Raw genomic sequence first — 54,484 nt, 5'->3', positions numbered from 1 at the left:
CCACAGATGGGGGTGAAACCATAGAGGATGTGGGTCAGGTTCTGGGCCGGGATCTTGTCCACCGTGAACTTGCGGCCGTAGACGCCCCACTCCACGTAGTAGGCCCCCACCACCTTGCCGGACTTGTTGGCATAAGGCTTGTTGTTCTCTTGCAGCGGGGCATTGAGGGGCACCAGGTGGCTGCCATCTGTGTCGGCGACCACTATCTCCTTGGGATCGGAGCGGGTGCAGCCATCGGCGTTGCACAGTTCGATCTGCATCTGGTAGCGACCGCCCTTGCTCACCTTGAAGTTGGCGGTGCCGGAGGCGCCGGACGGGCCGCTCCACACCTCGACGCCATCCAGCAGCACCTTGGCGGTCTGGCCCACGTCGCCGGACCAGAGGTTCCAGCTCACGCTGACCGGGGCGCCGTCGGCATGGACGGTCACCAGCTTGTTGTAGGCGGTGGCGGCCTGATCCACCTCGACGATGGCGAACTTGGTCTCACCCCAGCCTATGGTGGGTTTGCCCGGGGCGGCGGCCTGCGCCGAGGCGGCGAAGCTGCCGGCGACCAGGAGGGCCAGCAGGGAAGGTTTTGGACTTAACATGTTGAATATCCTTATTTCGTTTCTCATTTTTGTCACGAAAAAGGCAACGCATGTCAGACAGGTAACACAGACAACATCCCCGCCCCGGCTTGGCGTCCGGTGGGAAACACAACCCTGTGGTGACCCCGCTATCTTAGGTACGGCAGACCCTTAGACCGGAAGTTTTGCGTCCCGGCCTTTCGACCGGTTTGCCCTTTGGCACAACTTGATTCGCGATAAAAAAAATCGCCTGGGCAATATAGGTCACCCCGGAGGCTCAGGCAAACCCCCCAGCCGGTCCCCCCCGCTTCACAGGGGGGACTCATGACTCGAATTGGCGGCTTATGGGGGGTGAATCATGGTTACTGACGGGATCCTCGGCAAAAAACCAGGTTGGCGCACATATGATCAATTTGTTAATTCGTGATCATCATCAAGTTTCCCGGTTCCCACCATGCTGTTCATCAACGCCCTGAGCTTGAGGGGCTTGACCGGCTTGCTGATGTAGCCATAGCCATGCTCGCGGATCTGGGCCTGCAACTCGCTCTTGCGATCCGCGCTGATGATGATGCCTCCCAGCTCCCTGCCAAGGGCGAGGCGCAGCATGTGCAGCGCCTGCAACCCTGTCTTGCCGTCGTCCAGGTGGTAATCGGACAGCACCAGGTCGGGCCTGAAGCTCGCCACCAGGGTCTGCGCCTGGGCCAGATCCTGCACGCAGCGCACCTCGCAGCCCCAGCGCCCCAGCAGGGAGGCCATGGCCACCAGGATCTCGGGTTCGTTGTCGAGGCAGAGCACCCGCACCCCCGCCAGCTGGCTGTCATGACGAGGCAGGGGCGCGGGCGTCGTCCTGGCCACCAGGGGACGGCTGGCCAGCTTGAGGGTGATGGCAAACACGGAGCCGGCGCCGGGCCAGCTGCGCAGGGTCAGAGGATGCCCCAGTACCAGGGAGATGCCCCGGGCGATGGCGAGCCCCAGGCCAAGCCCCTGCTCGCGGGCGGTGCGGGAGTGATCCAGCCGCTGGAACTCCTCGAAGATGGCCTCCTGCTTGTCCTGGGGAATGCCGGGCCCTGTGTCCCACACCTCGATGCGCAGCTGCTGGCCCAGGCGACGGCAACCGAGCAGCACCCGGCCGCCGGGGTTGTAGCGAAACGCATTGGTGAGAAAGTTTTGCAGCACCCGGCGCAGCAGGCGGGCATCGCTGTGGACCGCCAGCCGGGTGTCCACCACGGCAAAGTCGATGCCCCCCGCCCGGGCCAGCACCCCGAACTCCGCCTTGAGGTTGTCAAACACCTCCGCCAGGGCAAAGTCGAGCTTCCTGGCCTTGAACTTGCCCGCCTCGAGCCGGGAGATGTCCAGCAGATCCGTGATGAGATCCTCGGTGGCCCCCAGGGCATCGTCGATGTGGTGGGCGAGGCGGGCCGCCTCCCCCTCCCCGGGCAGCGTCTCGATCAGGGAGGAGGTGAACAGCTTGGCGGCATTGAGGGGCTGGGTCAGATCATGGCTCACCGCCGCCAGGAAGCGGCTCTTGGACTGGTTGGCCCGCTCCACCTGCTCGTTGACCGCCCGCAACTGGCTGTTGAGGGCCGACAACTCACGGGTCCGTTCGGCCACCCGCGACTCCAGATGCTCGTTGGCCTCCCTCAGCACCCGCTCGGCGTCGCGAAACGGGGTGATGTCGGCGAAGGTCATCACGAAGCCGCCCCCCGGCATGGGGTTGCCCTGCAGCTCGATCACCCGGCCATCGGGCCGCTCACGGGAGGAGAGATGGGCGCTGCCGCGGCGCATGAAGCCGACCCGGCGCGCCACATGGGCCTCGACCTCCCCCGGGCCGCACAGCCCCTTGACGGCGTTGTAGCGGATGATCTCCTCGATGGGGCGTCCCACCTGGATCAGCCCCACCGGATATTGGAACAGGTCGATGTAACGCTGGTTCCAGGCCACCAGCCTCAGCTCCCTGTCCACCACAGAGATGCCGAGGCCGATATGCTCTATGGCCCCCTGCAGCAGGCCCCGGTTGAACCTCAGCACGTCCGAGGCCTCGTCCACTATGGTGGCGATCTCCTCGAGCTGCATGTCGCGTCCCTGCAGGGCCGAGGCCAGCACCAGCCGGGCCGACGAGGTGCCAAACACCCCGGCCAGCAGTCGTTCGGTGTGGGCGATGAGCCCGGCACTGGCCTGCATCTGGGGCGCCAGGGTCCCCCCCGACTCGCCGGCGAAGCGGCCGAAGGAGCGCTTGACCCGGCTCGGGCCGACGAAGCGGGCCGCCAGCATCTCCAGCTCCTTGACCGTCACCTTGGCCTGATAGAGGGCCGTGGCATCCCGGCTGGCCTGGCCGACGAAATTGGCCGCCTGCAACCGCTCGCTCACCGCGGCCCGGGTCAGCAGGGAGCCCGCCACATAGCCGATCAGGTTGAGCAGCAGGCTGAGGAAGAGGCACCAGGCCCCCAGGCTCAGGTCGCGAAAGGCGGGCCAGTCGGGGGGCGCCAGCATGGCCTGCAGGGGGGAGCCCGCCAGCAGGCCACTTTCGGCCAGCAGGGTGATGAACCAGAGGCTGATCCCGAGGGCGAGCCCCAGATAGACACCCTTGCGGTTGCCGTGACGCCAATAGAGGCCGAGCAGCAGGGCCGGGGCAAACTGGGCCACGGCGCCGAACGACAGGTAGCCGATGCGCGACAAACTGGTGAGATCGCCGAGCCAGAGGTAGAGCCCCCAGGCGGCCAGCAGGATCAGCAAGATGGCGCCGCGGCGCACCTGCAGCAGCAGGTGCACCAGCCGCTCGTCGCGCCCCCGTTGCCAGAAGCGGCGCAGCAGCACCGGCAGCACCAGATCGTTGCTCACCATGATGGCCAGGGCGATGGTGGAGACGATCACCATGCCGGTGGCGGCCGAGGTGCCGCCGAGGAAGGCCAGCATGGCCATGCCCTGGTTGCCCAGCGCCATGGGCAGGCTGATGACATAGGTGTCCGAGGCCATGTCGGCCCCGACCCACTGCTGCCCCGCCAGGGCCAGGGGCCAGATGAAGAGCCCCATCAGAAACAGGTAGGCGGGAAACAGCCAGCGCGCCCAGTGCAGATCCTGGCCCTGATTGTTCTCCACCACGGTCACGTGGAACTGGCGCGGCAGGCAGATCACGGCGCACATGGCGAGCAGGGTATAGATGGCGAGCTCCAGCAGGTTGCCCGGGCTCACATCGACCACGGCGCGGAAGAAGTCCCGGGTGACCAGATCCCGGCTCTCGTTTGACTGGCTCAGGATCAGCCAGAGGGCGAAGCCCCCCACCGCCATGAAGGCGAGCAGCTTGACCACGGACTCGAAGGCGATGGCCACCACCATGCCCCTGTGGTGCTCGGTGGCGTCCAGGTTGCGGGTGCCGAACAGTATGCTGAACAGGGCCAGCAGCAGGGTGACGCCGAGGGCCAGCTCCGCGGTATTGCCGGCAGGGCCCGCAGGCACGGCATTGGCCATCAGCAGATCCAGCCCGGTGACGATGGCCTTGAGCTGCAACACCAGGTAGGGCAGCACCCCTATGATGGCCACCAGGCTTACCAGCATGGCCAGACGCTGGGACTTGCCATAGCGGGCGGCAATGAAGTCGGCGATGGAGGTGATGTGCTCGCGCTTGGCCACCAGGATGAGCCGGGCCAGCAGGCGCCAGCCGAACAGGAACACCAGCATGGGCCCCAGATAGATGGGCACGGGGGACCAAGGGGACTCGCTGGCCTGGCCGACGGTGCCAAAGAAGGTCCAGGAGGTGCAGTAGACGGCCAGGGACAGGCTGTAGAGCAGGGGCTGCCCCTTGAGGCGGCGGCGCTTGTTCTTGTCCGCCCAGTAGGCGATGAGGAACAAGAGCCCAAGATATGCGAGTGACAACCCAATCAGCAGCCATCCCTGGTGCATCTGTAACCCCTTGTCCATGCTGAATATTTAAACGAAGCAGCCGCCAGTCTAGAGAGGAGTCAGGAGAATGTCATCCCCTGATGTCGACCCGATATTTATCGTTTTTCAATAAACCACCCTTGACGGAATATCGAAAAACGATAAACATCAACACGACATCGTTGCCAAACAGCACCGGCAGCCAATCCCCATCGTCCACCATGAGGCCTATCATGACACCCAGCAAGCTCGCCCCCATGAGTACACTGATCGAATGGATCCTGTTGTTCGCCCTGGTGGCGACCCCGCTCATCACGGTAGCTGATACCTGGTCTCACCTGTTTGGTGGGAATGATCGACTGCAAGACGCCCTGCTCAAGGCCCTGGGACAGCAAGGAGCCAGTGGCCTGGCCGGCGCCCCCTCCCTGAACGACTATCCCCTCACCCTCGGCAGCCGTCTGCTGGCCACCTTGATCCTGCTGCTGCCGGACCTGGTATTCATGCTGATCCTGTGGCAACTGCGCCAGCTGTTTCGTGGCTACCGCCACGCCATGCTGTTCACCTTCGACCAGATCCGCCGCTATCGCTGGCTCGGCTTGCTGTTGTGCGCCAGCTTCGTCACCGAGATCATCACCCTGCCCCTGGTAGACATAGCGCTCACCATGCAGGGCCCTTCACTGCACGGCACCATCAGCATAGGCTCGTCGGATTTCAGGTTGCTGCTGGCAGGGCTCATCGTCTCGGCGCTGGCACTGGTGATGTGGGAGGCCAAGCAACTGGCCGATGACCAGCAACTGACGGTGTGAGGAAACCATGCCCATCATCATCCGGCTCGATGCCCTGCTGGCCCAACGCAAGATGACCGCCCGAGAGCTGGCCCTGCGGGTTGGTATCACCGAAGCCAACCTCTCCATCCTCAAGAATGGTCACGCCAAGGCGATCCGCTTCTCCACCCTGGAGGCCATCTGCCGCGAGCTGCACTGCCAGCCGGGCGACCTGCTGACCCACGGGCAAGCGGACGAGGCGTGATCCGGCCCGCCATCGATGAAAAAGGGGAGAGCCTAGGCTCTCCCCTTCTCGTTGCGTCTGTTTCAGCCTCTGCCAGAGAGACCCATATCGACATGTCGCCGCAGGAAGAACACCGGCAAGACCGCCAGCGCCATGAGGTAGAAGATGCCGCCCCCCAGGGGCCCGTAGAGCTGGCCGCTGAGGGTCATCAGGGCGGCCACCATGATGCCGAGGGAGAGGGCGGCGTAGAGCGCCTGGGCGCCGATCAGCTGCTCCGGGGGCAGATCCCGGGTCATGAAACGCACGGCCCCGAGATGACTGATGCAGAAGGTGACCCCGTGCAGCAGCTGCGCCAGCAGCAGCAGGGAGAGATCCGTGCTGGCCCCGAGCAGGCTCCAGCGCACCAGACAGCCGAGCGCCCCCACCAGGAACAGGGTCTGGGCCCCGAAGCGGCTGAAATAGCGTTTGTCGGCGGCGAACATGGCGATCTCCGCCACCACCCCCAGGGCCCACAGATAGCCGATGGTGGCGCCGCTGTAACCCGCCGCCTTCCAGTGAATGGCGCTGAAACCATAATAGGCGCCATGGCTGCCCTGCAAGAGCGCCGTCACCAGCAGGAAGCGGCGCACCGTGGCACTCTTGAGGGTCTCCCTCAGGGAGGGGCGCGCCCGCTCGCCCACCACGTCCCGGGGGGCCGGATCCAGCGGCAGCCAGCTGAGCAGCACCATGAGCGCCAGCCCCAGCACCATGATGTGCAGCACCCAGCCGCTGCCCAGGTCGGTGATGAGGGCCCCCACCAGGGTGGAGGCGACGATGAAGGCGAAGGAGCCGCACAGGCGCACCTTGCCATAGTCGAGCTGGGTCTGGATCACCATGCGGGTGGCGAGCGCCTCCCCCACCGGCATCAGGGTCGGATAGATGAAGTTCGCCACCAGGGTCAGCACCACCAGCCACCAGAGGCTGTGGCCGAGATAGAAGCCGAGGAAGGCCAGCAGACTGAGCAGGCAGAGCAAGCGGGTGACGGGCAACAGCTGGCCCGCCCCCTTGATGCGCCCCATCACCATCAGGTTGCCGGCGAAGCGGATCCCCATGCCGACCCCCAGCAGCATGCCTATCTGCTCGGCGCTCACCCCCATCCCCTCGAGCCAGAGGGACCAGAACGGCAGATAGGCGCCATAGACGAAGTAGAAGGCGCCAAAGAACAGGGCTAACCAGGAGAAGGCGGGCATAGGGCCTCAGGGGAGCGGAACGGGACGCAGATGATAACCGATTTTTGGCCGGGGATCCTGTGACCAGGACGCCAGCCGAAATGAAAAACATCAATAAAATTGAACTATTGCCAGAGTACCCGTGTCTATTGAACAACACCTCCTCCTGGTTAGTGTTGCAATCCTTCCACCCGCTTATGGCGGGTTTCTTTTTGGCGCGCCCCCGGCGGTCGCAATCCACGAAAAAGGGGCCTTGCGGCCCCCGACTCATCCAATGCACGCACGACTCGCGCCACTCAGAACAGATACTTGACCCGCGCGCTCAGGTTGCGGCCCGGCTCGGTCTGGTTGCTGATGTTGGTGGCGGCGGAGAGGCCAGTGATGCTCTCGTAGCTGACGTACTCCTTGTCAAACAGATTGAAGACACCGACGTTGAGCTGCAGATCCTGCATCGGCTTGAACTGGGCGTAGAGATCCACCACGCCCCAGCCGGCACTCTTGATGTTGTCGTTGCCGCGCGCATCCTTGCCCACCTTGTTCATGTCATCGGCAAAGCGCAGCGCCGTGTTGATGTTCCAGTTCGGCTGATCCAGCCGCAGGCCCAGGCTGCCGTTGAGGGGGCTCAGGCTGTTGATGTAGTTGCCGTCACCGTCCTTGCCCTCGATATAGGCCAGGTTGCCCCAGACGTTGACCAGGTCATTGAGCCAGTAGTCGGCGCTGGCCTCGACCCCCTTGGTGGTCGCCTCGTCCAGGTTCCGGTACTGGTAGAGGGCGGTGCGGCCCTCGCTGCCGACCTGGGTCAGCTCGATGAAGTCGTCAAACTTGTTGTAGAAGGCCGCCACCTCATAGCTGAGGCCGCCGGCGCTGCCGCGTACCCCCAGATCGAGGCCGTCGCTGCTCTCGGGGTTGAGATCCGGGTTCGGCTCGATGCGATAGCCATAGGCCTGATGGTTCAGGGTGGAGAAGGCGTTGTCATACATGGGCGCCTTGAAGCCATGGCTGTACTGGGCGAACAGGTTGGCCGCCTCGTGTGCCTTGAACACCAGCCCCAGCTTGGGGGAGAGCTCTCCTTCGGAGAAGGACTTGAGCCTGTTCCCCGTGTAGGCGGGATCCTCGTCGGGGGTCATCTTGTAGTAGTCGTAACGCAGCCCTGGGGTCAGCACCCAGCGTTCGCCAAATTTGAGCTCATCAAAGACCCAGAGGGCGCCGTGCTCGCTGGTGGTGGAGGGGAAACTCAGCTCGCTGTAGGAGGCGAAGTCCCCCGCCGTGGCCGGCCCCTTGACGCGGGTCCGTTCGTTGTCGGTGTGCTCATACTCCAGGCCCCAGGCCAGACGCTGGCTCGCCAGCGCCTTGCTGAACTTCACCTGGGCCCCCAGGCTCTCCTGCTCGAAACCGTTGTGATCGTGCGACGGCTTGGTCACATAGGGGTTGCGCGGGTTGACCGGGTACTTGGAGGAGGCGTACTGATCCAGGGTCTGCTTGGTGCGGGCGTAGTAGAACTTGCTGTCGATGCGATCGACCCAGGGAGCATTCAGGGCGATGCCGTGGTCCAGCATCAGGGAGAGGTTGTCGGTCTCCTTGTCGGTGATCGGCTGATTGAAGACGGAGCCTGACTTGGTCAGGTCGACCGCATCCGGATCCTCATCTTCGGTGAAGTAGTCGACGGTGAGCTTGAGGAACTGATCCTCGCTCATGTTCCAGCGGCTCTTGAACAGCACCGCCTGGCTGGCGATGTCGAACTCGTTCTTGTCGCCGTCATGGTTCTGGGTCACACCGCCGTCGCGCCAGGTGTAGCGCAGCAGGTGTTCGAACTCGCCGCTGCGCAGGGCGCCGGTAAAGCCCGCCATGTTTTGATGGCTGCTGGAGGCATAGCCGGTGGTGGCATCCAGATAGCTGTCGCGCCCCTTGAGAAAATCGCTGGCATCCTTGGTGGTGATGGCGATGACCCCACCCAGGGCATCGGAGCCGTAGGCGGCGGATGCCGGTCCCTTGACCACCTCCACCTGCTTGATCATGTCGGTGTCGAAGTAGCTCTGGCCCACACCGCCGTTCTTGTAGGCGTCATTCTGGCGCACGCCGTCGCGCACCGTCTTGACCCGGTTCTCCCCCATGCCGCGCACGACGAAGGTCTGGGCATCGCCGGCGCCGCCCACCACTGTCACCCCGGGCTGGTAGCGGAACAGGTCGGCGACGTTGCTGACCAACTGCTCTTCGATCTGTTCGGCCGTGATCACCGTGATGGGGCCCGAGACATCTTCCAGCTTCTGCTCCATCCGGGAGCCGCTGACCACCATGACATCGTCATTGCCGCGGGAGTGAGTCGGCTGCGCCGCCTGAACCTGGAGGCTAAGGGCGGCCATGACCGCGATCGCAATCTGGGTGGGGGGTGTAATGTGAGCCACTGCATGTCCTTATTGAGAATAGTTATCAACGGCATGCATCTTACCCAGCGCCACGGAAAGATCAATGATAATGGTTATCATTTTTATTGTGATTTATTTGCATCCCCCTGAGCCCCCCTGTCATCATGACGCCACCTCTGCCATGCTGATGCTGGCTGACCAACCTTGTCGTGAGAGACCATGATCCGATCCCTGACCTTGCTGACGCTGCCCCTGCTGCTCTGGGCCTGCGCAAGCCCCCCATCCCCCACCCCTCCCCTGACCGGCACCCTCTACGACTACCGATTGAGCTCGGCAGACGGCGAGACACTGACCCTGCAGCAAGCACTGGGCAAGGTCAGGGACGCCGACATAGTGCTGGTGGGGGAGTTGCACAGCCATCCGGCCGCCCACCTGCTCGAGGCCCAGCTGCTGGCTGGCTTGCAGCGCCAGAGCCGCGACCCTGGCCGGGCCCTGGCGCTCTCCATGGAGCAGTTCGGTCGCGACGCCCAGCCGGTGCTCGATGCCTATCTCGCCGGGCGCATCGGTGAGGCGGCCCTCATCCGCGATGGCAACGCCTGGCCCAACTACCAGAGCGACTATCGCCCCCTGGTGGAATTTGCCAAGGAGCAGGGCCTGGCCGTCATCGCGGCCAACGCCCCCAAGCCCCTGGTGAGCTGCATCGGTCAGGAAGGCCCGGCATGGCTCGACCGGCTCGCCCCCGTCTATCGCGGCCAGCTGGCAAGCACCCTCACCCTGGGCGATGACCCCTATCGCCAGAAGTTCATGGCCTCCCTGCACCATGGGGATGCGGACGGCAATGCCCGCCGCTTCGCCGCCCAGACCAGCTGGGATGACACCATGGCCGAATCCATGGTGGACTACCTGGCCAGCCATCCGGGCAGACGCATCATGCACATCGCCGGCAACTTCCACGTGGAGGGAGGGCTTGGCCTCGCCAGCCGCATCGCCAGCCGCAATCCGGCCCTCAAGGTCAGCCTGGTGGTCCCCGTCACCACGGCTGAACCTGTGCCGGGACGGGCCCCCGAGGTGCGGGTCACCATGGCACCCTTGCCCAAACGCTGGCAAAGCGAGGGGGAAATGAAGCAAGATATGGGCACGCTGCATCTGTCCCGGCAACGGGACTGTACCCAGTGGTTGCAATCCCAGGCTGACTGAGCGGCGCGGGCAAGCCGGCACCCGCTCGCGCCATGACAGGGTAACCCCCGTCTATCCCAAGGCCCGCAAGGGCCAACGATGAACAGCACGAGGAGTGCATATGGACGTGTTACTGGTTATCGATGTGCAACAAGGGCTGTTCGAGCAACCGCGTCACCAGGACGCGCAGGTGCTGGCCAATATCAACCGCCTGACCGAGGGGGTGCGCCAGGGCGGCGGGCGCGTCATCTATGTGCAGCATGACGAGCCGGGTGGCGAACTTGAGCCCGGCAGCCCGGCCTGGCAGATCCATGCCGCCCTCTCCCCCAGGCCCGCCGACAGCCGGGTTCGCAAGCGCGCCTGCGACAGCTTCCTCGATACCGAACTCGGTTTCCTGCTGGCGGAGCAGAGCGTGGACAGGCTGATCCTGTGCGGCTGCGCCACCGACTTTTGCGTCGACACCACGGTGCGCAGCGCCGCCTCCCACGGCTTCGAGGTCACTGTGGCCCGGGACGCCCACACCACGGCCGACCGCCCCCATCTGGGTGCGGACGAGATCATCACCCACCACAACTGGATGTGGGAAAACCTGGCCCTGCCGGGGGATCGCCGCGTCCTGGTGCAACCCACGGATCAGATCACCTGAATGAGACTTCCCCTCCCCCCCGCACTGCTGCTTGCCATGGTGCCGATCCTGACCGGTTGTGGTTTCACGCCGCCATCGGATCAGCCGGCGCCGCTGTTCAGCACCCATATCAACGAGGAGGGCAGCAAGCGTTTCCTGTTTGAAGCCGCGCCGCTGGAGACCGTGCCCACCCGGCTGCAGGATGAGGATGGCGGCAAATTGCAGCGCCAGAAGAGCCTGCTGGAGCGGCGCACCGCCCTGCAGGATGCCCAGCTCCAGCACACCCTGGAGCAAAGGGGCTACTGCCATCAGGGCTTCATCGTGCTGAGCCAGACCTCCTGGCGCATCAGGGGGGAGTGCAACGAAACCGCCAGCGACGCCGATCGCCAGACCTTCCCCAACCGGGGCGACTGGCAAGGCTAGTGGGCCCTTCAAGCAAAACGGACAGCCTGGGCTGTCCGTTTTTTCATCTCGTGTTCCCGCGTCAGACCGGTACGTCGGTCTCGCGGGTCAGCTCGGCACCGTTGTCGATGCGCCTGTGGCCCTCCGCCAGATGGACGAAGTCCACCAGCTCGTCACCCGAGACCTGGAACGCCTGGCCGAAGCCCTTGACGAACAGCCCCTGCTCTGGCTTCAGACGAAACAGTACGAAGTCCTTGAGGTTGGAGAGCCCCTTGACGATGTCGCCAAAGCGCCCCTCCAGGGCGGCGATCGCCTGGCCCCAGCGCGCGTCGTCCCGGGCCACCACCTCGGCCAGTGCATCGAAGGTGAGTCGCTTGCGGGCGAACAGTTCGCGGGCGCCGGTCTCGTCCTCGATCAGCATCAGGGAGACCCTGGGCACCTGTTGCAGGTTGCGGGCATGGCGCGCTATCTCGGAGATGAGCACATAGTAGCCATCTTGCTGCAACACGAAGGGGGCGTAGCTGGCGTTGGGCCTGCCCTCGCTGTCCACAGTGGCGAGCTGCAGGGTGCGGCAACCATCGCGAAACTCGCGGATCTCCGGTTGCAGACGGTGTTGCAGGCGCTCCTGACGTTCACTCATGCTTTCACTTCCTCTTGATACTGGTGGCGCAGGGCCTTGAAACGCTCCACCTGATCAGGCAGCAGCCGACGCTGCTCGTCCCGGCCCAGATAGACTTTGAATATGCAGCGGCCGCTGTAGCCGAAGAACTGGAAGGAGTGCCCCTCCTTGCCCATGAACAGCTTGCTGACCAGGGCAATGCCGACCACCTTGTCGAGCCTGAGGTGACCATGGAGCTCGCCATCCCGCCCCATCAGGTTGTAGTAGCCACGGGCCGTCTTGCCCTTGGGGAAGGGGGCCTTCACCTCGAAGAGGGAGCCGTCGGATTCGACGATGGTGGTCACCGGGCCCCAATTGGCCAGATCCGCCAGCAGGGCCTCTGCCTCCCCGGCCGGCACTTGCGTCATCAGCTCGGATGGCAGATGGCGCACCACCTCCCACTCGCTGACCGCCAGCTCGGTGGCGATGGAGGACGGATGGGCGCCGGGATCTTGTTCCAGCAGCGCCTGGATGCGTAGTGCAATGCTCATAGGTTCTCCCTTGGGAGGGGGGTGCCACCCCTCGACTGTCATGGCGGATACTCTAATCAAGCCGCAAAACCAATGCAATTGATAATCAGTTTCATTATCAGTGCATTTTCCCCGCCGGCTTGATATTCTCGGCGCAAATCCAACTTCATTCACTCTTCGGAGGTTAGCATGGGTCCTCGTCTTGCCCTCGCACTCACCCTGCTCGGCTGTTCGGTCATGGCTCTGCCAGCAGGCGCACAGGAACGTATCGTCAGCATAGGCCCGGCCACCACTGAACTCATACTGGCGCTCGGCGGCGAGCAGAGCCTGGTCGCCACCGACGTCAGCAGCACAGAACCCAAGGGGCTGCCCAGGGTCGGCTATCACCGCGCCCTGGCCGCGGAGGGGATCCTCAGCCTGGCGCCGACCCGGCTGGTAGGCAGCGACGAGATGGGGCCGGCCCCTGTGCTGGATCAGCTGCGTCGGGCCGGGGTCGAGGTGAAGGTGCTGGAGACGGCGCCGACCCTGGCCAACCTGAATGCGCGGATCGAGACCCTGGCCCAGCTGCTGGGGGATCCGGCCGCCGGCGCCCGTTTGCAGGGCGAGATCCAGGCCCAGAGCGACGCCCTGGCCGCCCAGGCGAGCCAGAACAGGCCCCTCAAGGTCGCCTTCCTGCTGCTGCACAAGGGCCAGCCCACCAGCATCGCCGGGGGCAATACCACCGCCAGCGCCCTGCTCACCCTGGCAGGGGGCGTCAATCCGGTCGCCCAGCTGCGGGACTACAAGCCAGTGTCCGCCGAATCCCTGATCGAGTTGCAACCGGATCTGGTGCTGGTGAGCGGCCGCGACTGGCAGCTGTATCAGGATCCGGCCAGCGTGCTGGCCCAGGTGCCGGCCCTGGCCGCCACCCCGGCGGGCAGACGGGGCGCCATCCACGCCATCGACGGCCAGGCCCTGCAAGGGGGGCTCAGTCTGCGCTCCTTGCAGCAGGCGGCCCAGATAGCCCAGTGGATCAAGCAGGGGTCATGATGCGCCTGCCACTGCCCTGGCTCATCACCCTCAGCGGTGGCCTGCTGGTGCTGCTGCTGCTCGGGTCCCTCGCCACCGGCCCCCTTGCCCTCTCCTTCACCGAGAGCCTGCGCGCCCTGCTGGCCGGGCAGGAGAGCGGGATTGAGGCACACAAGCTCTTGATCGTGCAGGAGATCCGTTTGCCCCGTACCCTGCTCTGCATCGCCGTGGGGGGCATGCTCGGCCTCTGCGGCGCCGTGATGCAGGGGCTGTTTCGCAACCCCCTGGCCGATCCCGGCATCATAGGGGTCTCCGGTGGGGCGGCGCTGGGGGCGGCGCTGGCCATAGTGCTGCTGGCCCCCCTGGATCAGCAGCTGCAGAGCCAGCTCGGCATCGGCCTGCTGCCCCTGTTCGCCTTCCTCGGCGGGGCGCTGACCACCACCCTCGTCTATTTGCTGGGCACCCGGGAAGGGGGCACCTCGGTCACCGTCATGTTGCTGGCCGGGGTCGCCATCACGGCCTTCTCCTTCGCGGTGATCGGCCTGCTCACCTATCTGGCGGACGATCAGATGCTGCGAAACCTCAGTCTCTGGCAGCTCGGCACCCTGGCGGCAAGCAAACCCGCCGACGTCGCCTTGTCACTGGCGGCCCTGGCCCTGCTGCTGTGGCTGTTCATGCGCGATGCCGGCCCCCTCAATGCCCTGCTGCTGGGGGAAGGAGAGGCCCGTCACCTGGGGGTCAATGTGCAGGCCCTCAAGCGCCGACTGATACTGCTCACCGCCGTGGGGGTGGGGGTGGCCGTGGCGGTGTCGGGCATGATCGGCTTCGTCGGACTGGTGGTGCCCCATCTGGTGCGGCTGCTGGCCGGCCCCAACCATACCAGGCTGCTGCCGCTCTGTGCCCTGATGGGTGCCGCCCTGCTGCTGGGGGCCGACATGCTGGCCCGCACCCTGCTGGCCCCGGCCGAGTTGCCGGTGGGCATCATCACGGCACTGCTCGGCGCCCCCTTCTTCATCTGGCTGCTGGTCAAGCGCCGCCGTACCCTTTAACCGGAGACCCTATCTTGTCAGCACTTCCCCCTCTGCTGCGTTGCCGTCAGCTCAGCCTCACCCGAGGTGGCTGCCTCATCCTGGACGGGCTCGACCTCAGCCTGCATGGGGGCAGCCTCACCGCCCTGCTCGGCCCCAACGGCGCCGGCAAGAGCTCGCTGCTCAAATGCCTGACCGGCGAGCTGGACCATGAGGGAGAGACCAGCCTGTTTGGCCGCAAGCGCCAGGAGTGGACCGGCACCGAACTGGCCCACAGGGTCGGGGTGCTGCCCCAGAGCTCGTCCCTGAGTTTCCCTTTCCTGTGTGAAGAGGTGGTGGCCATGGGGCGTCTGCCCCACAGCGAACCCGGCCGCCGGCGCGACGAGATAGTGAGGGCCGCCATGGCCCATGCCGGGGTGGAACACCTGGCCAGCCGCCTCTACCCGGGCCTCTCCGGCGGCGAGCGCCAGCGGGTGCAGTTTGCCCGGGTGCTGGCCCAGATCTGGCAGGCCCCCGATGCCGATGGCCCCTCCAGGCTGTTGCTGCTCGATGAGCCCACCTCGGCCCTGGATCTCAAGTACCAGCACCAGTTGCTCACCCTGGCTCGCGCCCTCACCTCCCGCAACACCGCCGTGCTGGTGGTGCTGCACGATCTGAACCTGGCGGCCCGCTACGCCGATCGGCTGCTGATGCTGGAGCGGGGCAGACTGATGGCCGATGGCCCCCCGGACGAGGTGCTCACCCCCGAACTGGTGACCCGCCTCTATGACTACCCGGCCCAGGTGATCCACCACCCGGAGACCGGGCTGCCCATGGTGGTGTGATAATCGCTGGGGGTGCGATAACGGGCGCATCGCCCCTCCTAGCCACGACTACCCCGTCCAGACCATCCACCACCCCGGGACCGGGCTGCCCATGGTGGTGTGATAATCGCTGAGGGTGCGATAACGGGCGCATAGCCCCTCCTCGCCACGACTACCCCGTCCAGACCATCCATCACCCCGGGACCGGGTTGCCCATGGTGGTGTGATAATCGCTGGGGGTGCGATAACGGGCGCATAGCCCCTCCTCGCCACGACTACCCCGTCCAGACCATCCACCACCCCGGGACCGGACTGCCCATGGTGGTGTGAATCCCGTCAGGATCCCGAATAGCAGAAGAGCGCCATCAGGCGCTCTGTTTGTTTGCAACGTGAAGGGTGACTCGGGGATCGGGTCGCGACCCGGCTGGTGGGTTGGGCGTCGATAGCCACATCCCTCCGGCATCGGCCCTCGCTATGTCAGGCGATCTGGTAGCGGCCCGGCTTGTGGTTAAGTGTCAACACCAGGTTACAGATGATGGCCGCCACCACGGAGAGGGCCAGGATCCAGGGCGGCACCACGAAACAGGAGGCGATGACTATGGTGCAATCCAGCCCCATTTGCAGCTTGCCGGCGCGAATACCGAACCGATCCTGGATGAAGAGCGCCAGTATGTTGAAGCCCCCCAGACTGGATTTGTGGCGAAACATGATGAGCAGCCCCATGCCGATCAGGGTGCCGCCAATCAGGGCCGCATAGACCGGCTCTATCTTGCCGATTTGCAGCACGGCATTGAGGTGATCCGTCATGAAGGAGACAGCCGCTACCGAGACGAAGGTATTGAAGGTGAAGCGCGGTCCCATCCTGAGCCAGGCCAGGGCGTAGAACGGCAGGTTCATGGCGAAGAACAGCAGGCCGAAGCTCAGGCCCGTCACCTGTTGCAGCAGCAGTGCCAGCCCGGCGGTGCCACCGGTGAGCAGGCCGACCTGATGAAACAGGAAGATGCCGAGGGAGACGAAACCCGCCGCGGTCAGCAGGGCGATCACATCTTCATAGAGGGGGTGCGCAGAGCGAGTGGGCTGCGCGGCGGGCGGGGTGTTGTCCATAACCTGTATCCAATGGCGAAGTGAAAAAGCGTGTCTTGTGGCCGCGGTGGCGGACCCGAGCCCTGTCCTCAGGGCTTCGTGGTGGGCTCCAGTCTATTTTTTGCGACCATGATCACAATGGTCATCGACCACGCCCCCTTTTGGTGCCTGTCATCCTCCATTGACAGTCGTTGCACCAAGATGAGGCTCACTCCAGCGCTATGTCCGCCGGCGCCTCGGCCCTGGGTACATGCTGCAATCCCTCTATCATGATGGCGGCGATCTCGTCATAGGCGGCGGACCAGGCCTGGGCCAGGGGCAGGGTGAAGTGTTCGCCGAGCCGCCGGGCCATCGTCCGGGTCATGGCGACCTTGACCAGGTTGAAGTGTTCCGGCGTCACCCCGTAGCGCCTGTGCTGCTGGCCGAGGTGGCGGATGATGAAGCGCAGCGACTCGATCTGCTCCAGGCTGGTCAGCACCGTATTGAGGGTCTGGGCCACCTTGTCGATGAGGCGCTCATCCGTCATGGTGAACATGGGGAGCAATCTCGGATCCAGATGAAATAACTCCTGATAGATATCCCTGACAAACTCGTTGCTAAACAGCGAGATACGACTCCATGCCCTTTGTACCAGTTCTATCTCATCTGAGCTCATATGCCGTCCTTAGCCATGGCCGCTTCCCTGCCCGGCAGCAATTGCACACTGTAATAACAAAATAGTCACTAGCAACAACTCTGCCAGCCCCCGTCCGTTTTCCACGCCGGGAACGCCCTTGACTGACGTGGCACCCGAGGGCTCGCGATTAGTTCCAGATGATTTCGTTCTCGCCAGACGCGATGCCATAACCACAGGTTCCACCGCGCCACTGGCAGTACGCCCCGATCTCCCCTATAGGTTCTGGACATGCGCTGGAGATTTCCCATGGTGAACTGGCCCGCAACCCTGCTGTTGATAATGCTGCCCCTGCTGCCCGCCGCCGCGGTCCAGGCGGCCGACAAGGGCCAGTTTCGTCAGGCACCGCGCGCCATCAATGCCCTCCAGCAGGGTCAGGCGGCCCAGAACCGGGGCAACATCAGTCAGGCCATACGCCACTACTGCGTGGCGGCCAGCACGGGCAACCCGGAAGGCTATTATCGCATCGGTCGCCTGCTTGCTCCCCGCAATCCCAAGCTGGCCAACGGCTATCTCGCCATGGCCATGCGCCTTGGCAGCCAGCAGGCCGCTCGCTACTACAACAGCCGGGTCGGCAATGCCCCCATAGGGGACAACTGCGGCGCCCAGATGGGTGGCGGCGGCTTCACCATCCCCAGCACCCCCTTCAACCTCGACGCCTATCTCGCCCGCCAGTCTCCCGCCAAGCGCAGGCTCGCCGCCCTGCTGCGCCAGGCCGCCGATCGCCATGAGATAGACTCCCGCCTGGTGCTGGCCATCGCCATCGCCGAGTCCAATCTGGAGACCCACGCCGTCTCCCCCAAGAATGCCCAGGGGCTGATGCAGCTCATTCCCGCCACCCAGGCGCGCTTCGGAGTGACCCGCCCCTTCGACCCGGAGCAGAACATCAAGGGGGCCCTGGCCTATCTCAAGTGGCTGGATCGGGAGTTCGACGGGGACTGGGTGCTGATGTCGGCCGCCTACAACGCCGGTGAGCAATCGGTGGCCCGCTATGGCGGCATTCCCCCCTATGCCGAGACCCAGCACTATGTGCGCAAGGTGCTCTATTTCGCCGGCCAGGATCCCCTGGCCAAGCAGGCCGGACGCCCGAACCGCTAGCCCCTGCCCCCGCCCCTCGACTGGCGCCATGGGGCCATCCCCTCACGGCGCCATCGGCTTTCCCCCCGTCGGCCATTGGTTTACAATCGCCCCGTTATTCGGAACCGGCTGACCCCAGTCGTCAGCTGGCCCCACCACGGCATCAGTTCGTTGACAAAAACCAGTTAACCTGATGAAAAGGAAAGAGAATTAGCCAATGGCTCAATTTATTTACACCATGAACCGGGTCGGCAAGGTCGTGCCGCCCAAGCGTCATATTCTCAAGAACATCTCCCTCTCCTTCTTCCCGGGCGCCAAGATAGGCGTGCTGGGTCTGAATGGCGCCGGTAAATCCACCCTGCTGCGCATCATGGCGGGGCTGGATACCGAGATCGAAGGGGAAGCCCGTCCGCAGCCCGGCATCAAGATAGGCTACCTGCCCCAGGAGCCCAAGCTGGATCCGGAGCAGACGGTGCGCGAGGCGGTGGAAGAGGCGGTCGGCGAGGTCAAGCGCGCCATGGCGCGCCTGGACGAGGTCTATGCCGCCTACGCCGATCCGGATGCGGATTTCGACAAGCTGGCCCGGGAACAGGGCGAGCTGGAGGCCATCATTGAATCCCAGGGTGGCCACAACCTGGAGAACCAGTTGGAGCGCGCGGCCGATGCCCTGCGCCTGCCGGCCTGGGAAGCCCAGATCAAGCACCTCTCCGGGGGTGAGCGCCGCCGTGTGGCGCTGTGCCGTCTGCTGCTGGAAAAGCCGGACATGCTGCTGCTGGACGAACCGACCAACCACCTGGATGCGGAATCCGTGGCCTGGCTGGAGCGCTTCCTGCACGACTACGAGGGCACAGTGGTGGCCATCACCCACGACCGCTACTTCCTCGACAACGTGGCGGGCTGGATCCTGGAGCTGGACCGCGGCGAAGGCATCCCCTGGGAAGGCAACTACTCCTCCTGGCTGGAGCAGAAAGATGCCCGTCTGGCCCAGGAAGCGAGCTCGGAAGCGGCACGCAAGAAGTCCATCGAGAAGGAGCTGGAGTGGGTTCGCCAGAATCCCAAGGGCCGTCAGGCCAAGTCCAAGGCCCGTATGGCCCGCTTCGAGGAGCTCAACACCAGCGACTACCAGAAGCGCAACGAGACCAACGAGCTGTTCATCCCGCCCGGACCCCGCCTCGGCGACAAGGTGCTGGAGGTGGCAAACCTCTGCAAGTCCTATGGTGACAGGCAGCTGATCGACGATCTCTCCTTCGCCATCCCCAAGGGGGCCATCGTCGGCATCATTGGTCCGAACGGCGCCGGTAAATCCACCCTGTTCCGCATGATGTCGGGCCAGGAGCAACCGGACTCCGGCACCATCACCCTGGGTGACACCGTGGTGCTGGCGTCGGTGGATCAGTTCCGCGACACCATGGACGACAAGAAGACGGTGTTCCAGGAAGTGGCCGACGGTCAGGATATCCTGCGCATCGGCAACCACGAGTTCCCGAGCCGCGCCTATATCGGCCGCTTCAACTTCAAGGGCGCCGATCAGCAAAAACGCGTCGGCGAGCTGTCCGGTGGTGAGCGGGGTCGTCTGCACCTGGCCAAGCTGCTGCAGACCGGCGGAAACGTCTTACTGCTCGATGAACCGACCAACGATCTGGACATCGAAACCCTGCGCGCCCTCGAGAACGCCCTGCTGGAGTTCCCGGGTTGCGCCATGGTCATCTCCCACGACCGCTGGTTCCTCGACCGTATCGCCACCCACATCCTGGACTACCAGGACGAGGGCAAGATTGCCTTCTTCGAGGGCAACTTCACCGAATACGAAGAGTGGAAGAAGAAGACCTATGGCGCCGATGCGGTTCAGCCGCACCGGGCCAAGTACAAACGCATCACCAAGTGATGCGCCGCAGGGGGAGCCTTGGCTCCCCCTGCGCGTATCCCCCATGCCCCATTGTCGGCTGCCATACTGAGCGCTGACCCAGGTCCGGATCCACACCATGACCCCACACCCTGCCCGACTCACCCTGCTGATGCGGATCGAGCCCGGTTGCCTCGGCCCGGACGGCAAGCTGCACATAGCGACCTTCTGCGCCGCCGCGACCCGGCTGTTTGCCGCCAGCGCCCCCCAGGGGCTCTGCTGGCAGCTGATCCCGCGCCACGACAAACGCTTGCCCGAACTGAGCTTCCTGCTGCAGGAGCAGGCCCTGACCGACGCCCAGGCCGAACGCTGCCTGCAACGGCTGGGGCTGGCCCTGGCACCACTGCGCGAACAGGCGGACGAGCGACTGGCCGAACTGGTGGATCGCTACCTCAAGGCCCGGGGAAGCAGAGCCCTCTGATCCCGACGCCCGGCGCTAAGCCCCAAGAACAAGCGCCCATCGACACCCTTTTTCACCCCGGCTCGGCAAACGTTTGAACTTTTACTCTATTCATTGATCCGCCTCGCAGAACCGGGGTTTGTAAACGTCGCGGCCTGTGTAAAAATGTGCGCGCTGTCACGGTATCAGGACGCGTCTGGTCGCTCAGTCGCCAGAAACAGGACAACTCAGCCCCCATGGATGGAGTTGACTGTTCACCTGCTGCTTATTTCACGTCACCTATGGAATCCAACATGAATCAACCACACAACGCCACAGAGCAGGCAGCCAGTCCGGCCGCCGGGCAAGGATTGCTCGAGCGCATGTTTGCCCTGAAAGGCCATGGCACCAATGCCCGCACCGAGCTCATCGCCGGGGTCACCACCTTCCTGACCATGGTCTATATCGTGTTCGTCAACCCGCAGATCCTCTCCAATGCGGGCATGGACACCCAGGCGGTGTTCGTCACCACCTGCCTCATCGCCGGCATCGGCAGCATTCTCATGGGGTTGCTGGCGAACCTGCCCATCGCCCTGGCCCCCGCCATGGGGCTCAATGCCTTCTTCGCCTTCGTGGTGGTGGCGGGCATGGGCTACTCCTGGCAGGTGGGCATGGGCACCATCTTCTGGGGCGCCCTGGGTCTGCTGATCCTCACCCTGCTGCGGGTGCGCTACTGGCTGATCGCCAACATCCCCCTCACCCTGAGGGTCGGCATCACCGCCGGCATAGGTCTGCTCATCGCCCTGCTCGGCCTGCACAACGCCGGCATAGTGGTGGCGAGCCCGGCCACCATGGTGACCGTGGGCAACCTCACCTCCCTGCCCTGCCTGCTGGGGCTGCTGGGCTTCTTCCTCATCTGCATCTTCTCCGCCCGCGGCGTCCACTCCGCCGTGCTGATCGCCATCGTGGTGACCACGGCCCTGGGCTGGCTGTTTGGCGATGTCACCTTCAAGGGCTTCGTCTCCCTGCCGCCGAGCATAGCACCGGTTTTCGGCCAGCTGGATCTGATGGGGTCGCTCGACATCGGTCTGGCCGGGATCATCTTCTCCTTCATGCTGGTCAACCTGTTTGACTCGTCCGGCACCCTTATCGGGGTCACCACCCGCGCCAAGCTGGCCGATGAGCAGGGCCGCTTCCCGCGCATGAAACAGGCCCTGGTGGTGGACAGCGTGAGCTCGGTCGGCGGCGCCTTTATGGGCACCTCATCGGTCACGGCGTACATCGAGAGCAGCTCAGGGGTCGCCGTCGGCGGTCGCACCGGCCTCACCGCCATCGTGGTCGGCGTGCTGTTCCTGCTGGCTATCTTCTTCTCCCCGGTCGCCGCCATGGTGCCGGCCTACGCCGCGGCAGGCGCCCTCATCTACGTGGGCGTGCTGATGTGCTCCGAGCTGACCCGGGTCAAGTGGGAAGATCTCACCGAGGCGGTGCCGGCCTTCATGACCGCGGTGATGATGCCGTTCAGCTTCTCCATCACCGAGGGGATCGCCGTGGGCTTCATCTCCTACTGCGTGATGAAGGCGGGCACAGGCCGCTGGCGCGAGATCAACCCCTGCGTGCTGGTGGTGGCCCTGCTGTTCGTGCTCAAGTTCGTCTGGGTCGACGCCCACTGATCTGCAGAAAACGCCGACCAACGGCCAAGCGCTGAAAACAAAAATGCCCGTCATCGACGGGCATTTTTGTTGGCTGGCACCTGACGGCATCAACGGATGCCGCGGGCCTCGCGGATCCACTCCCAGGCCTGCTGGATCTCCTGGGCCTTCTCCTTGGCCATCTCCATCATCTCGGGGGGCAGCCCCTTGGCGGCCAGCTTGTCCGGGTGATGCTTGCTCATCTCCTTGCGATAGGCCTTCTTGACCTCGGCATCTGCCGCCTCCTCGCTCACCCCCAGCAGCTGGTAGGCATCCTTGAGCCGGTCACGGCTCGGTGGCTGCTGCCCCGCCGACTGACGTCCCCCCTGGTACTGGCCGCCGCCGTGGCGAAAGAAGTTCATCTGCGCCTCGGCCATGGCCAGGATCCGCGCCAGCTCTATCTGGCTAAAGCCCAGCTCCTCGGCGATGGTCTGCAGGATGGCCCGCTCGGCCGCCTCTACCTGACCATCGGCGAAGGCCGCCTGCAGTTGCACCTCCAGGAAGAAGCGCAGTATGTCGCGCTGCCCCTGACTGGCACTGCGAAACCCGGCCAGGGTCTGGCGCAGGGGGAAATCCGCCTCCTTGCCCTCGCGAAACGAGCGCTGGGCGCTGCTGCGCTGCTCGGGGGAGAGCCGCATCCTGTCCATCAGGTTGGAGGCGACCCGGATCTCCTGCTCGGTGACCTGGCCCCCCGCCTTGGCGATGTGGCCCATGACGGCGAAGGTAGCGTGGAAGAAGATGGCCTGCTGCTCGGCGCTCGGGGTACGGCGAAACGCCCCCTGGATGCCGATCCCGCGGTCAAATCGGTGACCGAGCCAGAGGCCGATCAGCAACCCGAAGACATTGCCGAGCAGAAAACCGAAGAAGGCGCCAAGCACCTTGCCCCAAATACGCATGACTCAAGACCTCATCTCAATTAGTGGAGCCTGCCAGCTCGTCATCCAGGGCGCGCAACCGCGCCACAGTACCGATATCACGCCACTCCCCGACCAGGCGGGTACCGCCGACCCGCCCCTGGGCCATCCAGTCCCGCAGCAGGGGCGCCAGCTTGCGGCTGCCCTGGGCGAGGGAGGCAAAGGCCTCGGGCCGATAGAGGCCGACGCCGCTGAAGGTCAGGCCAGGCCTGTCTTGCACCCGGTCTGCGGCGAGGGAGAAGTCCCCGTGGGGGTGCTGGGGCGGATTGGGCACCAGCCAGAGGTGAGCGAGATCCGCCCCCAGCGGCTGGTTCACCAGAGCGCCATAATCGGTATCCAGCCAGGTATCGCCGTTGATCACCAGAAACGGGGCATCGCCGAGCAGGGGCAGGGCCTGCACTATGCCCCCCGCCGTCTCCAGGGCACTCTCCTCCGCCGACCAGGCTATCTGCACCCCGAACTGGCGGCCATCGCCGAGGGCCGCCACCAGCTTGTCGCCGAGCCAGGCATGGTTGATGACCAGCTCGCTTACCCCGGCCGCCTTGAGCTTCTCGATATGATGGACGATGAGGGGTTTGCCCCCCACCGCCAAGAGCGGTTTGGGCAGGGAGTCGGTGAGGGGACGCATCCGCTCGCCACGGCCGGCGGCCAGGATCATCGCCTTCATGCGTCGGCGCCCTCTTGATGCCGTGGCGCAAAGCCGGGCAGCACCCGGCGCACCAGCCAGTCGCCAAATGCTTCCAGCACGGGGTGGGCTTCGCCATGGAGGCGGCACACATCCACCACATAACCCAGGGTGCGGGGAATGTCCTTGAGGTAGCCGGATTTGCCATCCCTGTGCCAGAGGCGGGTGAAGAGCCCCGCCGCCTTGAGGTGGCGCTGCATGCCGGTCAGGTCCGCATGACGACGGAAACTGGCATAATCGAGCCCGGCCAGCAGATTGGCCCGGCTCAGGGTATCGAAGCCGTGGCGCATGCCCTGCTCCATCACCTGGTCTGGCCAGCGCACGTAACAATCTTTGAGCAGGGAGACCAGGTCATAGCTCAGCGGCCCGATGACCATGTCCTGAAAATCTATGATGGCCAGCTCGCTCTCGTCCGGGGTATCGCCGCCACACACCATCAGGTTGCGGCTGTGGAAATCCCGGTGCATCACCCCCTGGGGCTGGGCCAGGTTGTTCTCGGTGAGGCAGGCGAAGGTGTCATCGAGCAGCCGCAACTCGCCCTCGTCCAGAGTCAGATTCAGGTGCTGACCCAGCAGCCACTCGGGGAAGATGGCGTTCTCCCGAGCCATGAAGGCGGCATCGAAGGGCTCCAGCGCCAGGGCCACACCACCGAGGCGCGGCAGCAGGGCGATGGCTTTCTGATACCAGGCCAGCACGCTGGTCTCGTTCAGGCAGCCGATGAGCTGGGTGTCGCCCAGATCCGTCACCGCCAGCAGCCCGAGGGCATAATCCACCGCCCGCACCTCGGGGGCCAGCAGGCCGCTGGCCTGCAGGGCGGCCGCATTGCGGACAAACTCTTGATTTTTCTCTGTTTGTGGATTGGCATCCACCCAGACGAGGCCGCCGCCCCGATAGTAGCGGCGGAAACTGGCGTCGCCGGAAATGAGAGACAGGGTCAGGGTGTGGTCGCCCGTATGATGGCGAGCGAACTGGAGCAGGGAGTCAAAACGATCTGGCATGGGTGAAGGACCAAGGTGGAAAGCAGCGCTTGGCTGTTAGCCCTGGCCGCAATAATGCTTTATCATTGCCGGCTAACATAAAGCAATGAGATGCAATGTCAACTCGATGAGTCCTGGCGTATTATGCATGCTCTTGAATCAGCCGTTTCGATACGGATTGCGCGAGTCTTCTACATGACAAAATGGACACTGGGGCGTGCCTGTCCCATCGCCCTGACCATTGGCCTTGCTCCGGCGCTGTTGAGCCCGGCATATCTCCAGGCTGCGCCAATGAGCGTGCCCGCCGCCACGGGTCTGCTGGACGGGCTCTGCTATGACTATGTTCCCAAGATAGAGAAAGCCCCCGCCAATCAGGATGCCAATGCCCTGCCGGTGGAAGTGGACGCCGACCGGCTCGAAGCCAAGCAGGGCGGCACCGCCGTCTATGAGGGTGACGTCAAGGTGCGTCAGGGCGTGCGCAAGTTTGACTCCGATTATGCCCAGCTCGACCAGAAGAGCCGGGATGTGATCGCCATCGGCAACATCTACTACAACGATGGCCAGATCACGGTCACCAGCGACAAGACCCTCAAGTCCAACCTGGATACCAAGGATTCAGAGCTCGAAGAGGGCAGGTATCAGGTTCATGGCTCTGCGGTGCGCGGCTCCGCCGATCGGGTCATCATGACCAACAACAACCAGAACATCACCCTGGAAGGGGCCCAGTACACCACCTGCCCGCCGGGCCAGGAGGCCTGGATCCTGAAGGCGGGCAGCATCGACATCGACCAGAACGAGGTATTCGGCGAAGCCTGGAACGCCAGCCTCTGGCTCTATGACTATCCGGTGTTCTACTTCCCCTATATCAACTTCCCCATCAAGGACGAGCGCAAGACGGGTCTGCTCTACCCCAGCTATGAGCAGAGCTCCAAGAACGGCATGGACATCAACCAGCCCTTCTACTGGAACATAGCCCCCAACTACGACGCCACCATCAGCTCCCGCTTCATGGACAGGCGCGGCCTGATGGAGCAGGTCGAGTTCCGCTACATGCCGGACCCGGCCCACAGTGGCAGCCTCTATTTCGAGAACCTGGCCGACGACAAGCAGTATGATGACACGGCGACCCTCAACGACTATCTGGCCGACGGTCACCGCTATCTGCTCAATGCCCGCCACAGCTCCCGCTTCCTCGACAACGCCATGGTGGTCTCCCTCGACTACACCAAGGTGCGGGACAAGGATTACAACTACTTCAACGACTTCTCGCCGCCGGTCGGCACCCAGGTCGACAACCAGTTGCAGCAATCCCTCAAGGCGGGTTACTACCAGCAGAACTGGAACCTGACCACGGAGGCGCGCACCTACCAGATCCTGCTGGCCGGTGCCCAGCAGCCCCACTCCATGCTGCCGCGCATCAACCACAACTATTACCATCAGGGCAGCTGGTACGATCTGGCCTGGAACACAGAGCTGACCAATTTTGGCTATGACAACGACCAGTCCACCATAGGGGAAGCCTATACCGGCACCCGGCTCTACAGCGCGCCGACCCTGACGGTGCCGCTCAGCGATGCGGACGGTTACTACTTAGACAGCCAGTACAAGCTGATGTACACCCAGTACAACCAGGATGTCCCGGATACCAGCAAGCTCACCAGCTACTACCGCAGCAAGGAGCTGACCAACCTCGACGACAGCGTCACCCGGGTGCTGCCCTCGTTCCGGCTCAAGGGTGGTCTCACCTTCGATCGCCATCAGGACTGGTTCGGCGAGCGCGCCAACCAGACCCTGGAGCCCGAGTTCCAGTACCTCTATGTCCCCTACAAGGATCAGGACAACATAGGCATCTACGACTCCACCAGCATGCGCCAGGACTACTACAGCCTGTTCAGCGACCGCCGCTTCGCCGGGCTGGATAGGATCAGCGACTCCAACCGTGTCTCCGTCGGGGTCACCAGCCGGGTCTATGATGGCGTCGGTGACGAGCGTCTGCGCCTGGCCCTGGCCCAGGCATTCGACTTCGTCGCCCCCAGAGTCACCCTCTATCCCAGCGACGAGGCGAGCACCAACACCCGCTCTCCCCTGTCGTTCGAGGGGGATGCCAAGATAAGCGAGCAGTGGTTCGCCCACGTCGGCGCCCAGTATGATGTGGATAACAGCGAGTTCAGCTCCGCCAACAGCGCCCTGGAGTATCGCCACGAGAAGCTGTTGAGCCAGCTCAACTACCGTTTCGTGCGCGATGCCAACTACGATCTCTCCCGCAGTGGCGAGAGCGCCGACATCAACCAGGTCGGCATGTTGCTCGGCACTCCCCTCAACGACCGGTGGCACCTCTATGGCGGCTACTACTACGACCTGGATCAGAACGTGAATGTTGACCGCAAGGTGGGGATCAAATATGACTCCTGCTGCTGGAGCATCAACTTCAACCTGGAATGGGTCAACAGCCCGGATAACGTCACCTACCAGCCCACCTCGGAGCGTAGTTTCGGCATCCAGTTTGAGATGAAAGGATTGGGCAGTGTGGGGACCGGTGCCAAGGGCACCAGCCTGGATACCGATGCCCTGCCTTACATTCGTCCGTTTAACCTGCGGGACCAGTGAGTCATCGCAAAACGCCTTGAGAGATGGATATGAAGAAGACGTGGATTTCCCTGCTGACCGCAGGTCTGTTCGGAGTCATGAGCCAGAGCGCGTTTGCCTCCCCCGAGCTCATCGACAAGGTGCTGGCCGTGGTCAACAAGGATGTAGTACTCGCCAGCCAGCAGGATGCCCTGGTCAACAAGATCAAGTTCTCGGCCAAGGAGAGCGGCCAGGCGCTGCCCGATGACGTCACCCTGCGCAGACAGGCGCTGGATCGCCTGATCCAGGAGAGCCTGCAATTGCAGCTGGCGGACAGACAGGGCCTCAAGATCAGCGACACCCAGCTCGAGCAGGCCATCCAGAGCATCGCCGCCGACAACAAGATGAGCCTGGCGCAGCTGCGGGCCCAGCTTGAGCGCGAAGGCATGAGCTATGCCCAGTACCGGGAAGAGATACGCCGCGAGATCCTGATGAACGAGGTGCGCCGCAACCAGATCCGCCGCCGCATCAACATCTCGGATCAGGAGGTCAAGCAGGTGGTGCAGGCGTTGCAGGCCCAGGGCCAGCAGCAGCAGGAGTACCACGTCGGTCACATCCAGATCGCCCTGCCGGACAACCCGAGCGCCGAGCAGCTCAATGCCGCCAAGGCCAGGATAGAGAGCCTGCTGACCCGGCTGCGTGGCGGCGCCGACTTCCGTGAGCTGGCCATCGCCGAGAGCAACGGTCCCAAGGCCCTGGAAGGGGGTGACTGGGGCTGGATGAGCCCGCAAGGCATGCCCACCCTGATGGCCGAAGCGGTGCAGGGTGCCAAGAAGGGGGACATCGTCGGCCCGCTGCGCTCCGGCGCCGGTCTGCACATCGTCAAGGTGTTCGATACCAAGGGCATGCAGCAGGTGGTGCAGACCGAAGTGAAGGCTCGTCACATCCTGATCAAGCCCTCCATCATCCTGAGTGAGGAGAAGGCCAAGGGCATGCTGGACGGCTTCCTCCACGACATCAAGAGCGGCAAGGCCGACTTCGCCGCCCTGGCGGAGAAGCACTCCGAAGATCCCGGCTCTGCGGTGCAGGGAGGGGAGCTGGGCTGGTCCGATCCCAACGTCTATGTGCCTGAGTTCCGCGACATGGTCAATCGCCTGCAGCCCGGCCAGTACAGCGAGCCCTTCCGGACCAGCCACGGCTGGCACCTGGTGCAGCTGGAGGATAGACGCAGCCAGGATGCCACCGACAAGGCCCAGGAGCAGCGCGCCTATCAGCTGATCTACAACCGTCGCTTCGTGGAAGAGTCCCAGGCCTGGCTCGACGAGCTGCGTGACGAAGCCTATATCCGCATCGAAGGTGCCGGCAGTTGATCCCCTGTCAGCGTCTTGCCATCACCCCGGGTGAGCCGGCCGGCATAGGGCCGGATCTGGTGCTCGATATCGCCCGGCGGGACTGGCCCCACCAGTTGGTGGTGATCGCCTCCCCCGAGCTGATGCAGCGCCGGGCCAAGGCCCTCGGGCTGGAGATCGCGCTCATCCCCTACGATCCCGCCCAGCCAGCCCGCCCCCAGCGGGCCGGCACCCTGACCCTGTGTCCGGTCGCCCTCGGCGCCCCCGAGCAGGCCGGCCAGCTCGACGAGGCCAATGGCGCCTATGTGCTGGCCACCTTGCAGCGGGCCTGTGACGGCAACATGAGCGGCGAATTTGCCGCCGTGGTGACCGGGCCCGTGCACAAGGGCATCATCAACCAGGCCGGGGTCTCCTTCAGCGGCCACACCGAATTCTTCGCCCAGCAGGCGGGGGTTCCGGATGTGGTCATGCTGCTGGCCACCGACGGCCTGCGGGTGGCGCTGGCCACCACCCACATCCCCCTCGCCTGCGTCGCCCGCGCCATCACGGCGGAGCGTCTGGGCAAGGTGATCCGCATCCTCAATGCCGATCTCAGAGACAAGTTCGGCATCAAGGCCCCCAGGATCTATGTCTGCGGCCTCAATCCCCACGCCGGGGAAGGGGGTCATCTGGGCCGTGAAGAGATAGACGTGATCGAGCCCGCCCTGGACGCCCTGCGTCAGGAGGGGATCGATCTGGTTGGCCCCCTGCCAGCCGATACCCTGTTCCAGGAGAAGTACCTCAAGGATGCGGACGCGGTACTGACCATGTACCACGACCAGGGGCTGCCCGTGCTCAAGTACAAGGGCTTCGGGCGCTCGGTCAATATCACCCTCGGACTCCCCTTCATCCGCACCTCGGTGGATCACGGCACCGCACTGGATCTGGCAGGCAAGGGCCTGGCAGACTCGGGCAGCCTGGTCACCGCGCTTAACCACGCCATCCTGATGGTAGAGAAAAAAATATGAGCAGTAAGATGCACATGGGCCACACGGCCCGTAAGCGTTTCGGTCAGAACTTCTTGCACGACAGCTACGTGATCGATCAGATCGTGGCCGCCATCAACCCCCAGCCGGGCCAGAACCTGGTGGAGATAGGGCCTGGTCTGGCCGCGCTGACCGAGCCGGTCGCCTCCCAGATGGACAAGATGACCGTGGTCGAGCTGGACCGGGATCTGGCGGCGCGCCTGCGCGAACACCCCACCCTCAAGGACAAGCTGACCGTGATCGAGGCCGATGCCATGCGCTTCGACTTCGGCACCCTGATGGGGGAAGGCAAACCGCCGCTGCGCATCTTCGGCAACCTGCCCTACAACATCTCCACCCCCCTCATCTTCCACCTGTGCGACTTCGCCGACCGGGTGGAAGACATGCACTTCATGCTGCAAAAAGAGGTGGTGCTGCGTCTGGCCGCCGGTCCCGGCAGCAAGGCCTATGGCCGCCTGAGCGTGATGACCCAGTACTACTGCCAGGTGATCCCCGTGCTGGAAGTGGGCCCGGGCGCCTTCAAGCCGGCCCCCAAGGTGGATTCCGCCGTGGTGCGCCTGGTGCCCCACAAGAACCCGACAATCGTCGCGAAAGACATTCGCTGCCTGAGCCGGGTCTGCACCGAGGGCTTCGGCCAGCGCCGCAAGACCATCCGCAACAGCTTCGCGAACTTCATCACCGAAGCCCAGCTGGCCGAGCTTGGTATCGACGGCAACCTGCGCCCGGAGAACCTCTCCCTGGAGCAGTTCGTGACCGTGGCCAACTGGCTGGCCGATCAGCAACAGGGCTGACGCCATGGCGACACCGACCATCCAGATCCGCCCCCACCCCAGCTATATCGAGGGCAGCCAGGATCCTTACCAGTTCCTCTATCTCATCGAGATCCAGAACCTGGGGCCGGGCAAGGCGCAACTGCTCGCCCGCCGCTGGCTCATCACGGATGCCAACGGCAAGCGGGTCGAGGTCGAAGGGCCCGGAGTGGTCGGTGAACAGCCCGTCATCGCCCCCGGCGAGACGTTCCGCTACCAGAGCGGTGTGCCGCTCGACACGCCGCTCGGGGTGATGGAGGGGAGTTACCTGATGCGTGACGAGGCGGGCCACGAGTTCGAGGCCCCCATCGCCCCCTTCACCCTGGCCGTCCCCCACATCATCAACTGAGGTTCCATGGCAAACTGTTTTGTCGGCGATGTGCAGGGTTGCTATGACGACCTGCGCTGCCTGCTCGATATGGCTGGATTCGATCCGGCCCATGATACCCTCTGGCTGGCGGGGGATCTGGTGGCCAGGGGGCCGGACTCCCTCGCCGTGCTGCGCTATGCCCATTCCCTCGGCGAGCGCGCCGTCTGCATCCTCGGCAACCACGACCTGCACCTGCTGGCGGTCGCCGAAGGGGTGGCCCCGCTCAAGAAGAAAGACAGGCTGCAGGACCTGATGGAGGCGCCGGACAGGGATCTGCTGCTCGACTGGCTGCGCCATCGGCCCCTGCTCGCCGAGAGCGAGCATCCGACCCGCCCCGTGATGATGATCCATGCCGGCCTGCCCCCCAGCTGGGACGTGGCGACCGCCCGGCGCTGCGCCCGGGAGGTGGAGACGCTGCTGCGGGGGGATCAATACCGGTGGCTGCTGCACCACATGTATGGCGATCAGCCGGATGCCTGGCACGAGGGGCTGCTCGGCATAGAGCGCTACCGCTACATCATCAACAGCTTCACCCGGATGCGGTTCTGCCACCTCGATGGCCGGCTCGACTTCAAGTGCAAGCTGGGTCCGGAGGAATCCACCCCAGGGCTGCGCCCCTGGTTCGAGCTGCGGGCGCGCCGCGACGATGACCCCCTGCTGGTGTTCGGCCACTGGGCGGCCCTGATGGGCAACACGGGGCGCAGTCACATCAAGGCCCTCGACACCGGCTGCGTCTGGGGCAACAGCCTCACCCTGTGGCGCCAGGAGGATGACGCCCTGTTCAGCACCCCCTGTCCCGCCTACGCCCGCTGAGGGGCACAGACAGCAAAAAGGCCCGTATCGGGCCTTTTTCATGGTGGGACGCCGGGGATCAACCGGCGATCCGCTCCAGGGTCTCGAAACGATAGGGGTGGGGATTGCGTGCATCGGGCTGATGGGCCTCCTGCTCGATGCAGCGCCACTGCTGCGACTCATAATCCGGGAAGCGGGTATCCCCCTCGACCGCCAGATCGATGTGAGTCAGATAGAGGCGATCCGCCCGCGGCAACAGCTGGGCATAGAGATGACCGCCGCCGATCACCATCAACTCCGCCACCCCCTCCCCCTCGGACAAGGCGGCCAGCACCTCCTCGATGGAGGAGAACACCTCGATGTCCGGCGCCGTGAATCCTGCATTGCGACTGATCACCAGGTTTCGGCGCCCGGGCAGCGGGCGACCAATGGACTCGAACGTCTTGCGCCCCATCAATACCGGCTTGCCCAGGGTGACCCGCTTGAAGTGGGCCAGATCGGCGGGCAGGTGCCAGGGCATCTGGTTGTCCAGCCCTATCACCCTGCCTCTGGCCATGGCGGCAATCATGGAAATCTTCATCTCGCAGCGTCTCTCACACAATGGGGCGGTTACGGTACACGACCAGCGAGGGTATCGCCAGCCCGAAGCTCAGGGCGCCGACGATGAAGACGGCCTTGAGCCCATTTTCCAGCGCGCTCTGGATAAGCTCCAGGGTCACGCCGTGAATGTTGAGTTCGACGATGGAGATCATCGCCTTGAACGCATAGCTGCCGGGGATCATGGGGATGATGGAGGCGACGCTGAACACCGGCCTTGGCGCCAGCAAGCGCCGCGACCAATAGACGCAGACAAAGCCGACCGTGGTCGCCGCCGCCAGGGTGGCCCATTCGATGGGCACCCCCTGATGAATGAGCAGGGTACGCAGGCTGTGAGCCAGGGCGCCCCCCATGGCGCAATACTTGAGCATGCGCGGCGGCACGTTGAACAGCATGGCAAAACCGACGGCCGGAATGGCGGACCAGAAGGCATCCTTGGCCAGCAACCAGAGCAGATCCATCATATTTTCTCCCTCAACGTCCTGTGCGCGACGGCGCGGCAAGCATGCTGCCGCTCACTGTCAATGTCTCTCATCCTCTCCATCCCCAGATCCCGGTCACCGACATGGCCAGAATGATGCTGGTGACCACTGCGCTGATGGTCAGTAACACTCTTAATACACGTCATCCCCGCCACCCCCAGATCCCGGTCACCGACATGGCCAGGATGATGCCGGTGATCACTGCGCTGATGGTCAGTGGCACTCTTAATGCGCCTCATCCCCGCCATCCCCAGATCCCGGTCACCAACATGGCCAGGATGATGCCGGTGACCACTGCGCTGATGGTCAGTAATACTCTTAATGCACCTCATCCCCGCCATCCCCAGATCCCGGTCACCGACATGGCCAGAATGATGCCGATGGCGGCGCTGATGGTAAGCAGGGTCGCCGCCCCCCAGCGGGCCAACCCCATGTTGAAGTAGCCCTTCACCATGTCGGAGACGGCATTGATGAGGGGGAAGCCGGGCACCAGCAGCAGCACGCTGGCCGCCATGGCGAGATAAGGTTGCTGGCCCCAGCCAAAGAAGGTGGCGCTGGAGGCGAGCAGGGTGGCGATGAAGCCGGTCACGGCGAAGTTGATGAGGGGGCTGTGATGATGACGCGCCATCAGCTGGCGCACCCGCATGGCGCTGGCGCTGGCGAAGAAGGTCACCAGGAAGATGGGCCAGTCGCCGCCAAACAGCAGGCTGAAGGCGCCGCAGGAGAGGCCCACCATGGGCACCACCAGCCAGGGGTGGTAGTGGAACGGCTTGATGGCATCGAGCCGCTGCCTCACCTCCTTCGCCTCTATCAGGTGTTTCTCCGCCATGATGCACAGGCGCTGGATCTCGCACACCACCTGCATGTTGATGCCGTGCTCGCGGACCCGGCGGGTGGTGGTGACGCAGTGCCCCCGATAGAGGCTGGTCAATACGATGGCGCTCGAGGAGATGGCCATCTCGACGCTCTCCAGCCCCAGAGCCAGACCGAGCCGCATCGTGGTCTGCTCGATGAGGCGGCTCTCGGCACCGAACTGGGCCAGCATCTGCCCTGTCTTGACGACGATACGGGTGACGTCCGTCTGCTGTTCCCGGGACAGCTCCCTGCTTGACATCATACTTCTCAATATTCCCTTCGAGACGTAACGTGAAAGCCATTATCTTAACCAAACCCGGCAGACCATTCATCCGCAGGGAGCGGGGGAAACAGGTGAGAAGATCAAGATGTTGGCAGATAACTCAGCCAAGAAGCGCCTCTGGCCGCCGGCACACCGAAGGCGCCCCTTGATATGGCGTCAAACGAATAAGATGTAAGGAGGCGACGGATAACAGAGGTGACCCACGGCCACCTGGTCTTATTTGGGGAGGCGATCTTGCAGCGACACCACATTGTCTCGCCGGATCGGGGGGGGCGGCTCATCATCGGGGGCGAGGGAGCAGAGTCGGTTCATCTCGCAATGCATCAGGAAGAAGGTCTCCTGCATCATGTTGACGATGCGGATGCAGCTGTCGATGGGGTTCTTGGCCAGGCGGCGCTGGCAATCGACCTGAAACTGCAACCCTCGCAACCTGCGCTGCTGATCCGGGCCGGCGCTGGCGATGACCGCCTCTATCTGCTCATAGAGCAGGGTTTCCAGCAGTTGCGGCTCGCTGGCGGCGAGTCGTTTCAGGGTATCGAAGTCGGGTAATTCCATGGCTCCCTCCGCTCTCGAGATGAGAGGGTGTGGTGCCTGTGCCCAACCGGGCCCGGCACCCTCTACTGGTTATATATGCCAGCGAGGGCGGGAGTTCAATTTGACGGCGGCGGGAGGCAGGCTCCCATTGAAAACGTATTGTCATGATGCCTCCATATTCCCCATTAGGGATCAACACCTTGAATATGGAGGGCGGCAAACAAGTCCTAGCTGTATTACTTATACATTTTTCATGACCATGGTCGCGTCATTATTCCCCTTTATCGAAAAATCCCCTGAAAATATATTTTCAGCAACACGAAAGCCCGGGGAAATTGCCGTCTCGAAATAGGGGCCTTGCATATGGCGTTTAACACATCTATCTGATTATGCTATTTTATTTTCCTATTTACCGTCACGACAAGGGGTCGTATGAACAAGGCAAGAATCGGCATCGTCACCGTCAGCGACCGCGCCAGCGCAGGCATCTACGAGGATCTCTCCGGCAAGGCCATCATGGATACCCTGGGCGCCTATCTCAGCTCCCCCTGGGAGGCCGTCTACCGCCTGATCCCCGATGAGCAGGATCAGATAGAGGCGGCCCTGACCCGGCTGGCGGACGAGGAGGGGTGCTGCCTCATCGTCACCACGGGCGGCACAGGCCCGGCCAGGCGGGACGTCACCCCCGAGGCCACCGAGGCGGTGTGCGATCGCATGATGCCGGGCTTTGGCGAGCTGATGCGGGCCGAATCCCTCAAGTTCGTGCCCACCGCCATTCTGTCGCGCCAGACCGCCGGCCTGCGGGGCAGCACCCTCATCGTCAACCTGCCGGGCAAGCCCAAGTCCATCCGCGAGTGCCTGGATGCTGTCTTCCCCGCCATCCCCTACTGCATCGATCTGATGGAGGGGCCCTATCTCGAGTGCGACGAGGCCGTCATCAAGCCGTTTCGCCCCAAGAAATAGCCGCATCCCCCCTATGAATGAACAGAGGCGCCCCTGGGCGCCTCTGTTCATTCATGGCCGGTCATTCATGACCAGCGCTTGAAGATGAGCGAGGTGTTGATGCCGCCAAAGGCGAAGTTGTTGGACATCAGATAGCGGGCATCCAGCACCCGGCCACCACTGCGGATATGGTCCAGGGGGGCGCAGGCGGGATCCGGCTCGCCGAGGTTGAGGGTGGGGGCGAACCAGCCCTCGGCCATCATCTCCAGGGAGAGCCAGGCCTCGATGGCACCGCAGGCCCCCAGGGTGTGACCGAAATAGCTCTTGAGGGAGGAGATGGGGGTCTTGTCCCCGAACAGGGCCGAGGTGGCGTGGCTCTCGGCGATGTCCCCCCGCTCGGTGGCGGTGCCGTGGGCGCTGATGTAATCGATCTGCCCGGCCTCCAGGCCGGCGTCCGCCAGGGCCAGGGCCATGCAGAGCTGCATCGTCTCCTGCTGGGGCTGGGTGACATGGGCCGCATCGCAGTTGGTGGCAAAGCCCACCAGCTCGGCGATGATGGGGGCGCCCCTGGCCTGGGCATGTTCCAGCTCCTCCAGGATCAGGGTGCCCGCCCCCTCTCCTATCACCAGACCGTCCCGCTGCCGATCGAAGGGCCTGGGGCTCAGTTCGGGGTGATCGTTCATCTGACTGGTGGCAAACAGGGTGTCGAACACCACGGCCTCGGAGGGACAGAGCTCCTCCGCGCCGCCCGCCACCATGAGATCCTGGTAACCGTGCTTGATCGCCTCATAGGCGTAGCCGATGCCCTGGCTGCCGGAGGTACAGGCGCTGGAGGTGGGAATGACCCGGCCCCGCAGGCCGAAGAAGAGACCGGTATTGACCGCCGCCGTGTGCGGCATCATCTGCACATAGGTGGTGGCCGTGATGCTGGCCGTGGTCTTGTCGTTGAGCATGGCGCCAAAGGCGCTGATGGGCGCCGTACTGCCGGTGGAGGAGCCATAGGCGATGCCGGTACGCCCGCCGGTCAGCACCGGGTGGCCGAGAAGCCCAGCCCGGGCCAGGGCCAGCTCGGTCGCCACGGTCGCGAGCTCGGAGACCCGCCCCATGGCCCGGGTCTTCTTGCGCGGATAGTGCGCCGGCAGCGCAAAATCCAGGATGGGGGCCGCCAGCCGGGTGTTGAGACCGTCGTAGACGGCCCACTCCGGCATCTGGCGCACCCCGTTGCGCTCCGCCTTGAGACGGGGCCCCACGCTCTGCCAATCGTTGCCAAAGGCGGTCACCCCGGCCATGCCGGTTACCACGACCCGCTTCATATTCCCACTCCCTGCCATGTCTGACGCGTTTGAACCAAGAAACTGACTGCCTTCATATCAGCCCCCCGTTGATGGAGATCACCTGACGGGTGACATAGCCTGCGATGTCCGACATCAGGTAGGAGACCAGGCCCGCCACCTCGTCGGCCTGCCCCATCCGCTTGAGGGGGATCATCTTCATCGCCTCGGCCTCCACCTCGGCGCTCACCATGCCGGTGTCGATGAGACCGGGGGCGACACAGTTGACCGTGATCCTGCGCTTGGCCAGCTCCAGGGCCAGGGCCTTGCTCGCCCCTATGATCCCCGCCTTGGCGGCGCTGTAGTTGACCTGCCCCCGGTTGCCCATGATGCCGGAAACCGACGACAGGGTGACGATGCGCCCGCCCCGGCGCAGCCCTATCATGGGCATGATGCAGGGCTTGAGCAGGTTGTAGAAGCCGTCGAGGTTGGTGTGCAGCACCCCGTCCCACTCCTCGTCGGTCAGGGCCGGGAAGGCGCCATCGCGGATGACGCCGGCGTTGCTGACCACGCCATAGTAGGCGCCGTGGGCCTCGATGTCGGACTCGAGCCGGCTGCGGCACTGTTCCCGGTTCGAGATGTCGAACTGGATCAGCCGCCCCTGGCCCCCGGCCGCCACTATGGCGTCCAGGGTCGTCTGGGCACCGGCCTCATCGCCGTGGTAGTGCACCACTATGTGAAAGCCATCGGCGGCCAGTCTCAGGGCGATGGCGCGGCCTATGCCCTTGCTGGCCCCGGTCACCAGTACGGTGGAATTCATCATCAATCCTTTTCCTCACAGATTCATCAAATTCGCTCTCGCCGCGAGCCGGCGTGATGCGTTTGTGCCCAGTCCGGCGCTCATGGTGATGACTGCGCCAGTAGCTGAGTAAGCTCTCCCTCGGCGGGGAGATAGGTACTGAGCCTGGCCTCGGCGCACGGCTGGCCGTCGCGCAGGATCCGGCACTCGAAGCTGGCCATGGCGCCATCCTCCAGCAGGCATTCGGCCTCGATGGTCAATCTGTCCCCCGGGGCGAAGGCGGCCACCCGGCTGCGGTACTGGCGGCTGCCGAGCAGCATGCCGATGCGCACCGGCTCCCCTCGCTCGCGCCCCCGCATCCCGGCCCAGGCGGCGATGGTCTGGGCCATCAGCTCGATGCCGACCCAGCCCGGCAGGGCGCCGTCGGAATCGAGCAGCTGGGCGTGACGCCCCCCCCCCCGGGTCTCGCCCCAGCCCGGGGCCCCCTGATAATCCAGCAGGCGATCCAGCAGCAGCATGGGGGCCTGATGGGGCAAGAGCGCGTCGATGGCTATCTCATTCATGGGAGCCTCCCTCTTCTCGCGCCGGGACCCGTCCCAGCAGCAGGCTGACATTGTTGCCACCGAAGGCAAAGGAGTTGGACAACACCCGGGCCAGCGGCCTTGCCGGCGCCTCCCCCCGGGCCAGCCGGATGGGGGCCAGGGCGGGATCCTGGGCCTCCCCCTGACGGGGCGGCGCCATCTCCCGCGCCAGCAACAGGCAGCAGATCGCCGCCTCTATGGCACCGGCCGCCCCCAGGGTATGGCCGGTCAGCATCTTGCTGGAGCTGGCGGGCGCGCTCTGCGCCGCCCCGAACAACCGGGCGAGGGCCAGGCTCTCCATCTCGTCGTTGAGCCGGGTCGCGGTGCCGTGGAGATTGATGTAATCCAGCTCGCCCGGCGTCACTCCCCCCTGGCGCAGCGCCATGCGCATGGCCGCCTCGGCCCCCAGCCCCTCTGGGTGGGGGGCCGAGACATGCCAGGCGTCGGAAGACTCGCCCGCCCCCAGCAGGGCCAGCCCGGCCCGCTCCCGGGTCAGCAGGAAGAGGGCGGCCCCCTCCCCTATGTTGATGCCGCACCGCTCGGCCCCGAAGGGACGGCAGCGACTGAGGCTGAGGGACTCCAGGCTGTCGAAGCCGTTGAGGGTCAGGCCGCACAGGCTGTCGACGCCGCCGACGATGACGGCATCCGCCAGCCCGGCCGCCAGCAGCCGCTGGCCGCTGATGAAGGCGCGGGCGCTGGAGGAGCAGGCGGTGGAGAGGGTATAGGCCGGGCCGGTCAGGGCCAGGTGGCGGGCGAGAAAATCGCTCGGGGAGCCCAGCTCCTGCTGGCGATAGTCAAACTCGGCCGGGATCCCCTCCCCCCCCTGCCAGGCGGCGACCGCCCGCTCCGCCTCGGCGATCCCCGAGGTGCTGGTGCCGAGCACGATGGCGATGCGATCCGGGGCCAGCCGGGCCATGAGCGCATCCAGCCCGGGCCGGATCTGGGCCAGGGCCGCCAGCAGCAGGCGGTTGTTGCGCGAGTCGTAGGCCGACAGCGCCGCCGGCACCGAAGGCAAGGCCTCCTTCACCCGGCCGACCGGGGTGAGCCTGCCGTCGCTCAGCGGCTGGCGCTCCCCGTCCAGGGGGCTGATCCCGCTCTCCTGCCAGCGGCTCAGGGCCGCCGCCACCGCCTGCTTGCCCTCTCCCAGGGCGCAGATCAGGCCGTAATCCCCGATGAAGCAGGGAGAGACGCGCGTCATCACAGTGTTCATGGGGCCAATTTCTCCATCTGCAGCGCATAATCGAAGGCGTGCTGCACCAGGCGCACCGGCTCCCGCTCCCCGTCTATCTCCCGGTAGTGGATCTCGCTCACCAGGGTACCTTCAGGATCCCGCAGGCGACGCACCATGCCCTCGTCCTCCAGACGCCAGCCCCTGGGCAGCCTGGGCTGCCAGGCCGAGAGGGGCCAGTAGCCGAGCATGACGTCGGCCAGCACCTGGGCCACCGGCGGCAGCGCCGTGTCCCCCAACAGGCTGGAGAGCTGCTCGCTGCGGATCGCCTCGCCGTCATAGCTCAGCCGAAACAGCCGGATCCCGCTCGGGGTCAGCCCCACCAGGGTGAGCTGGCGACCGTCTGCCTCCAGCACCGTCAGCAGCTGATGCTCGCCGCCCCGGGTCCGGGCGCTGAGCAGCTGCTGGCGATAGAGGGGCTGATCCCGCAGGGGAGCGGGCAGCACCAGGCTGACGGTCGGGGTCAGCAGGGCGCGGTTGTCCGGCCCCCCGGCCCCTGGCTGACCGGCACAGGCCGTGAGCAGCAGCAGACCAAACAGCATCGCAATTCTCATGATTTCTCCAACACCAGGGGCGACAGCAGAAAGGCGGTAAAGATACCCCCGCTCAACACCAGGCCGAAGCCCGCGATGGCCGGGGTGTGACTCAGGGCCAGCAAACCGAACGCCAACTGGGTGGTCAGGTTCGCCAGCAGGACCGCCAGCAGGGTGGCCCGCTGGCGCCGGGGATCGGCGCCGCTGTGGGCGAAGAAGAGCCCATAGTCGATGCCGATGCCAAAGATCAGGGCAAGGGCCAGCACCCCGAACAGGGTGAGAGGCTGGCCGAAGGCGGCGAGCAGGGCCAGACCGGCCCCGAGCGCCAGGCCATTGACCAGCAGGATCCGCCCCCCCTTGCGCCAGCCGAGCCGGTACCAGAGCAGGCCCCCCACCAGGGCGACGGCCAGGGCCAGCAGCTCGGCCAGGGTGAGGCGGTAGTGGGCGAACAGCTGGCTCCACTGGCTGCGCTGATCCTGCCAGAACACCCCCTCTCGCCCCTCGGCCAGGGCCGCCAGGGCGGCGGGATCCGCCACGCCGTTCACCGGCAGCCAGAGGGCCACCCGGCCATCGGCCAATCCGTGCCACAGCAGGCGGCTGCCCTCGCTGACCGGACTGGCCAGCCACTGGGCCGCGGTGAGGGGGCGCAGTGCGGGGAGGGAGGCCGTCACCGGCAACCCGGCACCATTGAGCCGCGCCACCACCTCGGGCAGCAGGCGCGCCAGGGCGTCGTGATCCGATTGCTGGCGCGCCAGGGAAGGCAGCCACCCGCTCAGGGGGACGAAATCCGCCAGCAGCCCCTGCGCCTTGGCACTGGCCAGGGCTGGGGTCAGGGCTTCGAGCCGTTGCAGCGCCGTCTCCCCATCCGGCCCCGTCACCAGGAAGCCCGCCATGCCTCCCTGCTGGCCGGTGAGGCGCTGCACCTGCCGCTCCTGGGCCTGAAGCTCGGTGGGCAGGGGTTGCAGGCGGGCGATGTCATCGTCCACCCTCAGCTGGCTGAGTCCCCAGACCACCAGCACCAGGCAGAGCAGGGGCAGGCCGGTGCGCAGCCAGCGCCGCTCGCGCCAGAGGGCGAGCCAGGCCTCCAGCCACGTCACGACCCTGGGGGTGCCCAGGGGCAGGGGCCCCAGCCAGAGCGGGAACAGGCAGAGCACTGTCAGCAAGGCGGCCAGCAGACCGACCAGGGCGCACAGGGCCAGCTGCTGCAAGCCGGGGAAGGGGGCCAGCCAGAGCAGGCCATAACCCACCAGGGTGGTGATGAGCGCCAGCCAGAGGCTGGGCTGCAGCCGGGCCCGGGTCTGATGGGGACTCTCATCCTGCCCGCAGAGGCGGCGCTCGGTCAGAAAATGGATCCCGTAGTCGATGGCGATGCCGATGAGGCTGGTGCCGATCACCAGGGTGAACAGATGCACCTCGCCAAACCAGAGCAGCACGGCGAGCAGCCCCCAGCACAGACCCACGACGATGGGCAGCAGGGAGAGCCAGAGCGCCCGCAGCGAACGAAACGCCAGCCAGATGAGCAGCACCACCCCCAGCAGGGAGCCGAGCCCTATGGTGGAGATGTCCGCCTGGGCCAGCCGGCTGGCATGCTGGCTGTAAAACAGCGTGCCACGACGCAGCAGCGTCAGCCCGGGAGAGGCGGCCTTGAGGGCCTGCTCCGCCTGGTCGAGGCGCCCGAGCAGGGCATCGTTGCGGGAGAGGTCGAAGGCCGAGAGATTCAGCTCGGCCCGCAGCAGGTACCAGCTGCGCCCCTCCCCGTCCCGGCTCACCAGCCAGCCCCGATCCAGGGTCAGGGGGGTGGCGGCCTGGCCCTGCACCCCGGCCCGAGTCAGCAGCAGGGGATCTTGCTGCCACTCGGCGCGGGAGACGCCGCCGAAGGGGCTGTAGATCTGGCCGAGCACCCATTGGCTCCAGGCCTCCGGGCCCTCGGCCAGCCTGGCACGACTCGTCTCGTCGAGCCGCTGCCAGGCGTAATCGTGCTGATAGGCCTGCCAGGCACCGGCCAGCTCGGGCTGGGCACCGCGCACCGCATCAAGCTCGGGCAGGGTGGCCAGGGCCTTGGCCCACTGCGCCGCCGCCGGGCGGCCATCCTGGCCAGGGGGCAGGCTCAGCATCCAGATCAGCTGACGGTCGAGCTGGCGCAGCAGCCCCTGCTGCAGGGCCGGATCCAGCGAGGCGCGCTCGCTGTGGGGCAAGAGATCCATCAGGCTGGTGTTGATGCGGCTCGTGCTCAGCTGCCAGCCGAGCAGGGCCAGGGCCAGCAGGCAGAGCAGCAGCCAGAGCCGGGCGAGCCGGCGCCAGCTGCCCTCGCTCAGACCCGCCGCGGAGGCCGGCGGAGAGTGCAGCGGAGAATGCGGCGGAGAGTGCGGCGGAGAGTGCGGCAGAGAGTCCGGCGAAGAGTGATGGCCATGGCCGCGCTGATCAGGGTGCAAAATGGGCCTGCTCTTCGGCACCGAGCGGCAGGGTCACCCCTTGCCAGTCAGCGAAGCGGATCCGGGTCTCATCCCCCTGGCGATCCGTTATCAGCAGCCGTTCCAGCCGATGGCCCCCCTCCAGCACCAGGCGGGAGAATACCTTGTCCAGGGGCGCCGCCAACGGGGTCAACCCCAGGCGCCAGCCCTGTTCATCTGAGGAAAAATCGAGGGCGAAGTAGCGGGCCAGGGCCTGCTCATCGGAACCGAACAGCGCCAGCAGCATGGTGCTGAACTCCAGCAGCTGGGGGCTGTCGATGATCTGCGCCTCCCCCTGGCCGACCCGCTGGCGCATGCGCCGCTCGGTGAGGCTGAGGCTCAGCTCAAAGGGGGCCAGTTGATGCCACCAGAGCCCCTGGCCGCGCACCAGCAGCAGCTCGCCGCTGGCCCGCAGCGGCTGGGCCAGCCCGGCCACCTGCTTCTCCTGCTCGAACCGGGCCCACTGGGCAGGATGCTCGGTCAGCAGCTGGTGCACCCGGGCCTGGGTCATGACCTCGGCCTGCACAACCCCCGGCCACGCCGCCAGCAGCAGACAGGCCCAGAGCAAGCCCCGTATGGATGCAATCAGGGCAGATCTCATTCTTCGACCCCCAGCCTGTCGAGCAGCACCCGGGGCGAGGCGAGGCACATCTCGCCGCTCTCCTTGTTCACCGCCACCTGGATGCTGTAGCCCTTGCTGGTGCGCACCCCGCTCTCGGCGTCGAACAGCTCGTACTCTATCTTGAGGCGGTTCTGATACTCCCGCAGCTGCGCCACCACCCGCACCTTCTGGCCAAAGCGCAGGGGCGCCATGTACTTGAGGCGCAAGTCGATGACGGGCCAGAGGTAGCCGGAGGCCTCCATCTGGGGGTAGTTGTAATCAATCTGCTCGAGCAGGGCGCAGCGGGCCAGCTCGATATAGCGCACGTAATGGCCATGCCAGGCCACCGCCATCATATCTACATCATGAAACGGGATTTCGATCTCGATGCTGTGGCGGATCATCCAGGGTTCAGCTTGCATCGCGCGCCTCCTCATAGAGCGGATAGTGGCGCCCCTGCAGCCGGGCGATCAGGGCCCTGAGCTCCTGCTCCAGGGGCCTGTCTTCCACCAGGGCCGGGTGATCTTCCCGCACCGCCAGCACCATCTCCCGCAGCGCCGGGCTCAGGGCGGCCAGGGAGCCCCCCATGGCCAATCGCAGCTCCACCCCCTGCACCGCCGCCAGCAGGCAGGCGGCCCCCACCTGCTCGGTCAGGGTCAGCACCCGCAGGGCGTCCCGCGCCGCTATGGTGCCCATGCTCACCTTGTCCTGGTTGTGGCACTCGGTGGAGCGGGAGAAGACGCTGGCCGGCATGGTCAGCTTGAGGGCCTCGGCGGTCCAGGCGGAGACCCCGATCTGCACCGCCTTGAAGCCGTGGTTGATCATGCGCCGCTCGCCGCTGGCGCCGGAGAGGTTGCTCGGCAGGCCGCCGTTGAACTTGATGTCCACCAACTGGGCCAGCTGGCGATCGAGCAGATCGGCCAGGTTGGCCACCGCCGTCTTCATGCTGTCCATGGCCATGGCGATGTGGCCGCCATAGAAATGGCCGCCGTGCATCACATGCTCCCCCTCCCCGTCGATGAGGGGGTTGTCATTGGCGCTGTTGAGTTCGTTCTCGATGAGCTGACGCCACCAGGGCAGGCTGTCGGCCACCACCCCGATGACGTGGGGGGCGCAGCGCAGGGAGTATCTGTCCTGCAGCCGGTCGCTGTGGCGGGGCAGCTCGCCCGCCACCAGATCCGCCCTCAGCCAGGCCGCGATCCCCTGCATGCCGGGATGGGGCTTGGCCGCAAACAGCCGCTCGTCGAAGTGGAAGGCATTGCCCCCCATGGCGACGCTGACCAGGGCGGTGATCCGAGTCGCCAGCTTCATCAGGTATTCGGTGCGGGCATAGGCGAGGCAGGCGAGCGCCGTCATCACCGAGGTGCCGTTCATCAGCGCCAGCCCCTCTTTTGGCCTCAGCACCAGGGGGGTGACGCCGAGGGCGTCATAGACCTCGGCCGTGCTCGCCAGCTGGCCATCCCGATAGAGTTCGCGCTCCCCCACCAGCACGGCGGCCACGTAGGAAAGCGGGGTGAGATCGCCACTGGCGCCGACCGAGCCCTCTTCGGGAATGCGGGGGATGAGATCCTGCTCCAGCAGCCAGCAGAGCCGCGCCAGCAGGGCCGGGCTGACCCCGGAGACCCCCTGGGCCAGGGAGCAGAGCCGGGTCGCCAGCACGGCGCGCCCCGCCTCCAGGCTCAGGTTTTCCCCCAGGCCACAGCCGTGGAAACGGGTCAGATGCAGGGGCAGCTCGGCCACCAGGGCCGGGGGCACGGCCCGGGTCACGGAGTCGCCATAGCCCGTGGTCACCCCATAGATGACCCCCTCGTCTGCCAGCAGCCTGTCGAGAAAATCGGCGCCCCGCTGGATGCGGGCGGTGAAGGCGGGATCCGGGTTGAGCGCGGGGCGGGCGCGGCGCCGAGCCAGGGCCACCACCTGCTCTATGGTGAGGGGGTCGGCGCCGAAGGTGACCGGGTGCAGGCCGTCATGGCCCTGGCGGGACGGGATGGAATCACTGTTCATCATGAGTTAGCTGCCAGAAGTCGAAGAAGTTGAACCAGTCGAGCGGCGCCTGCAGGCAATGGTGCTGCAACCTGTCCGCATAGGCCTGCACCCAGTGGCGCAGCGCCGCCTCCCGCTCGGCGCGCGGCAACCACAGCCGCTCGGCGAAGGGCTCGAAGTGGACCCGAAAATGCCCCTGCTCCTTGAGGCCGAACATCAGGTAGACGGGGCAGGCCAGCACGCTCGCCAGGGCGAAGGGGCCCAGGGGGAAGGGGGCCGGGGCGCCGAGAAAGTCGGCCCAGACCACCCGTTTCTCCCGGGTGACCGAGGTGCGATCGCCGACGATCACCACCCACTCCCCCGCCTCTACCTTCTCCTTGAGCAGGATGGCGGTATCCGCCCCCATCTCCTGCACCTGGATAAGGTTGAGGCCTGAGCCCGGGTTGATCTGCGAGAGCAGGGCGTTGAAGCGGGCCGCATGACGGGTGAACACCAGGGCGTTGATGCGCACCTGACCCAGGCGGGTGCCGAGGGCGCGGCACAGCTCGAGATCCCCCAGGTGGGAGCCCAGCAGCAGCAGGCCCTGGCCGCTTCGGATCGCCGCCTCGTGGTGCTCGCGCCCCACCAGCTCGACCCGCTCCGGGGCAATGTCCCCGCGCCAGCCCGCCAGCTTGTCCAGGGCCGCCTCGCCAAAGCGCAGGAAGTGGCGAAAGCTCGACCTTGGCCCCTCGGGCAGACGGATCCCCTCGGTCGCCACGAAGGCCTCGAGCCGCGCCAGATACTGCTCGGAGGCCGTGCGCTGGCGGCGCCCGGTCAACCAGAAATAGCCGATCACCGGATAGAGCAGGGCCCCAAAGCCCCGCCGCCCGAGCAACCGATAGCTGGCCAGCATGATCCGCAAGCCCAGCAGGCTGCCCCGTTCCGGCGTGCGTGACCAGTGTCTCTGACCCCACTGGAACCAGGTCTCTCTCGGCCGACCCGGCAGGCTGCCACTCTCCTGTCCCGGGGTACGCGGCCCCTGTCTGCGGCCCCAGGCAAACCAGTTCTCTCTCTGCCGGCCTCGCGCCCGCCACCAGAGCCGGGCAGGCCATCCCGGCAACTTGCCCATGAGATCCCACAGCAGACGGCACACCAGCCGGGTATGCATCCAGGAGATGGCCAGGTTGTCGTGCCAGAGCCGGAAGTGGGAGCTGCCATCGGCGGGATAGGTGACCCGGGTCGGCACGAAGCGCATGGGCACCCCGCGCCAATGGAGGCGCACCATCACCTCGGTGTCGAAATCCATCCGCCGGCCGAGCCGCACCTCGCCGAGCAGGGCGCAGCTGGCCGCCACCGGGTAGACCCGAAAGCCGCACATGCTGTCCTCGATGGCAAAGGAGAGGGTCTCTATCCAGACCCAGACATGGGTGACATAGCGGCCATAGAGGCGCCCCCTGGGCACGGAGTCGTCATAGCGGGGGCGACCGGACACCAGGGCCTCGGGATGGGCCTTCGCCTCCTCGAGCAGGCGCGGCACGTCATCGAGATCGTGCTGGCCATCCGCATCCAGCTGCAGGGCATGGCTGAACCCCGCCGCCCTCGCGGCCATGAGGCCGCTGCTCACGGCCGCCCCCTTGCCCAGGTTCTCGGGGTGGCGCAGCAGGGTGAGCCAGTCCCCGTGTTCCCCCGCCAGGGCGTCCAGGGCGGCGGCGGCGACGGGTTCGCTGCCATCGTCGATCAGCAGGCAGGGCAGCCCCATGGGCTTGAGCCTGGCCAGCACCCCGGCCAGGGGGCGCGCATGGTTGTAACAGGGGATGATGATGCAGGGCGTCAGGGACATAGGGTCACCCGTCCGCTGCTGGCGTGCTCGCCCGCAATCTTGTAGCCAAACAGCAACTGGCCCTTGTCGGCCAGCCAGCTCAGGTGCAGCTCGCACTCCTGACCCGGACGCAGGGGACGCTGGAACTTGAGCTGGCTCATGCCGCCAAAGGCGCCATCAGCCCCCGGCAGCAGGCGGCCATAGTGCATGGCCCAGTGCACCTGGGTCACCCCGGGCAGCAGGGGGGCGCCGGGAAAATGGCCCTGAAACCAGGGCAGCTCGGGGTCAAGGCGCAGGCGCAGCACCAGGCCATCCCGGGTCGGGGTCTGTTCCAGCAGGGTCGGCAGGGCGCTCAATGACATGGGGGCTCCGGTTTCGTGTCTCTCTGCCCGTTCGGGCCGGGCTGTATCTGCTCCGTCGTGGCGGCAACGGGGGACTCGTCGAACAATGCCTTCAGCTCGCTCCAGGGGCGCTTGCCCTGGCTGTTGACAGGCAAGGCGTCCAGGCAGCGCAGCCGGCGCGGCAGGGCCACCGGCTCGAGCCAGGGCCGCAGTCGCTCGCGCAGGGCGATGAGAAAGCGGCCGGGCCCCAGGGCCTGCCACTGGGCCCGCCCCTGCCGGCTCAACACCAGCACGGCACCAAGCTGCTGCCGGCGGCCCAGGGTGAGGGGCAGCACGGCCGCCTCCTCCACCCAGGGCAGGGCCCGCAACCGCCCCTCCACCTCATCGAGGGAGACCCGTTTCTCCTCGAGCTTCACCAGCCGATCCCCCCGCCCCAGCAGCGCAAAGCCCTGCCCAGTCAGGCGGATGCGATCGCCGCAGAGCAGCGGCTCGTCGTCGGGCAGGAAGGGGGAGTGCAGCAACAGGCGATCCTCGTTCGCCACAGACACCCGGATCCCCGGCATGGGCTGCCAGGGGGTGTCGGCCGTTTGGCTCTGACGCCAGGCGATGCCGCCGGTCTCGCTGCTGCCAAACACCTCCAGCGGCAGGACGCCAAACAGTTGCGCCGCCCGCCGGGCATGGTCCAGGGCCAGGGGCCCGCCCGAGGAGACCAGCAGGCAGCAGCCGGGGGCCTTGAGCCCGGGATCCAGCCGGCTGAGCAGGGCCGGGGAGGCAATCAGCGCCCACTTGCCCCCCAGGGCCGCCAGCTGCTCGGGGTAACGGGTCAGGGTGCGGCTGAAGGGCAGCCCCAGGACGAGGGGCAGCAGGATGCGAAACAGCAGGCCATAGATGTGCTGATGGCTGACGCTCGCCAGCAGGCGCGCCCCCGCCAGCGTCTCGCCCCAGCGCGTCACCAGGACCCTGAGCTCGGCCTCGAGCTGATGCCAGGCCTTGGGGATCGCCTTGGGCTCCCCGGTGGAGCCCGAGGTAAACAGGGTCAGCTTGAGGTCGCTTGGGGCCGGCCAGGGCTTGGCGCGCTCTGGCATCTCGTCCAGGGGCAGTCGCAACCAGGGGTGGGCACTCCCCTCCCCCAGGGTCTGGCTGTCGGTCAGCACGGCATCGAACGCGGCGCCGATCTCCGCCAGGGCGGCCGGGCGCTGGTGGCCGGGCAGCACGGCCTCGCGCCCCGTCAGGGCGCAGGCGAGCAGGGCCTGTGCAAACAGCAGGCTGTCCTCGAAACACAGGGCCCAGCGCCGGGCGGGCATGGCGCTCATCCGCTCGGCCAGTGCCTGGGCCCCCAGGCGCAGCTCGCCCAGCCCGTGGCTCCCCTCCGGGCCGAAGGCCACCTCCTGATCAGGGTCCCGCCCCCAGATGAGGGCGAGCAGGCTGCCTTGGTCATTCATGGGTAAAGCTCCGTTTGACCCGCATCCGCACCAGGTATTCCCCCCCCATCAGCAGCCCCATCAGCAGATAGCTGATGAGGCCGTTGTAGAGGCTCCAGAGCGCGAGATCCCCGTGCCAGATGGTGGCGGCGGCCAGGGCGCCATTGATCAGGAAGAAGCCGCACCAGACCCGGGTGACCGTGCGGGTGTAGCGTACCCCGGCCGGGGGCAGCTCGGGATCGGTCAGGCGGGCGAGTCGCTCCACCAGGCTCATGGGCTGAGTCAGGCTCCAGCCAAACAGGCCAAGCAGGGCCAGGGAGACGGCGAGGGGGTAATAGAGCAGCCAGTGCTGGGCGCCAAACAGGGCGCTCAGGGCGGTCAGCAACAGGCCGACGCCGGCGAGCAGGCGGCCGAGCAGCAGCCACTCACGGACAGGCGCGACCCCGGGCAGCAGGCGCAGGGCGAAGGTGACCAGCAAGAGGGCGACCAGGGCAGTACTGCCCCAGCGGGTCAGCCCCCAGTAGACGGCCAGGGGATAGGCCAGCAGCAGCCCCCCCGCCAGCAGGGATAACAGGCGCATCATGACAGGCTCGGGCCCGCCACGGCGCCCCTTGGCTGCGATTTAGGCATCGGCCAGCAGGCGTTCGACCGCCTCGACCACGTCGGCCACGGAGCGCACCGACTTGAACTCCTCGGGCTTGATCTTCTTGCCGGTGAGCTTTTGCAGGTGCACCACCAGATCGATGGCGTCTATGCTGTCGAGCTCCAGATCCTGATAGAGCTGGGCCTCTGGGGTCACCGCCTCCTCGTCCACCTCGAACAGGTTCACCAGGGCGGCCTTCACCTGCGCAAAAATTTCGTCTCTGTTCATCTTCATCGCTCCGAAAGGGACTCAGGCCTGGGCCTGTACCAGGGCCACCAGGGCATCGACGCTGGCAAAGTGACGACGGGTATTCTCGTCATCGGCGGAGAGCACTATGCCAAAGCGGCTCTTGATGGCGAGCCCCAGCTCCAGCGCATCGATGGAGTCCAGCCCCAGGCCGTCGCCAAACAGGGGGGCCTGGCTGTCGATATCATCCGGGGTCAGCCCCTCCAGGTTGAGGCTGTCGATGATGAGCTGTTTTATCTCTTGTTGCAGGTCTTGCATGACGATTCCATATGCTGTCATTGGGTCCCGGGTTGCAGGACCCGGGTGAGAAATCGGGTTAACTGGCGGGCGGCCAGGGCGCTGCTTGCTTCCCCCAGGACCACCTCGGCGGCGCTTATCTGCGGCAGAAATTCCAGGGTGAAGTGCGGCTTGCGCCGCGGCACCCGAAACCACTTGTCCTGTTTGGTCAAAAAGCGCTCGCTGCAGTGGATGCGCACCGGTTGTATCGGCACCTGACTGCGCACCGCGAGCTGGGCCGCCCCCCGCTGCAGCCGGATCGGCTGGCCCGGGGTGGTGCGGGTCCCCTCGGGGAACACCAGCAGCAGACCGCCGTGGCGCACCCGCTCGATGCACAGGAGCAGCAGGCGCTCCGCCTCCACGTTGGCGATGTAATCGGCCGCGCGCACCACGCCGCCGAGGAAGGGATTATGCCACAGGGCCTGCTTGACGATGCAGTCGCATGCCGGCAGCTCGGCGGCCAGCATCACATAATCGAGCAGGCTGGGGTGATTGGCCACCACCAGGGCGCCCCGCAGCCCGCTCGGCATGCCGATCACCCGGTAGTCGAGCACCCTCAGCCCCTTGAGCAGCCCCAGGAAGAGCCGAAAGCTCCATTTGATGCTGGCCTGGGCCAAGGTGCGGCGCCTGGGGCCCCGCAGGCAGAGCGCCAGCAGCGGGAACCAGCAGAGGGTGAGCAGCAGGCCCCCGACGCCGAACAGGGCGAAGCCGAGCCCGGTGCCAAACAGGCGCCAGAGCCGGTTCAGTCGCGCCGCCATGACCACTCCTGACGTCCGTCCCCCAGCAGGCACGCCTGCTGACTCAGCAGCTGGGCACGCCAGAACGCCAGGGGCTGGCTCAGCGTGGGGGGCTGGCTCGCCGCCCTCACCCCCTCGCAGCGCCAGTGCGCAGCGGCCTCAGGGTCGCCCTGGGGCCCCAGCACGAGCGCGACGGCATGGGGGGGCGTCTGGGCCAGCCAGGGGTGATGAAAGGCCGGGATCTCCCCTTCGAAGGCGACCAGCAGCACCCGCCGCTGGCCGGCCCCCAGGTTCGCCACCGCCTCGGTCAGCCCCGCCATCAGGCTCGCCTCCCCCGCCGCCAGCGAGCTCATGGCCAGGGTCGCCTTGCCCTGAATGGAGCAGATCCCCGCCGCCGTGTTGTGCACCGACATGGAGAAATCCGTGGGAGAGAGGGCCTTGCCCGCCGCCAGCCCCTGGAGCAGGGTCATGGAGCGCGCCAGCTCGCCGTGACGGCTGACAAAGACGGCGCTGTCGACGGGGTGGCGCGCCAGCATCGTCAGCCCCAGCTGCACCGCGAGGCGGGAGCCGGCGCTCAGGCGGCGTGCCATCATCATGGGCAGCAAGGGGGTAGCCGGCAGGGGAGCGGCGCCGGGCCAGGCGCCCGACTCGGCCCACTGGCGCCAAGAGGCGGCCTCACTCAGACCGGGCGAGAGCGCCTGCGCATCAAGGAGTGAAAATGAGAGCATGATGGCGACCTTCCGTCCTTGTTCGGCGCTATGGGTGATGATTGAGATAGATCCGTTTAGCGGGCATCAGCCGACGGGCGAGAGGCGCTGCAATGACGAGGGGGTCACGGATGTCATAAATTCGGCGGGCATCATAGCATTATTTCCCCGAAATAATAGAAGGCAGGTCATATAACTCCTTGTCTATAGTCATCTTTTATTGAAAACTACCCAATAATGGTGTCTCATTGCCGCGCTTCATAAGAAACCTATGTAGGGAAACGACAATGCACAAGATGACCAAATCGGCGCTGCTGCTCGGCTGCGCCCTGCTCGCCGCCTGCTCCACCAGCCAGCCGGTACGCAACCTGCCGGCCACTCAGGTGAATTTCACCCTCAACGAGGAGCAGGTCGGCAACGCCATCCTCAATGGCGGCCTGAGCAAGGGCTGGGTCATGAAGAAAGAGCAGCCCGGTCTTATTCGCGGCCAATTGAACGTGCGCCAGCACCAGGCGGTGATCAATATTCCCTATACCGCTCATGACTATTCCATCAATTACGTCAGCAGCATCAATCTCGATGATAACGGCAAGGGTGCCATCCATCGCAGTTATAACCGCTGGATCATGGGGCTGAATCAGGCCATCCAGATCGAACTCTCCCGCACCAGCCACCAATAAGAGCGAACCGGCCTCGTGAAACATTATCAGGGTGAGGCTCATGATGCCCTCGCCGCCATCAGTCAGGCCCAGCGCATCGCCTTCGGCCCCATGTTGTTTCAGGCGAGCTGGTGCCTGCGCGAAACCGGCGTGCTCGCCTATCTGGAGCGCTGTGGCCGCCAGGGTGCCACCACGGCCGAGATAGCCGGGGCCTGTTCCCTCAGCGAATACGGGGTCGGCGTGCTGCTCGACATGGGGCTCGGCGGCGGGCTCTGTCACCTGGAAGGGGAACGCTATGTGCTGGGCAGGGTCGGCCGCTACCTGCAAAACGACCCCATGACCCGGGTCAACATGGATTTCACCCAGCACGTCTGCTATGCCCCCCTCGCCCACCTGCTCGGCGCCATCCGGGAAGGCAGGCCCGAGGGGCTCAAGGTGTTCAGCCCCGATTGGGAGACCATCTATCCCCACTTGGACGAACTGCCTGAGCCGGCGCGGGCCAGCTGGTTCGCCTTCGATCACTTCTACTCGGACTGGGCCTTCCAGCAGGCCCAGGACAAGGTATTTGGCTACGAGCCCGCCACCCTCTATGACGTGGGCGGCAACACCGGCAAGTGGGCCATCTCCTGCGCGACCCGGGATCCCGCCCTCAGGGTGACCATTCTGGATCTGCCCGAGCAGCTCGCCCTGGCCCGTCCCAGGATTGAGGAGGCCGGGGTGGCGGACAGGGTCAGCTGCCATCCGGTCAACATGCTCGAGGCCGAGGGCCCCCTGCCCGGCGAGGCGGACATCTGGTGGATGAGCCAGTTCCTCGACTGCTTCAATCACCCGCAGATCGTCGCCATCCTCACCCGTATCCGTCGCCACATGAAACCAGGCGCCCGGGTCTGCATCCTGGAGCTGTTCTGGGACAGGCAGAGCTTCGAGGCGGCGAGCTTCAGCCTCAATGCCACCTCCCTCTATTTCACCGCCATCGCCAACGGCAACAGCCGTTTCTACCACTCCAAACAGATGTACCAGTGCCTGCGCGAGGCCGGTTTCCACGTGGAGGCCGAGCACGAGATCCCGGGCCCTGGCCACACCCTGCTGGTTGCCCGCCCCCTCCCCGAGGGGCAGACTTGACCCCTTTACCCAGGAGATCGCCATGACTTTGCCACCCTGCCGCCGCCCCTTGCTGATGGCCTTGCTGGCCCTGTTTCTCCTCGGCGGCTGCGCCGATGTCAAGGAGGCGGGTCGCACCGTCGGCCAGACCACCAAGCGGGTGACCCGCGAGATCGGTCACACCACCCGGGACGTCACCCGTGAGATAGGCCACAGCACCCGGGATGCGGTCAAGCAGGTCGGCGACGAACTTAGGGACTGATGGCCATCGGCTCCCGGTGACCGCCGCCAATATGACGCATCCGACACCCGTGGTAGCGAATGCGTCATATTGGGAGACGCGCCCTTGCCCGGCGAGGCGCGCGCAGGCTCCCCCACTGGGACCCGCTCGCAGCGGCCATCCCGGGCAAGGCCAGTGACAATATTCACTCATGATTCACCTATGGCTCACCGGTTATTTACTTATGATTCACCCATGAGTTATTTATTTTATCCCTCCCGTTACCCTGCGAATAAATTCGACCTAATCCCGTTCTGAATATGACACACCTTTATTCCAGCAACACTCAGCGACCCACAGAAAGACAGTAAAAAAACAACAAGATAGAAAACAAAAACTGGGCTGATTGCGGGAGTGAGAGATAAGACCGGCCACGAATCAATGAGGACAATACGCACTAATTCATCAGCAACAAGCGCCCATTAATTAGATTGCTATCATTGCATCGAGGGATTGTTCAATATGCAATGACCCGGAGCCGATAATTAGCACCATGTCATATGCAACATTAATATGCTCGGCAATCGGGAACATAATAAACATTCGGCCTGAGCCCCTGCCCCTATTCAACATGATGCCATTTCACCTTCCTTCATCTATTCAAGGAGGCAAATGGTCGTGCTTTTCAATCAAGATAAGGATGTATGATGAAAACCTCCCTGCTGGCCTGCACCCTGCTGCTCTGCCCCGTCGCCTTCGCCGCGTCCCCGCACTGGGAATACGGTGGCGAGGCCGGCCCGGCGCAATGGGCCAGGCTGACCCCGGAGTTTGGCCAGTGCGATGGCAGCAACCAGTCGCCGGTCAACCTGACAGACCTGGTCGAGGCCGAGCTGGCACCCCTGCAGTTCCACTATCTGGCAGGCGGCAAGACGCTGGTCAACAACGGCCATACGGTGCAGGTCAACTATGCCCCCGGCAGCACCCTGGAGCTCGACGGCATGCCCTTCGAGCTCAAGCAGTTCCACTTCCACGCCCCCAGCGAGAACCTCATCGAGGGCAGGTCCTACCCCCTGGAGGGGCATCTGGTCCATGCCAACGACAAGGGAGAGCTGGCGGTGATCGCCGTGATGTTCGAGCCGGGCCAGGCCAATGCGGCCCTGAGCCAGGCCTGGCAAGCCTTGCCCGCCAAGACAGGGGAGACCCACGGTCTCGAGGCGCCCATCTCGGCAGAATCACTGCTGCCCGCCAACCGCGACTACTACCGCTTCAGCGGCTCCCTCACCACGCCGCCCTGCTCGGAAGGGGTGCGCTGGCTGGTGATGAAGCAGCCGGTGCAGGTGAGCCAGGCCCAGATCGACGCCTTCAAGGCGGTGATGCACCACCCCAACAACAGACCGGTGCAGCCCCTCAACGGCCGCCTGGTGCTGCAATAAGGGTGTTATCTCACCGATCTGCGTAATAGAAAGAGGGCCTTTTGGCCCTCTTTTGCATCTGTCACACCAGCTTACAGACTGGCAGCGATGCGTGCCCCCAGCACGGCGTTGTTCAACACCAGCTGGACATTAACCGCCAGGGAGTCACCGCCGGTCAGTTCGCACACAGAGGGCAACCGTTACAGGCTGGCGGCGATGCGTGCCCCCAGCACGGCGTTGTTCAACACCAGCTGGACATTAACCGCCAGGGAGTCACCGCCGGTCAGTTCGCACACAGAGGGCA

General features: G+C 65.3%; 56 protein-coding genes, 1 pseudogene and 1 riboswitch (1 of these 58 cut by a window edge). Of the genes and pseudogenes, 23 read left to right on the top strand and 34 right to left on the bottom strand.

Features of this window, described 5'->3' with window-relative positions; genetic code table 11:
- Positions 1-587 carry the beginning of a glycosyl hydrolase family 18 protein gene (locus ACW5W4_RS08295; RefSeq protein ID WP_456689057.1) on the bottom strand. The gene continues 2,008 nt to the left of window position 1, outside the view, so only the first 587 of its 2,595 coding nucleotides appear in the window; its start codon is at positions 585-587; the stop codon falls past the left edge of the window.
- A gap of 115 nt (positions 588-702) precedes the next feature.
- Positions 703-790, bottom strand: a riboswitch (cyclic di-GMP riboswitch).
- A gap of 184 nt (positions 791-974) precedes the next feature.
- Positions 975-4,463: a hybrid sensor histidine kinase/response regulator gene (locus tag ACW5W4_RS08290; RefSeq protein ID WP_456689056.1), complete on the bottom strand. Its 3,489-nt coding sequence runs from the start codon at positions 4,461-4,463 to the stop codon at positions 975-977.
- A 212-nt stretch (positions 4,464-4,675) separates the two neighbouring features.
- Here ACW5W4_RS08290 and ACW5W4_RS08285 point away from each other — a divergent pair, with 212 nt between their 5' ends.
- Positions 4,676-5,248, top strand: a complete 573-nt coding sequence (locus ACW5W4_RS08285; RefSeq protein WP_456689055.1) for a DUF2975 domain-containing protein — start codon at positions 4,676-4,678, stop codon at positions 5,246-5,248.
- Between the two features lie 7 nt (positions 5,249-5,255).
- The gene (locus tag ACW5W4_RS08280; RefSeq protein WP_456689054.1) at positions 5,256-5,471 is read left to right on the top strand and encodes a helix-turn-helix domain-containing protein; all 216 of its coding nucleotides are present in this window, start codon (positions 5,256-5,258) and stop codon (positions 5,469-5,471) included.
- 62 nt (positions 5,472-5,533) lie between these two features.
- Here ACW5W4_RS08280 and ACW5W4_RS08275 read toward each other — a convergent pair whose 3' ends face one another.
- Together ACW5W4_RS08275 and ACW5W4_RS08270 are read right to left on the bottom strand one after the other, a co-directional pair.
- Positions 5,534-6,679 (bottom strand): 3-phenylpropionate MFS transporter, encoded by a 1,146-nt coding sequence (locus tag ACW5W4_RS08275; RefSeq protein WP_456689053.1) that lies wholly within the window; start codon positions 6,677-6,679, stop codon positions 5,534-5,536.
- A 275-nt stretch (positions 6,680-6,954) separates the two neighbouring features.
- Positions 6,955-9,018: a TonB-dependent hemoglobin/transferrin/lactoferrin family receptor gene (locus ACW5W4_RS08270; protein WP_456689116.1), complete on the bottom strand. Its 2,064-nt coding sequence runs from the start codon at positions 9,016-9,018 to the stop codon at positions 6,955-6,957.
- Between the two features lie 222 nt (positions 9,019-9,240).
- Here ACW5W4_RS08270 and ACW5W4_RS08265 point away from each other — a divergent pair, with 222 nt between their 5' ends.
- From ACW5W4_RS08265 to ACW5W4_RS08255, 3 genes are all read left to right on the top strand, one after another.
- Positions 9,241-10,218 (top strand): ChaN family lipoprotein, encoded by a 978-nt coding sequence (locus tag ACW5W4_RS08265; RefSeq protein ID WP_456689052.1) that lies wholly within the window; start codon positions 9,241-9,243, stop codon positions 10,216-10,218.
- A gap of 100 nt (positions 10,219-10,318) precedes the next feature.
- Positions 10,319-10,843 carry a cysteine hydrolase family protein gene (locus ACW5W4_RS08260; RefSeq protein WP_408794966.1) on the top strand — a complete coding sequence of 175 codons (525 nt, stop codon included), beginning with the start codon at positions 10,319-10,321 and terminating at the stop codon, positions 10,841-10,843.
- The gene (locus tag ACW5W4_RS08255; protein ID WP_456689051.1) at positions 10,844-11,245 is read left to right on the top strand and encodes a hypothetical protein; all 402 of its coding nucleotides are present in this window, start codon (positions 10,844-10,846) and stop codon (positions 11,243-11,245) included. It begins immediately after the preceding gene.
- Positions 11,246-11,306: 61 nt separating this feature from the next.
- Here the strand turns inward: ACW5W4_RS08255 and hutZ are convergent, their stop codons facing one another.
- Both hutZ and hutX read right to left on the bottom strand, forming a co-directional pair.
- Entirely contained in the window at positions 11,307-11,864 is a 558-nt protein-coding gene (hutZ, locus tag ACW5W4_RS08250; RefSeq protein WP_456689050.1) for a heme utilization protein HutZ, read from the bottom strand.
- The gene (gene hutX / locus ACW5W4_RS08245) at positions 11,861-12,373 is read right to left on the bottom strand and encodes a heme utilization cystosolic carrier protein HutX (RefSeq protein WP_456689049.1); all 513 of its coding nucleotides are present in this window, start codon (positions 12,371-12,373) and stop codon (positions 11,861-11,863) included. The genes hutZ and hutX overlap by 4 nt, the downstream gene beginning before the upstream one ends.
- A gap of 168 nt (positions 12,374-12,541) precedes the next feature.
- Here hutX and ACW5W4_RS08240 point away from each other — a divergent pair, with 168 nt between their 5' ends.
- From ACW5W4_RS08240 to ACW5W4_RS08230, 3 genes are read left to right on the top strand one after another with little or no spacing between them, the layout of a single operon-like run.
- Entirely contained in the window at positions 12,542-13,381 is an 840-nt protein-coding gene (locus tag ACW5W4_RS08240) for a heme/hemin ABC transporter substrate-binding protein (RefSeq protein WP_456689048.1), read from the top strand.
- On the top strand, positions 13,378-14,409 hold the full coding sequence (locus ACW5W4_RS08235; protein WP_456689047.1) for a FecCD family ABC transporter permease: 1,032 nt from the start codon (positions 13,378-13,380) through the stop codon (positions 14,407-14,409). Before ACW5W4_RS08240 ends, ACW5W4_RS08235 begins: the two co-directional genes overlap by 4 nt.
- A 14-nt stretch (positions 14,410-14,423) precedes the next feature.
- Entirely contained in the window at positions 14,424-15,212 is a 789-nt protein-coding gene (locus ACW5W4_RS08230) for a heme ABC transporter ATP-binding protein (protein WP_456689046.1), read from the top strand.
- A gap of 456 nt (positions 15,213-15,668) precedes the next feature.
- Here ACW5W4_RS08230 and ACW5W4_RS08225 read toward each other — a convergent pair whose 3' ends face one another.
- Positions 15,669-16,295 carry a YitT family protein gene (locus ACW5W4_RS08225; RefSeq protein WP_456689045.1) on the bottom strand — a complete coding sequence of 209 codons (627 nt, stop codon included), beginning with the start codon at positions 16,293-16,295 and terminating at the stop codon, positions 15,669-15,671.
- A gap of 187 nt (positions 16,296-16,482) precedes the next feature.
- Positions 16,483-16,929, bottom strand: coding sequence for a globin domain-containing protein (locus tag ACW5W4_RS08220; RefSeq protein WP_456689044.1), 447 nt, complete (start codon positions 16,927-16,929; stop codon positions 16,483-16,485).
- Positions 16,930-17,196: 267 nt separating this feature from the next.
- On the opposite strand from ACW5W4_RS08220, the gene ACW5W4_RS08215 reads away from it, so the two are divergent.
- From ACW5W4_RS08215 to ACW5W4_RS08200, 4 genes are all read left to right on the top strand, one after another.
- The gene (locus tag ACW5W4_RS08215; protein ID WP_456689043.1) at positions 17,197-18,045 is read left to right on the top strand and encodes a lytic transglycosylase domain-containing protein; all 849 of its coding nucleotides are present in this window, start codon (positions 17,197-17,199) and stop codon (positions 18,043-18,045) included.
- A gap of 196 nt (positions 18,046-18,241) precedes the next feature.
- Complete coding sequence (gene ettA, locus ACW5W4_RS08210; protein ID WP_456689042.1) at positions 18,242-19,909, top strand: energy-dependent translational throttle protein EttA; 1,668 nt, start codon at positions 18,242-18,244, stop codon at positions 19,907-19,909.
- A gap of 97 nt (positions 19,910-20,006) precedes the next feature.
- Positions 20,007-20,348: a hypothetical protein gene (locus ACW5W4_RS08205; RefSeq protein ID WP_456689041.1), complete on the top strand. Its 342-nt coding sequence runs from the start codon at positions 20,007-20,009 to the stop codon at positions 20,346-20,348.
- A gap of 272 nt (positions 20,349-20,620) precedes the next feature.
- Positions 20,621-21,976 carry an NCS2 family permease gene (locus ACW5W4_RS08200; RefSeq protein ID WP_456689040.1) on the top strand — a complete coding sequence of 452 codons (1,356 nt, stop codon included), beginning with the start codon at positions 20,621-20,623 and terminating at the stop codon, positions 21,974-21,976.
- Positions 21,977-22,065: 89 nt separating this feature from the next.
- On the opposite strand, the gene djlA is transcribed toward ACW5W4_RS08200, so the two are convergent.
- The 3 genes from djlA to ACW5W4_RS08185 are packed head-to-tail and all read right to left on the bottom strand — an operon-like array spanning position 22,066 to position 24,591.
- A complete protein-coding gene (gene djlA, locus ACW5W4_RS08195; protein WP_456689039.1) occupies positions 22,066-22,890 on the bottom strand; it encodes a co-chaperone DjlA in 825 nt (274 codons plus the stop codon).
- A gap of 16 nt (positions 22,891-22,906) precedes the next feature.
- Positions 22,907-23,575 (bottom strand): N-acetylmuramate alpha-1-phosphate uridylyltransferase MurU, encoded by a 669-nt coding sequence (gene murU, locus ACW5W4_RS08190; RefSeq protein ID WP_456689038.1) that lies wholly within the window; start codon positions 23,573-23,575, stop codon positions 22,907-22,909.
- Positions 23,572-24,591, bottom strand: coding sequence for an aminoglycoside phosphotransferase family protein (locus ACW5W4_RS08185; RefSeq protein ID WP_456689037.1), 1,020 nt, complete (start codon positions 24,589-24,591; stop codon positions 23,572-23,574). Before ACW5W4_RS08185 ends, murU begins: the two co-directional genes overlap by 4 nt.
- 174 nt (positions 24,592-24,765) lie before the next feature.
- Here ACW5W4_RS08185 and lptD point away from each other — a divergent pair, with 174 nt between their 5' ends.
- From lptD to ACW5W4_RS08155, 6 genes are read left to right on the top strand one after another with little or no spacing between them, the layout of a single operon-like run.
- A complete protein-coding gene (gene lptD / locus ACW5W4_RS08180; protein WP_456689036.1) occupies positions 24,766-27,177 on the top strand; it encodes an LPS assembly protein LptD in 2,412 nt (803 codons plus the stop codon).
- 29 nt (positions 27,178-27,206) lie between these two features.
- A complete protein-coding gene (surA, locus tag ACW5W4_RS08175) occupies positions 27,207-28,505 on the top strand; it encodes a peptidylprolyl isomerase SurA (protein WP_456689035.1) in 1,299 nt (432 codons plus the stop codon).
- Positions 28,505-29,491 (top strand): 4-hydroxythreonine-4-phosphate dehydrogenase PdxA, encoded by a 987-nt coding sequence (pdxA, locus tag ACW5W4_RS08170; RefSeq protein WP_456689115.1) that lies wholly within the window; start codon positions 28,505-28,507, stop codon positions 29,489-29,491. Before surA ends, pdxA begins: the two co-directional genes overlap by 1 nt.
- Positions 29,488-30,300, top strand: coding sequence for a 16S rRNA (adenine(1518)-N(6)/adenine(1519)-N(6))-dimethyltransferase RsmA (rsmA, locus tag ACW5W4_RS08165; protein WP_408794927.1), 813 nt, complete (start codon positions 29,488-29,490; stop codon positions 30,298-30,300). The genes pdxA and rsmA overlap by 4 nt, the downstream gene beginning before the upstream one ends.
- A 4-nt stretch (positions 30,301-30,304) precedes the next feature.
- Positions 30,305-30,667, top strand: coding sequence for a Co2+/Mg2+ efflux protein ApaG (gene apaG, locus ACW5W4_RS08160; protein ID WP_408794924.1), 363 nt, complete (start codon positions 30,305-30,307; stop codon positions 30,665-30,667).
- A 6-nt stretch (positions 30,668-30,673) separates the two neighbouring features.
- Positions 30,674-31,501 (top strand): symmetrical bis(5'-nucleosyl)-tetraphosphatase, encoded by an 828-nt coding sequence (locus ACW5W4_RS08155; protein WP_456689034.1) that lies wholly within the window; start codon positions 30,674-30,676, stop codon positions 31,499-31,501.
- Between the two features lie 58 nt (positions 31,502-31,559).
- On the opposite strand, the gene folA is transcribed toward ACW5W4_RS08155, so the two are convergent.
- The 4 genes from folA to ACW5W4_RS08135 all read right to left on the bottom strand — a co-directional run bounded on the left by folA (position 31,560) and on the right by ACW5W4_RS08135 (position 34,252).
- Positions 31,560-32,060, bottom strand: coding sequence for a type 3 dihydrofolate reductase (gene folA, locus ACW5W4_RS08150; protein ID WP_456689033.1), 501 nt, complete (start codon positions 32,058-32,060; stop codon positions 31,560-31,562).
- A gap of 13 nt (positions 32,061-32,073) precedes the next feature.
- Positions 32,074-32,541, bottom strand: a complete 468-nt coding sequence (locus ACW5W4_RS08145; protein ID WP_408794916.1) for a threonine/serine exporter family protein — start codon at positions 32,539-32,541, stop codon at positions 32,074-32,076.
- Positions 32,542-32,887: 346 nt separating this feature from the next.
- Entirely contained in the window at positions 32,888-33,676 is a 789-nt protein-coding gene (locus tag ACW5W4_RS08140) for a threonine/serine exporter family protein (protein ID WP_456689032.1), read from the bottom strand.
- 237 nt (positions 33,677-33,913) lie between these two features.
- Positions 33,914-34,252 carry a DUF3135 domain-containing protein gene (locus ACW5W4_RS08135; protein WP_456689031.1) on the bottom strand — a complete coding sequence of 113 codons (339 nt, stop codon included), beginning with the start codon at positions 34,250-34,252 and terminating at the stop codon, positions 33,914-33,916.
- Positions 34,253-34,663: 411 nt separating this feature from the next.
- Here ACW5W4_RS08135 and mog point away from each other — a divergent pair, with 411 nt between their 5' ends.
- Positions 34,664-35,194: a molybdopterin adenylyltransferase gene (gene mog, locus ACW5W4_RS08130; RefSeq protein WP_456689030.1), complete on the top strand. Its 531-nt coding sequence runs from the start codon at positions 34,664-34,666 to the stop codon at positions 35,192-35,194.
- Positions 35,195-35,259: 65 nt separating this feature from the next.
- Here mog and ACW5W4_RS08125 read toward each other — a convergent pair whose 3' ends face one another.
- The 17 genes from ACW5W4_RS08125 to ACW5W4_RS08045 all read right to left on the bottom strand — a co-directional run bounded on the left by ACW5W4_RS08125 (position 35,260) and on the right by ACW5W4_RS08045 (position 50,809).
- On the bottom strand, positions 35,260-36,486 hold the full coding sequence (locus ACW5W4_RS08125; RefSeq protein ID WP_456689029.1) for a beta-ketoacyl-ACP synthase: 1,227 nt from the start codon (positions 36,484-36,486) through the stop codon (positions 35,260-35,262).
- 52 nt (positions 36,487-36,538) lie between these two features.
- The gene (locus ACW5W4_RS08120; RefSeq protein ID WP_427260637.1) at positions 36,539-37,264 is read right to left on the bottom strand and encodes a 3-ketoacyl-ACP reductase FabG2; all 726 of its coding nucleotides are present in this window, start codon (positions 37,262-37,264) and stop codon (positions 36,539-36,541) included.
- 80 nt (positions 37,265-37,344) lie between these two features.
- Entirely contained in the window at positions 37,345-37,806 is a 462-nt protein-coding gene (locus ACW5W4_RS08115; protein ID WP_456689028.1) for an ApeP family dehydratase, read from the bottom strand.
- Positions 37,799-39,034, bottom strand: coding sequence for a beta-ketoacyl-ACP synthase (locus ACW5W4_RS08110; protein ID WP_456689027.1), 1,236 nt, complete (start codon positions 39,032-39,034; stop codon positions 37,799-37,801). Before ACW5W4_RS08110 ends, ACW5W4_RS08115 begins: the two co-directional genes overlap by 8 nt.
- On the bottom strand, positions 39,031-39,606 hold the full coding sequence (locus ACW5W4_RS08105) for a DUF3261 domain-containing protein (protein WP_427260634.1): 576 nt from the start codon (positions 39,604-39,606) through the stop codon (positions 39,031-39,033). The genes ACW5W4_RS08110 and ACW5W4_RS08105 overlap by 4 nt, the downstream gene beginning before the upstream one ends.
- Positions 39,603-41,900, bottom strand: a complete 2,298-nt coding sequence (locus ACW5W4_RS08100; protein WP_456689114.1) for an MMPL family transporter — start codon at positions 41,898-41,900, stop codon at positions 39,603-39,605. Before ACW5W4_RS08100 ends, ACW5W4_RS08105 begins: the two co-directional genes overlap by 4 nt.
- A gap of 106 nt (positions 41,901-42,006) precedes the next feature.
- Positions 42,007-42,636: an outer membrane lipoprotein carrier protein LolA gene (locus tag ACW5W4_RS08095; RefSeq protein ID WP_456689026.1), complete on the bottom strand. Its 630-nt coding sequence runs from the start codon at positions 42,634-42,636 to the stop codon at positions 42,007-42,009.
- On the bottom strand, positions 42,633-43,058 hold the full coding sequence (locus ACW5W4_RS08090; protein ID WP_456689025.1) for an acyl-CoA thioesterase: 426 nt from the start codon (positions 43,056-43,058) through the stop codon (positions 42,633-42,635). The genes ACW5W4_RS08095 and ACW5W4_RS08090 overlap by 4 nt, the downstream gene beginning before the upstream one ends.
- On the bottom strand, positions 43,048-44,640 hold the full coding sequence (locus ACW5W4_RS08085; protein ID WP_456689113.1) for an HAL/PAL/TAL family ammonia-lyase: 1,593 nt from the start codon (positions 44,638-44,640) through the stop codon (positions 43,048-43,050). Before ACW5W4_RS08085 ends, ACW5W4_RS08090 begins: the two co-directional genes overlap by 11 nt.
- The gene (locus tag ACW5W4_RS08080) at positions 44,630-46,432 is read right to left on the bottom strand and encodes a glycosyltransferase family 2 protein (RefSeq protein ID WP_456689112.1); all 1,803 of its coding nucleotides are present in this window, start codon (positions 46,430-46,432) and stop codon (positions 44,630-44,632) included. Before ACW5W4_RS08080 ends, ACW5W4_RS08085 begins: the two co-directional genes overlap by 11 nt.
- Positions 46,429-46,779 carry a 3-hydroxyacyl-ACP dehydratase FabZ family protein gene (locus ACW5W4_RS08075; protein WP_427260631.1) on the bottom strand — a complete coding sequence of 117 codons (351 nt, stop codon included), beginning with the start codon at positions 46,777-46,779 and terminating at the stop codon, positions 46,429-46,431. Before ACW5W4_RS08075 ends, ACW5W4_RS08080 begins: the two co-directional genes overlap by 4 nt.
- On the bottom strand, positions 46,770-48,200 hold the full coding sequence (locus ACW5W4_RS08070; protein WP_456689024.1) for an AMP-binding protein: 1,431 nt from the start codon (positions 48,198-48,200) through the stop codon (positions 46,770-46,772). The genes ACW5W4_RS08075 and ACW5W4_RS08070 overlap by 10 nt, the downstream gene beginning before the upstream one ends.
- On the bottom strand, positions 48,193-48,762 hold the full coding sequence (locus ACW5W4_RS08065; RefSeq protein ID WP_456689023.1) for a hypothetical protein: 570 nt from the start codon (positions 48,760-48,762) through the stop codon (positions 48,193-48,195). Before ACW5W4_RS08065 ends, ACW5W4_RS08070 begins: the two co-directional genes overlap by 8 nt.
- Positions 48,763-48,801: 39 nt before the next feature.
- Positions 48,802-49,050, bottom strand: coding sequence for an acyl carrier protein (locus ACW5W4_RS08060; RefSeq protein ID WP_427260628.1), 249 nt, complete (start codon positions 49,048-49,050; stop codon positions 48,802-48,804).
- A gap of 21 nt (positions 49,051-49,071) precedes the next feature.
- Positions 49,072-49,326, bottom strand: coding sequence for a phosphopantetheine-binding protein (locus ACW5W4_RS08055; protein ID WP_041999580.1), 255 nt, complete (start codon positions 49,324-49,326; stop codon positions 49,072-49,074).
- 17 nt (positions 49,327-49,343) lie between these two features.
- Positions 49,344-50,102 carry a lysophospholipid acyltransferase family protein gene (locus ACW5W4_RS08050; RefSeq protein ID WP_456689022.1) on the bottom strand — a complete coding sequence of 253 codons (759 nt, stop codon included), beginning with the start codon at positions 50,100-50,102 and terminating at the stop codon, positions 49,344-49,346.
- Complete coding sequence (locus ACW5W4_RS08045) at positions 50,087-50,809, bottom strand: beta-ketoacyl synthase chain length factor (protein ID WP_456689021.1); 723 nt, start codon at positions 50,807-50,809, stop codon at positions 50,087-50,089. The genes ACW5W4_RS08050 and ACW5W4_RS08045 overlap by 16 nt, the downstream gene beginning before the upstream one ends.
- A gap of 266 nt (positions 50,810-51,075) precedes the next feature.
- Between ACW5W4_RS08045 and ACW5W4_RS08040 the strand changes: the two genes are divergently transcribed.
- The 4 genes from ACW5W4_RS08040 (at position 51,076) to ACW5W4_RS08025 (ending at position 54,201) form a co-directional block, all read left to right on the top strand.
- Entirely contained in the window at positions 51,076-51,468 is a 393-nt protein-coding gene (locus ACW5W4_RS08040; RefSeq protein WP_456689020.1) for a hypothetical protein, read from the top strand.
- A 15-nt stretch (positions 51,469-51,483) separates the two neighbouring features.
- Positions 51,484-52,569 (top strand): methyltransferase, encoded by a 1,086-nt coding sequence (locus tag ACW5W4_RS08035; RefSeq protein ID WP_456689019.1) that lies wholly within the window; start codon positions 51,484-51,486, stop codon positions 52,567-52,569.
- Positions 52,570-52,591: 22 nt separating this feature from the next.
- Positions 52,592-52,810 (top strand): hypothetical protein, encoded by a 219-nt coding sequence (locus ACW5W4_RS08030; RefSeq protein ID WP_456689018.1) that lies wholly within the window; start codon positions 52,592-52,594, stop codon positions 52,808-52,810.
- 665 nt (positions 52,811-53,475) lie between these two features.
- On the top strand, positions 53,476-54,201 hold the full coding sequence (locus tag ACW5W4_RS08025; protein WP_456689111.1) for a carbonic anhydrase: 726 nt from the start codon (positions 53,476-53,478) through the stop codon (positions 54,199-54,201).
- A gap of 71 nt (positions 54,202-54,272) precedes the next feature.
- Here ACW5W4_RS08025 and ACW5W4_RS08020 read toward each other — a convergent pair whose 3' ends face one another.
- Positions 54,273-54,368, bottom strand: a complete 96-nt coding sequence (locus ACW5W4_RS08020; protein ID WP_456689017.1) for a hypothetical protein — start codon at positions 54,366-54,368, stop codon at positions 54,273-54,275.
- A gap of 12 nt (positions 54,369-54,380) precedes the next feature.
- Positions 54,381-54,484: pseudogene (locus tag ACW5W4_RS08015) on the bottom strand (pseudouridine-5'-phosphate glycosidase); the annotation flags it as partial.

It is taken from the genome of Aeromonas crassostreae, from assembly GCF_054052445.1.
The sequence above is the reverse complement of the archived record's forward strand: the minus strand, read 5'-3'. Positions and strand labels throughout refer to the sequence as shown.

What these genes read in the sequence shown, in the direction of transcription:
- ACW5W4_RS08290 (WP_456689056.1), bottom strand. Translation starts at nt 4,463, where the DNA reads ATGCACCAGGGATGGCTGCTGATTGGGTTGTCACTCGCATATCTTGGG.
- ACW5W4_RS08285 (WP_456689055.1), top strand. Translation starts at nt 4,676, where the DNA reads ATGACACCCAGCAAGCTCGCCCCCATGAGTACACTGATCGAATGGATC.
- ACW5W4_RS08280 (WP_456689054.1), top strand. Translation starts at nt 5,256, where the DNA reads ATGCCCATCATCATCCGGCTCGATGCCCTGCTGGCCCAACGCAAGATG.
- ACW5W4_RS08275 (WP_456689053.1), bottom strand. Translation starts at nt 6,679, where the DNA reads ATGCCCGCCTTCTCCTGGTTAGCCCTGTTCTTTGGCGCCTTCTACTTC.
- ACW5W4_RS08270 (WP_456689116.1), bottom strand. Translation starts at nt 9,018, where the DNA reads ATGGCCGCCCTTAGCCTCCAGGTTCAGGCGGCGCAGCCGACTCACTCC.
- ACW5W4_RS08265 (WP_456689052.1), top strand. Translation starts at nt 9,241, where the DNA reads ATGATCCGATCCCTGACCTTGCTGACGCTGCCCCTGCTGCTCTGGGCC.
- ACW5W4_RS08260 (WP_408794966.1), top strand. Translation starts at nt 10,319, where the DNA reads ATGGACGTGTTACTGGTTATCGATGTGCAACAAGGGCTGTTCGAGCAA.
- ACW5W4_RS08255 (WP_456689051.1), top strand. Translation starts at nt 10,844, where the DNA reads ATGAGACTTCCCCTCCCCCCCGCACTGCTGCTTGCCATGGTGCCGATC.
- hutZ (WP_456689050.1), bottom strand. Translation starts at nt 11,864, where the DNA reads ATGAGTGAACGTCAGGAGCGCCTGCAACACCGTCTGCAACCGGAGATC.
- hutX (WP_456689049.1), bottom strand. Translation starts at nt 12,373, where the DNA reads ATGAGCATTGCACTACGCATCCAGGCGCTGCTGGAACAAGATCCCGGC.
- ACW5W4_RS08240 (WP_456689048.1), top strand. Translation starts at nt 12,542, where the DNA reads ATGGGTCCTCGTCTTGCCCTCGCACTCACCCTGCTCGGCTGTTCGGTC.
- ACW5W4_RS08235 (WP_456689047.1), top strand. Translation starts at nt 13,378, where the DNA reads ATGATGCGCCTGCCACTGCCCTGGCTCATCACCCTCAGCGGTGGCCTG.
- ACW5W4_RS08225 (WP_456689045.1), bottom strand. Translation starts at nt 16,295, where the DNA reads ATGGACAACACCCCGCCCGCCGCGCAGCCCACTCGCTCTGCGCACCCC.
- ACW5W4_RS08220 (WP_456689044.1), bottom strand. Translation starts at nt 16,929, where the DNA reads ATGAGCTCAGATGAGATAGAACTGGTACAAAGGGCATGGAGTCGTATC.
- ACW5W4_RS08215 (WP_456689043.1), top strand. Translation starts at nt 17,197, where the DNA reads ATGGTGAACTGGCCCGCAACCCTGCTGTTGATAATGCTGCCCCTGCTG.
- ettA (WP_456689042.1), top strand. Translation starts at nt 18,242, where the DNA reads ATGGCTCAATTTATTTACACCATGAACCGGGTCGGCAAGGTCGTGCCG.
- ACW5W4_RS08205 (WP_456689041.1), top strand. Translation starts at nt 20,007, where the DNA reads ATGACCCCACACCCTGCCCGACTCACCCTGCTGATGCGGATCGAGCCC.
- ACW5W4_RS08200 (WP_456689040.1), top strand. Translation starts at nt 20,621, where the DNA reads ATGAATCAACCACACAACGCCACAGAGCAGGCAGCCAGTCCGGCCGCC.
- djlA (WP_456689039.1), bottom strand. Translation starts at nt 22,890, where the DNA reads ATGCGTATTTGGGGCAAGGTGCTTGGCGCCTTCTTCGGTTTTCTGCTC.
- murU (WP_456689038.1), bottom strand. Translation starts at nt 23,575, where the DNA reads ATGAAGGCGATGATCCTGGCCGCCGGCCGTGGCGAGCGGATGCGTCCC.
- ACW5W4_RS08185 (WP_456689037.1), bottom strand. Translation starts at nt 24,591, where the DNA reads ATGCCAGATCGTTTTGACTCCCTGCTCCAGTTCGCTCGCCATCATACG.
- lptD (WP_456689036.1), top strand. Translation starts at nt 24,766, where the DNA reads ATGACAAAATGGACACTGGGGCGTGCCTGTCCCATCGCCCTGACCATT.
- surA (WP_456689035.1), top strand. Translation starts at nt 27,207, where the DNA reads ATGAAGAAGACGTGGATTTCCCTGCTGACCGCAGGTCTGTTCGGAGTC.
- rsmA (WP_408794927.1), top strand. Translation starts at nt 29,488, where the DNA reads ATGAGCAGTAAGATGCACATGGGCCACACGGCCCGTAAGCGTTTCGGT.
- apaG (WP_408794924.1), top strand. Translation starts at nt 30,305, where the DNA reads ATGGCGACACCGACCATCCAGATCCGCCCCCACCCCAGCTATATCGAG.
- ACW5W4_RS08155 (WP_456689034.1), top strand. Translation starts at nt 30,674, where the DNA reads ATGGCAAACTGTTTTGTCGGCGATGTGCAGGGTTGCTATGACGACCTG.
- folA (WP_456689033.1), bottom strand. Translation starts at nt 32,060, where the DNA reads ATGAAGATTTCCATGATTGCCGCCATGGCCAGAGGCAGGGTGATAGGG.
- ACW5W4_RS08145 (WP_408794916.1), bottom strand. Translation starts at nt 32,541, where the DNA reads ATGATGGATCTGCTCTGGTTGCTGGCCAAGGATGCCTTCTGGTCCGCC.
- ACW5W4_RS08140 (WP_456689032.1), bottom strand. Translation starts at nt 33,676, where the DNA reads ATGATGTCAAGCAGGGAGCTGTCCCGGGAACAGCAGACGGACGTCACC.
- ACW5W4_RS08135 (WP_456689031.1), bottom strand. Translation starts at nt 34,252, where the DNA reads ATGGAATTACCCGACTTCGATACCCTGAAACGACTCGCCGCCAGCGAG.
- mog (WP_456689030.1), top strand. Translation starts at nt 34,664, where the DNA reads ATGAACAAGGCAAGAATCGGCATCGTCACCGTCAGCGACCGCGCCAGC.
- ACW5W4_RS08125 (WP_456689029.1), bottom strand. Translation starts at nt 36,486, where the DNA reads ATGAAGCGGGTCGTGGTAACCGGCATGGCCGGGGTGACCGCCTTTGGC.
- ACW5W4_RS08120 (WP_427260637.1), bottom strand. Translation starts at nt 37,264, where the DNA reads ATGAATTCCACCGTACTGGTGACCGGGGCCAGCAAGGGCATAGGCCGC.
- ACW5W4_RS08115 (WP_456689028.1), bottom strand. Translation starts at nt 37,806, where the DNA reads ATGAATGAGATAGCCATCGACGCGCTCTTGCCCCATCAGGCCCCCATG.
- ACW5W4_RS08110 (WP_456689027.1), bottom strand. Translation starts at nt 39,034, where the DNA reads ATGAACACTGTGATGACGCGCGTCTCTCCCTGCTTCATCGGGGATTAC.
- ACW5W4_RS08105 (WP_427260634.1), bottom strand. Translation starts at nt 39,606, where the DNA reads ATGAGAATTGCGATGCTGTTTGGTCTGCTGCTGCTCACGGCCTGTGCC.
- ACW5W4_RS08095 (WP_456689026.1), bottom strand. Translation starts at nt 42,636, where the DNA reads ATGAGATCTGCCCTGATTGCATCCATACGGGGCTTGCTCTGGGCCTGT.
- ACW5W4_RS08090 (WP_456689025.1), bottom strand. Translation starts at nt 43,058, where the DNA reads ATGCAAGCTGAACCCTGGATGATCCGCCACAGCATCGAGATCGAAATC.
- ACW5W4_RS08085 (WP_456689113.1), bottom strand. Translation starts at nt 44,640, where the DNA reads ATGAACAGTGATTCCATCCCGTCCCGCCAGGGCCATGACGGCCTGCAC.
- ACW5W4_RS08075 (WP_427260631.1), bottom strand. Translation starts at nt 46,779, where the DNA reads ATGTCATTGAGCGCCCTGCCGACCCTGCTGGAACAGACCCCGACCCGG.
- ACW5W4_RS08070 (WP_456689024.1), bottom strand. Translation starts at nt 48,200, where the DNA reads ATGAATGACCAAGGCAGCCTGCTCGCCCTCATCTGGGGGCGGGACCCT.
- ACW5W4_RS08065 (WP_456689023.1), bottom strand. Translation starts at nt 48,762, where the DNA reads ATGATGCGCCTGTTATCCCTGCTGGCGGGGGGGCTGCTGCTGGCCTAT.
- ACW5W4_RS08060 (WP_427260628.1), bottom strand. Translation starts at nt 49,050, where the DNA reads ATGAACAGAGACGAAATTTTTGCGCAGGTGAAGGCCGCCCTGGTGAAC.
- ACW5W4_RS08055 (WP_041999580.1), bottom strand. Translation starts at nt 49,326, where the DNA reads ATGCAAGACCTGCAACAAGAGATAAAACAGCTCATCATCGACAGCCTC.
- ACW5W4_RS08050 (WP_456689022.1), bottom strand. Translation starts at nt 50,102, where the DNA reads ATGGCGGCGCGACTGAACCGGCTCTGGCGCCTGTTTGGCACCGGGCTC.
- ACW5W4_RS08045 (WP_456689021.1), bottom strand. Translation starts at nt 50,809, where the DNA reads ATGCTCTCATTTTCACTCCTTGATGCGCAGGCGCTCTCGCCCGGTCTG.
- ACW5W4_RS08040 (WP_456689020.1), top strand. Translation starts at nt 51,076, where the DNA reads ATGCACAAGATGACCAAATCGGCGCTGCTGCTCGGCTGCGCCCTGCTC.
- ACW5W4_RS08030 (WP_456689018.1), top strand. Translation starts at nt 52,592, where the DNA reads ATGACTTTGCCACCCTGCCGCCGCCCCTTGCTGATGGCCTTGCTGGCC.
- ACW5W4_RS08025 (WP_456689111.1), top strand. Translation starts at nt 53,476, where the DNA reads ATGAAAACCTCCCTGCTGGCCTGCACCCTGCTGCTCTGCCCCGTCGCC.